The organism is Mesorhizobium sp. M1334 (assembly GCF_040317995.1).
Taxonomy (GTDB): Bacteria; Pseudomonadota; Alphaproteobacteria; order Rhizobiales; family Rhizobiaceae; genus Mesorhizobium.
This window is the reverse complement of record NZ_JAMYLM010000008.1, coordinates 57,672-115,342: the sequence shown is the minus strand read 5'-3', so window position 1 is coordinate 115,342 and position 57,671 is coordinate 57,672. Positions and strand designations below refer to the sequence as shown.

At 62.4% G+C, this 57,671-nt stretch carries 47 protein-coding genes and 1 pseudogene (2 of these 48 cut by a window edge); 17 read left to right on the top strand and 31 right to left on the bottom strand.

Features of this window, described 5'->3' with window-relative positions; genetic code table 11:
* The 5 genes in view from NKH17_RS16760 to NKH17_RS16740 are tightly spaced (at most 52 nt apart) and all read right to left on the bottom strand, a layout consistent with a single transcriptional unit that may run on beyond the window.
* A protein-coding gene (locus NKH17_RS16760; RefSeq protein WP_352897724.1) for an ABC transporter ATP-binding protein crosses the window boundary here: on the bottom strand, positions 1-152 show its 5' portion. 1,333 nt of this gene lie to the left of the window's left edge; 152 of the gene's 1,485 nt are visible here — the first part of the coding sequence; the start codon lies at positions 150-152; its stop codon lies off the left edge, out of view.
* A 52-nt stretch (positions 153-204) separates the two neighbouring features.
* Positions 205-906 (bottom strand): biuret amidohydrolase, encoded by a 702-nt coding sequence (biuH, locus tag NKH17_RS16755; protein WP_352576462.1) that lies wholly within the window; start codon positions 904-906, stop codon positions 205-207.
* Between the two features lie 14 nt (positions 907-920).
* Positions 921-1,847: an ABC transporter permease gene (locus tag NKH17_RS16750; RefSeq protein WP_352897660.1), complete on the bottom strand. Its 927-nt coding sequence runs from the start codon at positions 1,845-1,847 to the stop codon at positions 921-923.
* Positions 1,847-2,971 (bottom strand): ABC transporter permease, encoded by a 1,125-nt coding sequence (locus NKH17_RS16745; protein WP_352897658.1) that lies wholly within the window; start codon positions 2,969-2,971, stop codon positions 1,847-1,849. The genes NKH17_RS16750 and NKH17_RS16745 overlap by 1 nt, the downstream gene beginning before the upstream one ends.
* 20 nt (positions 2,972-2,991) lie before the next feature.
* On the bottom strand, positions 2,992-4,119 hold the full coding sequence (locus NKH17_RS16740; RefSeq protein ID WP_352897656.1) for a BMP family ABC transporter substrate-binding protein: 1,128 nt from the start codon (positions 4,117-4,119) through the stop codon (positions 2,992-2,994).
* Between the two features lie 322 nt (positions 4,120-4,441).
* On the opposite strand from NKH17_RS16740, the gene NKH17_RS16735 reads away from it, so the two are divergent.
* Positions 4,442-5,101: a GntR family transcriptional regulator gene (locus NKH17_RS16735; protein WP_352897722.1), complete on the top strand. Its 660-nt coding sequence runs from the start codon at positions 4,442-4,444 to the stop codon at positions 5,099-5,101.
* A 3-nt stretch (positions 5,102-5,104) separates the two neighbouring features.
* Here the strand turns inward: NKH17_RS16735 and doeB are convergent, their stop codons facing one another.
* The 10 genes from doeB to ehuR form a co-directional block, all read right to left on the bottom strand.
* Entirely contained in the window at positions 5,105-6,106 is a 1,002-nt protein-coding gene (gene doeB, locus NKH17_RS16730; protein ID WP_352897654.1) for a N(2)-acetyl-L-2,4-diaminobutanoate deacetylase DoeB, read from the bottom strand.
* 5 nt (positions 6,107-6,111) lie between these two features.
* The gene (gene doeA / locus NKH17_RS16725) at positions 6,112-7,290 is read right to left on the bottom strand and encodes an ectoine hydrolase DoeA (RefSeq protein WP_352737346.1); all 1,179 of its coding nucleotides are present in this window, start codon (positions 7,288-7,290) and stop codon (positions 6,112-6,114) included.
* A gap of 38 nt (positions 7,291-7,328) precedes the next feature.
* Entirely contained in the window at positions 7,329-8,321 is a 993-nt protein-coding gene (locus NKH17_RS16720; protein ID WP_352822653.1) for a cyclodeaminase, read from the bottom strand.
* Positions 8,318-9,310: a hydroxyectoine utilization dehydratase EutB gene (gene eutB / locus NKH17_RS16715; protein WP_352971451.1), complete on the bottom strand. Its 993-nt coding sequence runs from the start codon at positions 9,308-9,310 to the stop codon at positions 8,318-8,320. The genes NKH17_RS16720 and eutB overlap by 4 nt, the downstream gene beginning before the upstream one ends.
* A 10-nt stretch (positions 9,311-9,320) precedes the next feature.
* Positions 9,321-10,094, bottom strand: a complete 774-nt coding sequence (eutA, locus tag NKH17_RS16710) for an ectoine utilization protein EutA (protein WP_352475673.1) — start codon at positions 10,092-10,094, stop codon at positions 9,321-9,323.
* Entirely contained in the window at positions 10,091-10,750 is a 660-nt protein-coding gene (gene ehuD, locus NKH17_RS16705; RefSeq protein ID WP_254819480.1) for an ectoine/hydroxyectoine ABC transporter permease subunit EhuD, read from the bottom strand. Before ehuD ends, eutA begins: the two co-directional genes overlap by 4 nt.
* 16 nt (positions 10,751-10,766) lie before the next feature.
* A complete protein-coding gene (gene ehuC, locus NKH17_RS16700; protein WP_254819481.1) occupies positions 10,767-11,426 on the bottom strand; it encodes an ectoine/hydroxyectoine ABC transporter permease subunit EhuC in 660 nt (219 codons plus the stop codon).
* A 187-nt stretch (positions 11,427-11,613) separates the two neighbouring features.
* Positions 11,614-12,465 (bottom strand): ectoine/hydroxyectoine ABC transporter substrate-binding protein EhuB, encoded by an 852-nt coding sequence (ehuB, locus tag NKH17_RS16695; RefSeq protein ID WP_254819482.1) that lies wholly within the window; start codon positions 12,463-12,465, stop codon positions 11,614-11,616.
* Positions 12,466-12,530: 65 nt separating this feature from the next.
* Positions 12,531-13,316, bottom strand: a complete 786-nt coding sequence (gene ehuA, locus NKH17_RS16690) for an ectoine/hydroxyectoine ABC transporter ATP-binding protein EhuA (protein ID WP_352475674.1) — start codon at positions 13,314-13,316, stop codon at positions 12,531-12,533.
* Positions 13,317-13,438: 122 nt separating this feature from the next.
* The gene (gene ehuR / locus NKH17_RS16685; protein ID WP_352803102.1) at positions 13,439-14,824 is read right to left on the bottom strand and encodes a MocR-like ectoine utilization transcription factor EhuR; all 1,386 of its coding nucleotides are present in this window, start codon (positions 14,822-14,824) and stop codon (positions 13,439-13,441) included.
* A gap of 82 nt (positions 14,825-14,906) precedes the next feature.
* Between ehuR and NKH17_RS16680 the strand changes: the two genes are divergently transcribed.
* From NKH17_RS16680 to NKH17_RS16665, 4 genes and pseudogenes are all read left to right on the top strand, one after another.
* A complete protein-coding gene (locus NKH17_RS16680; RefSeq protein ID WP_352475676.1) occupies positions 14,907-15,398 on the top strand; it encodes an Lrp/AsnC family transcriptional regulator in 492 nt (163 codons plus the stop codon).
* A gap of 127 nt (positions 15,399-15,525) precedes the next feature.
* Positions 15,526-17,018: pseudogene (locus NKH17_RS16675) on the top strand (NAD-dependent succinate-semialdehyde dehydrogenase).
* Positions 17,019-17,051: 33 nt separating this feature from the next.
* A complete protein-coding gene (locus NKH17_RS16670; protein ID WP_352803586.1) occupies positions 17,052-18,431 on the top strand; it encodes an aspartate aminotransferase family protein in 1,380 nt (459 codons plus the stop codon).
* A 9-nt stretch (positions 18,432-18,440) separates the two neighbouring features.
* Positions 18,441-19,535 carry an alcohol dehydrogenase family protein gene (locus NKH17_RS16665; protein ID WP_352897647.1) on the top strand — a complete coding sequence of 365 codons (1,095 nt, stop codon included), beginning with the start codon at positions 18,441-18,443 and terminating at the stop codon, positions 19,533-19,535.
* A 9-nt stretch (positions 19,536-19,544) separates the two neighbouring features.
* Here the strand turns inward: NKH17_RS16665 and NKH17_RS16660 are convergent, their stop codons facing one another.
* Complete coding sequence (locus NKH17_RS16660) at positions 19,545-20,921, bottom strand: aspartate aminotransferase family protein (RefSeq protein ID WP_352803592.1); 1,377 nt, start codon at positions 20,919-20,921, stop codon at positions 19,545-19,547.
* Between the two features lie 165 nt (positions 20,922-21,086).
* Between NKH17_RS16660 and NKH17_RS16655 the strand changes: the two genes are divergently transcribed.
* Entirely contained in the window at positions 21,087-22,205 is a 1,119-nt protein-coding gene (locus NKH17_RS16655; RefSeq protein WP_352897645.1) for an NAD(P)/FAD-dependent oxidoreductase, read from the top strand.
* A gap of 220 nt (positions 22,206-22,425) precedes the next feature.
* On the top strand, positions 22,426-23,433 hold the full coding sequence (gene ftsZ / locus NKH17_RS16650; RefSeq protein WP_023677189.1) for a cell division protein FtsZ: 1,008 nt from the start codon (positions 22,426-22,428) through the stop codon (positions 23,431-23,433).
* 96 nt (positions 23,434-23,529) lie between these two features.
* On the opposite strand, the gene NKH17_RS16645 is transcribed toward ftsZ, so the two are convergent.
* The 6 genes from NKH17_RS16645 to NKH17_RS16620 all read right to left on the bottom strand — a co-directional run bounded on the left by NKH17_RS16645 (position 23,530) and on the right by NKH17_RS16620 (position 32,521).
* A complete protein-coding gene (locus NKH17_RS16645) occupies positions 23,530-24,900 on the bottom strand; it encodes an alpha-glucosidase/alpha-galactosidase (RefSeq protein ID WP_352803597.1) in 1,371 nt (456 codons plus the stop codon).
* A 21-nt stretch (positions 24,901-24,921) separates the two neighbouring features.
* Positions 24,922-26,589 (bottom strand): ABC transporter ATP-binding protein, encoded by a 1,668-nt coding sequence (locus NKH17_RS16640; RefSeq protein ID WP_352704855.1) that lies wholly within the window; start codon positions 26,587-26,589, stop codon positions 24,922-24,924.
* 10 nt (positions 26,590-26,599) lie between these two features.
* Positions 26,600-27,733: an ABC transporter permease gene (locus tag NKH17_RS16635; protein ID WP_352897643.1), complete on the bottom strand. Its 1,134-nt coding sequence runs from the start codon at positions 27,731-27,733 to the stop codon at positions 26,600-26,602.
* Position 27,734: 1 nt separating this feature from the next.
* Positions 27,735-28,742, bottom strand: coding sequence for an ABC transporter permease (locus NKH17_RS16630; protein WP_352650414.1), 1,008 nt, complete (start codon positions 28,740-28,742; stop codon positions 27,735-27,737).
* A 104-nt stretch (positions 28,743-28,846) separates the two neighbouring features.
* Positions 28,847-30,931 (bottom strand): ABC transporter substrate-binding protein, encoded by a 2,085-nt coding sequence (locus tag NKH17_RS16625; protein ID WP_352803601.1) that lies wholly within the window; start codon positions 30,929-30,931, stop codon positions 28,847-28,849.
* Positions 30,932-31,054: 123 nt separating this feature from the next.
* The gene (locus tag NKH17_RS16620; RefSeq protein WP_352803603.1) at positions 31,055-32,521 is read right to left on the bottom strand and encodes an alpha-glucosidase/alpha-galactosidase; all 1,467 of its coding nucleotides are present in this window, start codon (positions 32,519-32,521) and stop codon (positions 31,055-31,057) included.
* Positions 32,522-32,798: 277 nt separating this feature from the next.
* Between NKH17_RS16620 and NKH17_RS16615 the strand changes: the two genes are divergently transcribed.
* The 5 genes from NKH17_RS16615 to NKH17_RS16595 all read left to right on the top strand — a co-directional run bounded on the left by NKH17_RS16615 (position 32,799) and on the right by NKH17_RS16595 (position 37,929).
* On the top strand, positions 32,799-33,596 hold the full coding sequence (locus NKH17_RS16615) for an AraC family transcriptional regulator (RefSeq protein WP_352897720.1): 798 nt from the start codon (positions 32,799-32,801) through the stop codon (positions 33,594-33,596).
* Between the two features lie 495 nt (positions 33,597-34,091).
* Complete coding sequence (locus NKH17_RS16610) at positions 34,092-34,529, top strand: CBS domain-containing protein (protein ID WP_352472517.1); 438 nt, start codon at positions 34,092-34,094, stop codon at positions 34,527-34,529.
* Between the two features lie 113 nt (positions 34,530-34,642).
* The gene (locus NKH17_RS16605) at positions 34,643-35,569 is read left to right on the top strand and encodes an NADP-dependent oxidoreductase (protein ID WP_352897640.1); all 927 of its coding nucleotides are present in this window, start codon (positions 34,643-34,645) and stop codon (positions 35,567-35,569) included.
* Between the two features lie 360 nt (positions 35,570-35,929).
* On the top strand, positions 35,930-37,621 hold the full coding sequence (locus tag NKH17_RS16600; protein WP_352897638.1) for an FAD-dependent oxidoreductase: 1,692 nt from the start codon (positions 35,930-35,932) through the stop codon (positions 37,619-37,621).
* Positions 37,618-37,929 (top strand): UBP-type zinc finger domain-containing protein, encoded by a 312-nt coding sequence (locus tag NKH17_RS16595; RefSeq protein WP_036238601.1) that lies wholly within the window; start codon positions 37,618-37,620, stop codon positions 37,927-37,929. Before NKH17_RS16600 ends, NKH17_RS16595 begins: the two co-directional genes overlap by 4 nt.
* Positions 37,930-38,040: 111 nt before the next feature.
* Here NKH17_RS16595 and NKH17_RS16590 read toward each other — a convergent pair whose 3' ends face one another.
* From NKH17_RS16590 to NKH17_RS16580, 3 genes are all read right to left on the bottom strand, one after another.
* Positions 38,041-39,021: a GNAT family N-acetyltransferase gene (locus NKH17_RS16590; RefSeq protein WP_352897637.1), complete on the bottom strand. Its 981-nt coding sequence runs from the start codon at positions 39,019-39,021 to the stop codon at positions 38,041-38,043.
* Between the two features lie 185 nt (positions 39,022-39,206).
* Positions 39,207-40,202, bottom strand: coding sequence for a sterol desaturase family protein (locus NKH17_RS16585; RefSeq protein WP_352897635.1), 996 nt, complete (start codon positions 40,200-40,202; stop codon positions 39,207-39,209).
* A 237-nt stretch (positions 40,203-40,439) separates the two neighbouring features.
* Positions 40,440-42,368: a heparinase II/III family protein gene (locus tag NKH17_RS16580; protein WP_352971438.1), complete on the bottom strand. Its 1,929-nt coding sequence runs from the start codon at positions 42,366-42,368 to the stop codon at positions 40,440-40,442.
* A 116-nt stretch (positions 42,369-42,484) separates the two neighbouring features.
* Here NKH17_RS16580 and NKH17_RS16575 point away from each other — a divergent pair, with 116 nt between their 5' ends.
* Together NKH17_RS16575 and asnB are read left to right on the top strand one after the other, a co-directional pair.
* Positions 42,485-43,726 carry a glycoside hydrolase family 5 protein gene (locus NKH17_RS16575; protein ID WP_352897631.1) on the top strand — a complete coding sequence of 414 codons (1,242 nt, stop codon included), beginning with the start codon at positions 42,485-42,487 and terminating at the stop codon, positions 43,724-43,726.
* 166 nt (positions 43,727-43,892) lie between these two features.
* Positions 43,893-45,818: an asparagine synthase (glutamine-hydrolyzing) gene (gene asnB, locus NKH17_RS16570; RefSeq protein ID WP_352897629.1), complete on the top strand. Its 1,926-nt coding sequence runs from the start codon at positions 43,893-43,895 to the stop codon at positions 45,816-45,818.
* On the opposite strand, the gene NKH17_RS16565 is transcribed toward asnB, so the two are convergent.
* Positions 45,792-46,910: a glycosyltransferase family 4 protein gene (locus NKH17_RS16565; protein WP_352897628.1), complete on the bottom strand. Its 1,119-nt coding sequence runs from the start codon at positions 46,908-46,910 to the stop codon at positions 45,792-45,794. The two genes, asnB and NKH17_RS16565, sit on opposite strands and share 27 nt — an antisense overlap.
* A gap of 169 nt (positions 46,911-47,079) precedes the next feature.
* On the opposite strand from NKH17_RS16565, the gene NKH17_RS16560 reads away from it, so the two are divergent.
* Positions 47,080-48,519, top strand: a complete 1,440-nt coding sequence (locus tag NKH17_RS16560) for a lipopolysaccharide biosynthesis protein (protein ID WP_352752845.1) — start codon at positions 47,080-47,082, stop codon at positions 48,517-48,519.
* A gap of 44 nt (positions 48,520-48,563) precedes the next feature.
* Here NKH17_RS16560 and NKH17_RS16555 read toward each other — a convergent pair whose 3' ends face one another.
* The 3 genes from NKH17_RS16555 to wecB are packed head-to-tail and all read right to left on the bottom strand — an operon-like array spanning position 48,564 to position 51,842.
* On the bottom strand, positions 48,564-49,367 hold the full coding sequence (locus tag NKH17_RS16555) for a WecB/TagA/CpsF family glycosyltransferase (RefSeq protein ID WP_352897626.1): 804 nt from the start codon (positions 49,365-49,367) through the stop codon (positions 48,564-48,566).
* A complete protein-coding gene (wecC, locus tag NKH17_RS16550; protein ID WP_352475697.1) occupies positions 49,364-50,695 on the bottom strand; it encodes a UDP-N-acetyl-D-mannosamine dehydrogenase in 1,332 nt (443 codons plus the stop codon). Before wecC ends, NKH17_RS16555 begins: the two co-directional genes overlap by 4 nt.
* Positions 50,688-51,842, bottom strand: a complete 1,155-nt coding sequence (gene wecB / locus NKH17_RS16545) for a non-hydrolyzing UDP-N-acetylglucosamine 2-epimerase (RefSeq protein WP_352475698.1) — start codon at positions 51,840-51,842, stop codon at positions 50,688-50,690. Before wecB ends, wecC begins: the two co-directional genes overlap by 8 nt.
* A gap of 201 nt (positions 51,843-52,043) precedes the next feature.
* Between wecB and NKH17_RS16540 the strand changes: the two genes are divergently transcribed.
* The gene (locus tag NKH17_RS16540; RefSeq protein ID WP_352475699.1) at positions 52,044-53,486 is read left to right on the top strand and encodes a glucosamine inositolphosphorylceramide transferase family protein; all 1,443 of its coding nucleotides are present in this window, start codon (positions 52,044-52,046) and stop codon (positions 53,484-53,486) included.
* Here NKH17_RS16540 and NKH17_RS16535 read toward each other — a convergent pair.
* Together NKH17_RS16535 and NKH17_RS16530 are read right to left on the bottom strand one after the other, a co-directional pair.
* Positions 53,435-54,814: a VpsF family polysaccharide biosynthesis protein gene (locus NKH17_RS16535; protein WP_352475700.1), complete on the bottom strand. Its 1,380-nt coding sequence runs from the start codon at positions 54,812-54,814 to the stop codon at positions 53,435-53,437. The two genes, NKH17_RS16540 and NKH17_RS16535, sit on opposite strands and share 52 nt — an antisense overlap.
* Positions 54,815-54,973: 159 nt before the next feature.
* Positions 54,974-56,041 carry an acyltransferase family protein gene (locus tag NKH17_RS16530; protein WP_352475701.1) on the bottom strand — a complete coding sequence of 356 codons (1,068 nt, stop codon included), beginning with the start codon at positions 56,039-56,041 and terminating at the stop codon, positions 54,974-54,976.
* Between the two features lie 323 nt (positions 56,042-56,364).
* Between NKH17_RS16530 and NKH17_RS16525 the strand changes: the two genes are divergently transcribed.
* Positions 56,365-57,671: the 5' portion of a GumC family protein gene (locus NKH17_RS16525; RefSeq protein ID WP_352897623.1), read on the top strand. It continues 244 nt past the right edge of the window; 1,307 of the gene's 1,551 nt are visible here — the first part of the coding sequence; the start codon lies at positions 56,365-56,367; its stop codon lies beyond the right edge, outside the window.

The window sequence follows — 57,671 nt, the reverse complement described above, 5'->3', positions numbered from 1 at the left end:
TCGCCGGCGGTCGGGTGATAAAAACCCATCATGCATTTGACCAGCGTCGACTTGCCGGCGCCGTTTTCGCCGAGCAGCGCATGGAACGATCCCGCCGGCACCTTTATCGAGACGTCGTCCAGCGCGGTGAAGGCGCCGAAGCGCATGGTCATGCCGATGGTCTCGACGCCGACGGCTTTCTTGGCTCCGCTCAAGATCTTGTCCTCACGGCAGCTGCGCGACGAAGGATGCCGAGTTCGACACCGCGCCGAACACGCCGCCCTGCATCTTGATCATCTTGATCGCGGCGAGATGATTGCCGTAGTCGGTCGCGCCGCAGCAATCCTCCAGCATCACGCATTCGAAGCCGCGATCGTTGGCCTCGCGCATCGTCGTGTGGACGCAGACATCGGTGGTGATGCCGGTCAGCACGATGTTTTCGATGCCGCGCTGGTGCAGGATCAGTTCGAGGTCGGTGGCGCAGAACGAGCCCTTGCCCGGCTTGTCGATGATCGGTTCGCCCGCCGCCGGATAGAGGTCGGGGATGATGTCCCAGCCGGGTTCGCCGCGCACCAGGATGCGCCCGCAAGGTCCGGGGTCGCCGATGCCGGCATTGATGCGGCGCGAGCGCCAGCGCTTGTTGGCCGGCAGGTCGGCGAGATCAGGCCGGTGGCCCTCGCGCGTGTGGATGATGGTGTAACCCTTGGCCCGCATGGCTGCGAGCACCGACTTGATCGGCTCGATCGGCGCCCGCACCAGCGAAAGATCGTAGCCCATATGATCGACATAGCCGCCCGGCCCGCAGAAATCGGTCTGCATATCGATGATGATCAGCGCCGTATTGTCCGGCCGCAGCTCGCCATTATAGGGCCATGGATAGGGATCGGCATCGATGTAGCGCTGGGTGATCTCGGCTCTGGCGTTCATCGGAGAAACTCCAGTCATTTGGTGATCGACAATTCGCCCGGCGCGCCGGCAAGCGAGCGGCTCGGCGACGAGGTGGCGATCATGATGATAAGCGTGAGGATGTAAGGCGCGGCGTAGAAGAGATAGTAGCCCTGCGTCACCCCGACCGATTGCAGTGCCGGGCCCAGCGCGCCCGCACCGCCGAACAATAGTGCCGCGGCAAAGCAGCCGAGCGGATTCCAGCGCGCGAAGATGACCAGCGCCACCGCCATCAGCCCCTGCCCCGACGAGATGCGTTCGGTCCAGCTGCCGGGATAATAGAGCGACAGATAGGCGCCGCCGACGCCGGCGAGCGCACCGCCGACACCTGTCGCAAGCAGGCGCACGGTGTTGGGATTGAGGCCCATGGCGCGCGCCGCATCGGAGCTGTCGCCGACGACGCGCACGATCAGGCCGGCGCGCGTGTTGCGGAAGGCCCACCACAGGAACACGGCAAGTGCCGCACCGATCAGGAACAGGATGTTGACGCTGAGCGCCGCCTGCACCTGCGGGATATCCGACCAGCCACCGAAGGCGATGGCCGGCAGGTCTGGTGCCGAGGGCTGGATGAACGGCTTGCCGAAGAAGAAGGCGAGACCGGAGCCGAACAGCATCAGCGCGATACCGATGGCGATGTCGTTCACCCCGCGGAATTTGCAGATCCAGCCGTGGAACAGCCCGAAGCAAAGACCGGCACCTGCGGCAGCCAGCAGGCCGAGCCATGGCGAGCCGGTCATCACCGCGACGGCGTAGGCAGTCATCGCACCGAAGACCAGCGTGCCTTCGAGGCCGAGATTGATGCGGCCGGAGCGCTCGGTGATGGCTTCGCCGAGCGAGACGAAGATAAAGGGCGTCGAAACGCGGATGGCGCCGCCGAGAATGGCGAGCGGCACGCCCCACAGGCCGATCTCGGTCGCGTCCATCAGGAGCCCCTCTTCCACAGATCGGGATTGAAGACCTTGAAGCGGCCGTAAAAAGTTTCGCTGAACAGGATGACGACGAAGAGCATGCCTTGCAGCACAAGCACGGTGGCGTCGGGGAGGTCCATGCGGCGCTGGATCAGCCCGCCGGAAGCGCCGATGCCGCCGAGCAGGAAAGCGACCGGGATGATGGCGAGCGGATTGTGGCGGGCGAGGAAGGCGACGAGGATGCCGGTATAACCATAGCCGGCGGCGAGCGAGGCGTTGGCGCTGCCTTGCACCGCGCCGACCTCCAGCATGCCGGCTAGCCCGGCAAAGCCGCCGGCGAGCCCGGTGAAGCCGACGATCAGCGGCCCGACGGCAAGCCCCTGCACCTGGGCCGCCCTGACATTGCCGCCGGCAATGCGGGCGGCAAACCCCCAGCGCGTCTTTTCGATCAGCAGCCAGGACAGGACGCAGGCGACGATACCGAGGACAAGGCCCCAGTGCACGTCCATGCCTGGAATGTTGCCGATGCGGTAGGCATCCGCCAGCGGCTCGGTCGAGGGTTTGTTGAGCGAGGCCGGATCGCGCAGCGGCCCTTCGACCAGATGGTTCATCAGCGCGATGGCGATATAGGCCATCAGCAGGCTGGAGATGGTTTCGTTGACGGCGCGGTAGTGGCGGAGTGCGCCGATGGCACCGACCCAGATGCCGCCGGCGACCACGCCCGCCACACCCATCAGCAGGATGACCAGAAAAGCCGGCGCGCCATTCACTGCCACGCCGATGGCGGCGGCGGCAACACCGCCCAGCACGATCGCGCCTTCGCCGCCGATGACGACAAGGCCAAGTCGTGCGGGCAGCGCCACGCAGAGCGCTGCCAATAAAAGCGGTGCTGCCCGCGACAGCGAGTTCTGGATCGAGAACCACGAGCCGAAGCCGCCACGCCACATCGTCTCGTAGAGTTGCACCGGCGATTTGCCGACCAGCGCGATGAACACGCTGAACAGCGCCATGCCGACGATCAGCGCCGCGAGCGGTATGACGAAGGCTTCCGCCCGCCGCGCCGCCCATTCGAGCGCCGCCGGATAATTCCTGGCGCCAAACAGCGCGGGTGCGCCCGCAGTGCTGACCGTGTCTGCCATGGCCCCGTCTCCGATCCGGTTCAGGCGGTCGAACCGACGACGCCCTCGACCAGGTAGTCCATGCTTTCGAGTTCGAGCGCGGTCTCGACGAAGGCTTGGCCCTCCGTCGCGACGACGACGCCCTTGTTGCTCTTCAGCGGACCCTTGATGACGGAAAATCCGCCTTTCATCATTTCGGCTAGCGTGCCGTCGAACTGCTTGCGGGCGGCATCGCCGACGGCGGGGCCGAGCGGGCTCATCTTGACGAAGCCGTCGGCCAGGCCGCCGCGCGTGAAATTGGGCAGCGGCGTGCCGGCCACCAGATCGTCGACGAACATCTTGTAGACCTTGGCCCAGTTCCATTCCGCGCCGGTCAGGTATTTTTCCGGCGCCAGCGGGCTCTGGTTGGCATGATAGCCGCAGACGAAGGCGCCACGCCCGGCCGCCGTCTCGACCACCACCTTGGGGCTGTCGACATGACAGGTGATGACGTCGGCACCCTGGTCGACCAGCGCATTGGCGGCCTCCGCCTCCTTGACCGCCAGCGACCACTCGCCGGTGAAGATCACCTGGCAGGTGATGGTCGGGTCGACCGAGCGCGCGCCGAGCAGGAAGGAATTGATGTTGAGCAGCACCTGCGGGATCGGCTTTGCCGCGACGAAGCCGAGCTTCTTGGTCTTGCTGGTGTGACCGGCGACGACGCCGTTCAGATACTGGCCCATGCCGATATAGCCGAAATAGGAACCAGCATTCATCGGATGCTTGTCCTTGTTCCACATGCCACCGCAATGGCGGAACTGCACGTCGGGGAATTTCGCGCACATGGCCAGCATGTGCGGATCGAAATAGCCGAACGAGGTCGGGAAGATCAGCGACGCACCGTCGAGATTGATCATCGATTCCATCGTCTTCTGGACGTCGACCGTCTCCGGCACGTTCTCCTCTTCGACCACGGAAATGCCTTCAATCCCCTTCAGCGTGGCGGCGCCTTCGGCATGCGCCTGGTTATAGCCGTAATCGTCCTTTGGCCCGACATAGATGAAGCCGACGGTGGCCGTCGCGGCGAAGGCCCTGCTGATCGGAAACGATGCGGACGCAAGGCCGAGCGCCGCTCCGACGGCGGAGGTCTTGAGCAGCTCGCGACGGCTAAGCATGAATCTCTCGGACATTGAATGCTCCCTCTATGGGGCCTTTGGGGCCGGTTAACACCTCAATGAGAGAAGTGTATGCAATCAGCATGCCAGTTTCAGAAATTGGATTTATTCAGCAATATCAATGAGCGTGCCGATGTGGACTGCACAAAGCCGGAGCAATTGCATACACTTTTTGCCTTCAAAATCGCCAATTTGACATGAAGGCTAAAACATAGGCATACAGAGCTGCGGAGGAATCGAAGCCGGTGAGTGGCTTACGGCTCTAGCGAAAAGACTGGACGGAGGAGACGTGTCGGGAAAGCGCAATTTGATCAGGTCGGGCACGACCGTCGATCAGATGGTGAGGGCGATCAGCGACCGGATCGTCACCGGTTTCCTGCGTCCCGGCGAAAAACTCGACGAAGCCTCGCTCGCCGCCCGCTTCGACGTCTCACGCACGCCGATCAGGGAAGCGCTAAGCCGGCTCAGTGCCATGGGACTGGTCGAAAGGCGGCCGAACCGCGGCGCCACGGTCGCCGTGGTGACGCAGGAGCACCTCGCCTCGATGTTCGAGAGCATGGCCGAGCTTGAAGCGATCTGCGCGCGCTTCTCGGCCGAGCGCATGACGTCCGGCGAGCGCCGCACGCTGGAGGCCGAGCACCAGGCCTCGGCGCGCTTGGTGCAGCTCGGAGCCGAAGAAGAGTATGAGCTTTTCAACACCCAATTCCATACCCGGCTCTATCGCGGCGCCCACAGTAAGCACATTTATGAACTGACCGTCATGACCCGCGGCCGGCTGGCACCGTTCCGGCGCGCGCAATTCATGCTGCCCGGGCGGCTGGCCCAGTCCTGGCAGGAGCATGACGCCATCGTCACCGCAATCATGCGCGGCGACGGTGCGGCCGCCGGAACAGCCGCCAAGGACCATGTCTCGATCGTCAGCGAGGCAAGCGCCGTCTTCGCCATCGGCGATCGCCCCAAAGGCAAGGCCGAACCGGTCCCGACATCGGTCTCCTAACCCTCAATCGACCAGCACGGCGACCACGGCAGCGCAGTCGCCGGCCTTGACCAGCCCCGGAAAATGCCGCGCCGCCAACAGACCGGACATTTTGGCCCGGATCTCCTGCGGAGCGCCGCCGGTGCGGCCTATGGAATGGATGCGTGCCAGCACCTGGTTTTCTACCACCGGCTCGCCGAGATCGATCATCGTTTCGATCATCCCGTCGTCCTCGGCGAACGAGAAGCAATCGCCGGACGGCATGTCGAGCCAGCGGGTTGGCTGCATCTCGACCGCGCCGGCGACGATGCCAGCATGGCGCAGCACGTTGAGCACGCCGCGCCGCGCGATCCGCACCGTTTCCGCGCGCGAAGTCCCGCCGCCACCGAGCTCGGTGGTGATGAACAGCTTGCCCATCTCCTCGGCGGCAGTGTCGAACATGCCGACCGCATCGATCTCCAGCATCTTCATCGACCAGGGTGCGGAGAACGCTGCCACGGCAGCGAACCCCTTCGCTTCCAGCACCTTGTCAGGCCGGATGTGGGCAGCGCAGAACGGCACGAAGTCGAGTGTCTTGCCGCCGGAGTGGAAATCGAGCGCGATGTCCGTACGGGGCAGAAGCTCGCGCTGGAAATAATCGGCGATCTTCTCGGTCACCGTGCCGTCGGGCCGGCCGGGAAAGCTGCGGTTGAGATTGCCCTTGTCGATAGGCGAGGTGCGCGTGCCGGCGCGGAACGCCGGATAGTTCATCGCCGGCACGATGATGACCGTGCCGCTGACTTGCTTCGGGTCGAGCGTTCGGGCGAGATCGTAAAGCGCCAGCGGCCCCTCGTACTCGTCGCCATGATTGCCGCCGGTCAGCAACGCGCTCGGCCCGTTGCCGTTGCGGATGACGCAGATCGGGATCATGACCGATCCCCAGGCGGAATCGTCGCGGCTGTAAGGCAGGCGCAGGAAACCGTGCTGAACCCCGTCGCGCTCGAAATCGACGGTCGGCGTGATCGGTGACGGGCGAAGGCTGGACATCGGGCTCAATTCTTCACCACCAGTTTGCGCGGCACATTTGCCAGGCACTCGACGCCCGTCTCGGTGATCAGGATGGATTCGGTGATTTCCAAGCCCATCGTCTCGAGCCACAAGCCGGTCATGAAATGGAAGGTCATACCGGGCTTCAACTCGGTGCGGTCGCCCGGACGCAGGCTCATCGTGCGCTCGCCCCAGTCAGGCGGATAGGAAAGCCCGATCGGGTAGCCGGTGCGGTTGTCCTTGACGATGCCGTATCTCTTCAGCACCGCGAAGAAGGCGTTGGCGATGTCCTCGCATGTGTTGCCGGGCTTGGCGGCGGCAAGTCCCGCCTCCATGCCTTCCAGCGTCGCCTTTTCGGCGTCGAGGAACTCCTGCGTCGGCTTGCCGAGGAAAACGGTGCGCGACAGCGGGCAGTGATAGCGGTTGTAGCAGCCGGCGATCTCGAAGAAGGTACCCTCGCCCGATTTCATCGGCCGGTCGTCCCAGGTCAGGTGCGGCGCCGATGCGTCGGCGCCCGACGGCAGCAGCGGCACGATCGCCGGATAGTCGCCGCCGACGCCGTCGACGCCGCGCGTGCCGGCATCGTAGATCTCGGCGACCAGGTCGCATTTGCGCATGCCGACTTCGATCTTGTCGACGATGCGCTGGTGCATCGCTTCGACGATGCGGGCGGCTTTGCGCATGTAGTCGATTTCGGTCGGGCTCTTCACCGCGCGCTGCCAGTTGACCAGCGCCGTGGCATCGACGAAGCGGGCATTGGGCAAGTGCTTCTGCAGCGATGCGAAGGCAGCGGCGGAGAACCAGTAATTATCCATCTCGACACCGATGCTGAGCTTCCCCCAGCCGCGATCGGAGAGCACACCGGACAGAAAATCCATCGGATGGCGCTCGGTCGACTGCACGTAGTTGTCGGCATAGCCGACGATATTGTCGTGCGCGAGATAGGCGGTGCGCTTGGCGCCGTTGGCGTCCTGGCCGCGCCCGTACCACACCGGCTCGCCCGACGGCGGCACGATGACGGCCTGGTGCACATAGAACGACCAGCCGTCATAGCCGGTCAGCCAGGCCATGTTGGACGGATCGCTGACAATCAGCAGATCGACGCCCTTGGCCTCCATCGCCTTCCGCGTCTTGGCGAGGCGCTCCGCATATTCGCCGCGCGAGAATTTCAAATTCGGCTGCATTGTTCTTGGTCCTCGTTTGTTGGGCCTTACGGCCAGCATCAGCTTTCGAAAATCGTACCGGTCTTGGCCGCACGCGCACGGTCGCGGGCGAGCGTGGCGATTGCCGTGTCCTGCACGCCTGTGCCCGTCAGATCGGCAATGGTGATGTCGCTGTCCGAGCGCCGGCCATGCCTTTCGCCGGCGATGATATGGCCAAGCTCGGTGATCTCGGCATCGGCCGCCATCACGCCCGCCGCGATGGCATGGTGCAGTTCGCCCAGGCGCCGCGTCTGCTTGGCGCTGTCAGCAACGTAGAGATCGGCCATGCGCAGGATCGCCGGCGCGATCTCGTTCTTGTGCTCGGCATCCGAGCCCATCGCAGTGATATGCTGGCCGGCGGAGACGAAGCCGGGCTTGATCAGCGGCTCGGTCGACGGCGTCGTGGTGACGATGATGTCGGCATCGGCTGCAGCCTCTGCCGCGTCGCGCTCGGCGTGAACGGCGATGCCCAGTCTTTCGGACAATGCGTCTGCCGCGGCTTCGGCCTTGGCGGCATCCCTTGCCCAGATGCGGGCTTCCGTGATTGGCCGTACCAGCATCAGCGCCTCGAGCTGCAGTCCGGCCTGAACACCGGCGCCGAAGATCGCGGCGACGGAGGAGTCCGCCCGCGACAGATGTTTGGCGGCGACCGCACCGGCGGCGGCGGTGCGGATGTCGGTGAGATAGCCATTGTCGAGCAGCAGCGCCTCGACCAATCCGGTTTTGGACGACAGCAGCACCATCATGCCGTTGACGCTGGGCAGGCCGAGCTTCGGATTGTCGAAGAAACCTGGGCTGATCTTGATCGCAAAACCGTCGATGCCCGGCACATAGGCGGTCTTGACGTCGACCTCGCCGCGATGCTCTGGAATGTCCAGGCGCAGGATTGGCGGCATCGCCACCGGCAAGGTAGCGAGCGCCCGAAACGCGTTCTCGACGCAGGCGACGGCATCAAGATCCAGCTTCACGATCTTGCGCAATTCGGCTTCGGTGAGGATCGTCATCCGGCTCATGCTGCGCTCTCCGCAATTGCTTCGCCGCAGATGATCTCGCGGTGCAGTGTCATATCGATGTTGCGGCCGGACAGCACGAGCACCGTCGGGCCGCTCGCCCTGACCTTGCCGGCAAGCACGGCTGCGATGCCGACTGCGCCGGCGCCTTCGACGATCTCGCGCTCCTGTTCATAGGCATGGCGGATGCCGGTGGCGATCTCGTCCTCGCTTAGCAGGATCACATCGTCGAGCAGGTCGCGGCACATGGAAAAGGTCAGTCGGTTGTCGAGGCCGATGCCGCCGCCGAGCGAGTCCGCCAGCGTCGGCAGTTCCTCGACCAGCACCGGGTGCCCGGCATCGAGGCTCGCCTTCATCGCCGCACCGCGCGCCATCGAGACGCCGACGACCTTCGTTGCCGGGCTGACGCCCTTAACGGCAGCGGCAACGCCCGCCGCCAGTCCACCGCCGGACAGCGGCACCAGCACCAGGGCGGCATCAGGAACCTGTTCGATAATCTCCAGCCCGAGGGTGCCTTGCCCGGCGACGATGGCAGGATGGTCGAAGGGCGGCAGCATGATCAGCCCGTCTTCCGCGACCAGCCGTTCGACCTCCCGCTGCGCATCGTCCTGGCTGTTGCCGACGATGCGGATCTCGGCGCCGAGCCGGCGGATCTCGTCGAGCTTGTTCTGCGGCACCAGCCGCGACATGCAGATCGTCGCATGGATGCCTTGCAGTTGTGCGGCATAGGCAAGCGCCCGGCCGTGATTGCCGGTCGAGGCGGCGACGACGCCGCGCGCCTTCTCCTCTTCTGTCAGCGAAGCGATAGCGTTCGAGGCACCGCGCAGCTTGAAGGCGCCGGTGGTGTGCCGATGTTCGAGCTTGAGATAAACAGGAGCGTCCAAGTGCTGGGAAAGACTCCGGGAAGGAACGGTCGGCGTACGCTCGATCTTGTCTGCGATGCGCTCGCGCGCGGCGCGGATATCGGGGAGGCTTATCTGGGAAGCGGTCATGGCTCATCAATCAGTTCAGCGGCTGCGTCATCAGACGGCCGAATTCAGGGCACGGCTCGTCGTCGTCGCAAAGGCGCAGGCAATTCCAGGCCGTCGCCTGGTTGCTGGTGACGACGGGGCGGCCGATCGCCTCTTCTATGCCGACAACTGCCGCCGCCGACCGCAGCGCCGTGCAGGACACGAACAGCGCGTCGGCCTGCGGGGCCATCGCATCACGGGCCAGATCGACCAAGGATTTCGGCGCAATCCGCGCCATCTCGCGATCATCCTCGAAGCCGAGGCAAGTGAAGCTGGCGATTTCGAATCCATGCTCGCTGAAATAGGTCGCCATCGGCCGGCTGGTCTCGACCGTGTAAGGGGTGAGGATGCTGACCGTCCTGGCGCCCAGCGCCTTCAGGCCGCGCACGCCGGCCATCGGCGGCGTGACCACCGGCACGCCGGGCTTGGCGGCCTGCACCGCCGCCTCGATTTCGGCATCGCCGATCACGACGGAAGCTGAGGTGCAGGAATAGCAGATCGCGTCGAGCGGCTCGTCAGGCAGGATCAGGGCCGCGGCCGCCGTCAGTGACGGCTGCATCTTGCGCAAATTGTCCGGCGTCGTCGGGTTGGCGTAGGGAATACGCGCGACATAGACGCCGATGCGGTCGCTTGCCACCATGCGGTGAAAATCCGGTTCGCTGGTATGGTCGGTGGCAAGGATGATCAGGCCGACCCGCTTTTCCAGCGGACGTGCTTCGAGCGGCGGACGGATCGAGCGCAGGCGGATATCGGGTGCAGCGTTCATCGTTCGATCCGCCCATAACGGTGTTCCAGCCAGCGCAGCAGCACCACCGAGAACAGGCTGATGGCGAGGAAGAAGGCGCCGACCAAGGTGATCGGTTCGATATACCGATAATAGGTGTTGGCGACGCTCTTGGCCTGGTTCATCAGTTCCAGCACGGTGATCGCCGACAGCAGCGGCGTCTCTTTGAACATGGCGATGAAATAATTGGCAAGCGCCGGGATCATCGGCGGGATCGCCTGCGGAATGATAATGTGCGTCCAGGTCTGTGTGGCATTCAGATTGCAGGCCTTGGCCGCTTCCCATTGGCCGCGCGGCACATTGTCGATGCCGGCGCGGTAGACCTCGGCCGTGTAAGTGCCGTAATGCAGTCCGAGACCGATGACGCCCGCCACCAATGGCGGCAACAGGACGCCGAAATCCGGCAGCACGTAGAAGATGAAATAGAGCTGCACCAACAGCGGCGTGCCACGGATGAACTCGGCAACGAAACCGACGGTGCGCGACAGGGCCCGGTTCGGCGAACGGCGCGCCAACGCAATGCCCAGCCCGACGACGGCCGCCAGCACCGAGCCGAGCAGCGTCGCCAGGATGGTGATCTTCACCCCCTCGATCAGCGTCGGCAGGATCTGCCGGACAAAATCCCAATCCCATTCCATTAGCAGGCCCGATCGATCATACGCGCACCCCGTCGAGGCCACGAGCCATGCGGCGTTCCAGCGACCGCACGCCCCAGGAGATGAGGAGCGCCAGGACGAAATAGATGACGAGGATGGTGCTGAACGGCACCAGTGTATTGCCGGTCTGCGAGCGCACCACCTGCGCCTGGAAGGTCAGGTCTGCAAGCGAGATCAGCGAAACGACGGCTGTGGCCTTGAGCAGCTCGATGGCGTTGTTGCCGAAGGTCGGCAGCATCACCAGAAGCGCTTGCGGCAGGATGATATGGCGCATGGCTTGCCAGCGGCCGAGATTGAGCGCGGTGCAGGCCTCATATTGTTCGCGGCCGATCGACTTGATGGCGCCGCGCACGACTTCCGCCGCATAAGCGCCGACATTGAGGCCCAGCGCCAGCACGCCGGCCTGCAGCGGCGTCAGCGAAATGCCGGCGAAAGGCAGCACGAAATAGGCCCAGAACAGCTGCACGAAGATCGAGGTGCCGCGGAAGAACTCGATATAGGCGGTGGCCAGCGCGCGCAGCACGAAGAACCGCGACAGCCGCCCCAGCCCGGCAAGAAAGGCCATGACCAAGGCCAGCACCGACCCCATCAGCGTCAACTCGATGGTGACGAGTGCTCCTTGCAATATCAGGCCGAAATAGCCGGACCATTGGGTCATTGGGTCGAGAGTTTCCGCGTTGAATGTCCAGCGAGACGTTGGCTTCAGCCTCCTTCTCCCCGTTCACGGGAAAAAAGATGCCGGGCGGCAGATGAGGGGCAGAGCCCGCTTGGCAGAACTTTGTGCTGCCCCTCATCCGGCCCTTCGGGCCTCCTTCTCTCCGTGAACGGGGAGAAGGAGGACCCGCCTATTTCGCCGAGCAGAGCTTGTCGCGGCTCGTCGACATTGCCGCCGCCGCCGAGAAGCCGTAAGGCTCGATGATCTTGGCGAACTCGCCGGACTTCTTCAGTTTCGCCAGCTCGACATCATAGGCGTCGCGCAGCGCTTCGTCGCCCTTCTTGAAGGCCGCGCCGTCGCAATAGACCGGCGCACCGACCACCGGCGCGATAACTTCGAGGTTCGGATCATTGGCTTTCTTGACCAGGTCGTTGATCGACAGCACGGGCAGTGAATAAGCATCGATACGGCCGTCCTGCAGCATCTTCAGGCCGCTCTGGCCGTCCGGCACGACGATGACGCGCTCGCGCGGCACACCTGCCGTGAGCGCCAGCTTTTCCTCGGTGCCGCCACCCGGTGCGCCGATCGTCGCGCTGGTGTCCTTGGCGACGTCCTCGTAGCTCTTGAAGCCCTTCGGGTTGCCCTTCTTCACCAACATCGCCTCGGCGTCGCACAGCACCGGTTCCGAATAGGCGACCGCAGCACAACGTTCCGGCTTCATGAACAGGCCGGCGGTGACGACGTCGAAACGGCCGGCCTGCAAGCCGGGGATCATGGCGCCATACTCCGAGATCGAGGCGACGATATCGTTCACGCCAAGACGTTTGAAGATTTCACGGGCAACGTCAGGCGCCGCACCCGAAACCTTGCCGTCGGCAGCGACCGCCGTATAGGGCGGCTCGTTGGCGATGGCGACGCGGGCAAAGCCTTGCGCCTTGAGCTCTTCGAGCTTGCTGTCATCGGCCGAGCCGGCCGTCGAGGCGGCCAGCACCGCCGCCAGCGCAATACCGGCGACGCCGGCCAAAATGGCAAATTTCTTCATTGTTCCCAACTCCTTGTTTGTCTGTCTTCTTGGCTTGCTTGAGGCGTCGCCGCCTCGCATGGCAGTCAGACCCGATGTCCGGCCGCAATGATCTTCTTCAGGAAACCTTGCGTACGCTCCTGTTTGGGATGGCGGAAAATCTCGTCGGGCTTGCCTTCCTCGACTATTCTGCCGCGATCGAAGAACAGCACCCGGTCGGCGAAGTCATGGGCGAAACCCATCTCGTGCGTGACCAGCAGCATGGTCATGTCGGTCTCGGCAGCGAGCTTGCGCATGACGTTGAGCACCTCGTCGACGAGCTCCGGGTCGAGCGCCGAGGTGACCTCGTCGAACAGCATGATCTTCGGCGACAGCGCCAGCGCGCGCGCAATCGCGACGCGCTGCTTCTGTCCGCCGGAAAGCTGCGCCGGCATCGCTTTGGCCTTGTCGACCATGCCGACCATGTCGAGCAGTTCCATCGCCCGCTTTTCGGCGGCGCCCCGCGGCACGCCTTTGGTCAGCATCGGTGCCAGCGTCACATTGTCGATGACGCATTTGTGCGGAAACAGATTGAACAGTTGGAAGACCATGCCGATCTTCTGGCGCATCTTTGCCAAATGCCGTTCATCGGCCGTTAGCAGCCGGCCGTTACGCTCCATGTGGTACAGCTGTTCGCCGTCGACCTGGATGTGGCCGCTGTCGATGCGCTCAAGCGTCATCAGGATACGCAGGATCGTCGTCTTGCCCGAGCCCGATGGGCCGATCAGCGCCAGCTTCTCGCCCGGCATGACTTGCATCGAGAGGCCGTCCAGCACCTTGAAGGTGCCGAAGCTTTTCGAAATGCCGTCGATCTTGATGATGGGCGCCGACAATGAATTTCCCGTGCTGGAGAAGCTATGCCTTTAACGATGCGGATCGCAGCAAATCATGTCAATCAAGAAAATAATATCATGACAATATTTCGAATTCCGCACAATTCCCCGCCATTTGTTGCCTAGATGGCAAGCAGGAGATGCTCGGGATCGCCGAGCAGAAGCTTTGTGACAACGCCGAGACCGGCACGCAGTTCCCCCTCCGTGGTCGAGCCCAGCGAAATCCGGACGGCTGGATGCCAAGGCATCTGCGAAATGCGAAACGACGTGCCGGGCGCAATCGCCACGCCCTGCAGGCGCGCCTGGGACACAAAGCTTTCCTCGCCGCGATCCTCGGGCAGCCGCAGCCAGACGTGAAGCCCGTCGCGATGAGCGCGATAATCCACTCCGGCAAGCACCTCGGCGGCGATGTCCAGACGCCGCCGCAAAGCCAGGCGCTGCCATCGAACGAGTTCCATCGCGGTGCCGTCGGTCACCCATTTGCTGGCGATCTCGGCCACCATCGGAGTCGCCATCCAGTTCGAGACCAGGTGGCGGTTGGCAACCGCGGCGACATAACGATCGGGTGCTGCGAGATAGCCGATGCGCAGGCCGGGCACCACGATCTTGGTGAAGGAGGTGACATAGAGCGTGCGCTCGGGGGCAAACGCCGCGACCGGCGGCGGCCGGTCCTCGACCAGCGGGCCGAGCACATCGTTCTCGATGATGGCGATGTCGTGCCTGCGCGCCACCGCCGCGATCCGCTCGCGCCGGGCGGCATCCATCAGCGTTGCCGTCGGGTTGATCACCGAGGGCTGCACGAACACGGCGCGGATGTCGGACAGCCGGCAGGCCTCGTCGAGCGCTTCCGGGATCAGCCCATTGCCGTCGATCGGCAGACCCTCGAGATTGAAGCCGAGATAGCGCGCCAGCGGGATCAGCGTGTGATGGCCGATCGCTTCCGTGGCGACGGTCGAACCGGGCGGCGCCACGCTCATCAGCGCTACCGTCATACCGGCGGTGGCGCCGTTGGTCAGGCTGATGTTCTGCGGCGACGCGTCGAGGCCGCAAAGCCGCAGCCACTCGACACCCACCGCGCGGTGGCGCGGGAACACCATGTTCGGCCTGAACGACAGCGCCGAGCTCGACGGCAGGTTTTCGGCGAGCCAGCCCAGTGCCTGCCTCAGCCGCTCCAGATGCATCGGTTCGCAGACCGGCTTCAGGATGGAGAGGTCGATGACCTCGCCCAGCCGCTCCGGCAGATAGGGCGGCTCCGGCTCGCGGCGCTGCGTCTGCACGAAGCTGCCGCGGCCGACCTCGCCGGAAACCAGCCCGCGGCGGATCAATTCCTCGTAGGCGCGGCTGACCGTCTGCACGGAAAGTTTCAGATCGTCGGCCAGTTGCCGGTGCGTCGGTAGGCGCGCGCCAGTGGCCAGACGCCCGTCATGGATGGCCCGCGCGAACTGGTCGGCGAGCGATTGATACGCCGGCCGCCGGATAAGAGCGGGATCTGGTCGCCAAAATGTCATGACTTATTAGAGATCGAAATCAGTGCAATTGACAATCGAAATAATGCGCCGTCATGGTGTCGGGCACTGGAAGTGGGTGATCATGGCTGCAGCGAAACTCGATCCGATCGATCTCAAAATCCTCGACGCCATCCAGCGCGACGGGCGCATCACCAAGCTGGCGCTGGCCGAGAAAGTCGGCCTGTCGCCGACGCCGTGCTGGATGCGGCTGCGCAAGCTGGAAAAGGCCGGCATCGTCTCGGGCTACCATGCCAGGATCGCCATGCGCGCCATCTCGCCGGTCGCTACCGTGCTGATGGAGGTGACGCTGGCAAGCCACCGCCAGGCCGATTTCGACCGTTTCGAGCGCGTCATCCGCGACATCCCCGAGATCGTCGCCTGCTGGTCTGTCGGCGGCGGCGTCGATTACCTGCTGAAGGTGATGGCGCGCGACATCGACGCCTATCAGCGGCTGGTCGACGCCCTGCTCGAACGCGAGATCGGCATCGACCGCTATTTCACCTACATCGTCACCAAGACGGTGAAGGAGGAGAGTGTGCTGCCAGTGGCGGATCTGTTGCCGGCATCTTCCTGATGCCGGAGAGATCGTCTGGCGGGGCAGGGCAATAGAGACAATCTCTCTACGTGCAGGCACGCAAACAGCCTCTCTGTTTGCGCAGCAGAGATAGTCTTGCGGCATTACCCGAACCGGGAGCCCGATGATGTCTGCACATTTTGCCCGCTCGCACCGCAATGAAGCACTCGATCGCCTCGCCGACCGACGGCTGCTGCGCGAACTCGCCTATGTCGCTGGCCACTGGACGGCGAGCGAGACCGCGGAGAGTTTCGAGGTGACCGATCCGGCCACCGGATCGACCGTCGCTTTTGTTGCCGCGCTCGATGCCCGGCAGACGACATTGGCGATCGATGCGGCATCGCGCGCCTTTCCTGCTTGGCGCGCATTGCTGCCGCAGGAAAGGTCGAAAATCTTGCGAAAATGGTTCGATCTGATCGTCGCCGCCAAGAATGACCTGGCTGTGCTGATGACGCTCGAACAAGGCAGCCGCTGAAGGAATCGCTCGGCGAGATCGACTATGCCGCCTCTTTTGTCGAATGGTATGCCGAGGAGGCCAAACGTCTCAACGCCGAAAGCGTCACCAGCCATCTGCCTGATACCGAGATGATGGTGCGGCGCGAGCCACTCGGCGTCGTCGGCGTCGTCACGCCGTGGAATTTTCCAGCGGCCATGCTGACCCGCAAGGCGGCTGCCGCCCTTGCCGCCGGTTGCACCATCGTCGCGCATCCCTCCTCGGAAACGCCGCTGTCGGCACTGGCGCTGGCCGAGCTTGGCGAACGCGCCGGCCTGCCGGCCGGCGTGTTCAACGTCCTCACCGGCAGGGCTTCGACTATCGTTGGACGGATGTGCGAAGACCGGCGCGTTCGCGCCATGAGCTTCACCGGCTCGACCGAGATCGGCAGGCTGATCGCCGCACAGAGTGCGCCGACGATGAAGCGTCTGGTGATGGAACTCGGCGGTCATGCGCCGCTGATCGTCTTCGCCGACGCCGATCTCGACAAGGCTGTCGCCATTGCGGTCGACGCCAAATTCGCGACCTCCGGCCAGGACTGCCTCGCCGCCAACCGCATCTATGTCCAGCGTCCGCTCTACGATCGGTTCTGCGCTGCTTTCGCCAAACGCGTCGAGGCATTGCGGACCGGCAATGGCCTGGCTGACGACACCGAAATCGGACCCTTGATGCACGAACGCGCCGTCAAGAAAGTCGAGGAGCAGGTGGCCGATGCGCTCGCCAAAGGCGCGCGCTGCCTGACCGGCGGCAAGCGCCATTCCGCCGGGCCGCTGTTCTACCAACCGACCCTGCTTGCCGACGTGAGAGACGACGCCCTGATCATGCGCGAGGAAACCTTCGGTCCGGTTGCTGCCGTGTCGCCCTTCGACAGCGAAGAGGAAGTCGTCGCCCGCGCCAATGCCACCGAGTACGGCCTCGTCGCCTATGTCGTCACCGAAAACGGCGGTAGGCAATTGCGCATTGGCCGCGCGCTCGACTATGGCATGGTCGCCATCAACCGCGTCAAGATCACCGGCGCGCCGATCCCTTTCGGCGGCGTCAAGCAGTCCGGCATCGGCCGCGAGGGCTCGCGTCATGGGCTCGAAGCCTTTACCGATCTCAAATATCTCTGCCTCGACGTGGCGTGAGCCGCCCCGACAATTTCCTTCAGGAGTAGAAAAATGCTCGACCGGTCAAACGAACTCGCCGCCTGGGACCGCGATCACTTCTTCCATCCCTCGACCCATATGGGCACCCACGCGCGTGGCGAGAGCCCAACCCGTGTGATCGCCGGCGGCGAAGGCGTCACCATCTGGGACAACAACGGGCGCAAGAGCATCGATGCCTTCGCCGGGCTCTACTGCGTCAATGTCGGTTATGGCCGCCAGAAGATCGCCGACGCCATCGCCGCGCAGGCCAAGAATCTCGCTTATTACCATGCCTATGTCGGGCACGGCACCGAAGCGTCGATCACGCTGTCCAAGATGATCATCGACCGCGCGCCGCAAGGCATGTCGAGGGTCTATTTCGGGCTCTCCGGTTCAGACGCCAATGAAACCAACATCAAGCTGATCTGGTACTACAACAACGTGCTCGGCCGGTCCGAGAAGAAGAAGATCATCTCGCGCTGGCGCGGTTATCACGGCTCCGGCATCATGACCGGATCGCTGACCGGCCTCGACCTGTTCCACAACGCCTTCGACCTGCCGCGTGCGCCGGTCCTGCACACCGAGGCGCCCTACTATTTCCGCCGCGCCGACCGCTCGCTGAGCGAGGAGCAGTTTTCGCAATACTGCGCCGACAAGCTCGAGGAGATGATCCTCGCCGAAGGGCCGGAAACGGTCGCCGCCTTCATCGGCGAGCCGATCCTCGGCACCGGCGGCATCGTGCCGCCGCCAGCCGGCTATTGGGAAAAGATCCAGGCGGTGCTGAAGAAATACGACGTGCTTTTGATCGCCGATGAGGTAGTCACCGGCTTCGGCCGGCTTGGCACCATGTTCGGCTCCGACCATTACGGCATCAAGCCCGACCTGATCACCATCGCCAAGGGCCTGACCTCGGCCTATGCGCCGCTCTCCGGCGTCATCGTCTCCGACAAGGTGTGGCAGGTGCTCGTCCAAGGCTCCGACAAGCTCGGCTCGCTCGGCCATGGCTGGACCTACTCGGCGCATCCGATCTGCGTTGCCGCCGGCGTCGCCAACCTGGAACTGATCGACGAGATGGACCTAGTGCGGAACGCCGGCGAGACCGGCGCCTATTTCCGCGCCGAGCTGACGAAAGCCGTCGGTGGCCACAAAAACGTCGGCGAGGTGCGCGGCGACGGCATGCTGGCGGCAATCGAATTCGTCGCCGACCGGGACGACCGCGTGTTCTTCGACGCCTCGCAAAAGATCGGACCGCAGGTCGCGACCACCCTTGCGGCAAGCGGCGTCATCGGCCGCGCCATGCCGCAGGGCGACATTCTCGGTTTCGCGCCGCCGCTCTGCCTGACACGGCAAGAGGCCGACATCGTCGTCTCCAAGACGGCCGACGCGGTGAAGAGCGTGTTTGCCAGCATCTGAAGAAGCTACATGAATGCCATGACCAAAAACCTCCCCGCCACCATGGCCGCCGTGCAGCTGATCGGGCACGGCGGACCGGAAAAGCTCGTCTACCGCACCGACGTCAAAGTGCCCTTGCCCGCTCCGGGCGAGGTGCTGGTCAAGGTCACCGCTTGCGGCATGAACAACACCGATGTCTGGGTGCGCCAGGGCGCCTATGGCACTGAGGAGGATGCAGCCGCGGTGTCGACCTGGCGTCGGCAGGGCAACACGCTGACCTTCCCACGCATCCAGGGCACCGACACGGTCGGCAACATCGTTGCCGTCGGCGAGGGCGTGTCGCCGGCCCGCATCGGCGAGCGGGTGATGGTCGATTTCTCCATCTACAATCGCGACGACGATTCACTCGCCGACATCGACTATATGGGCCACGGCCGCGACGGCGGCTATGCCGAATACCAGACAGTGCCGGCCGAGAACGCCCATGTCGTCAGCACCGATCTGAGCGATGTCGAACTCGGCACCTTCTGCTGCGCCTATCTCACCGGCGAGCAGATGCTGGAACGCGCCGCATTGAAAGCCGGCGAGCGGGTGCTGGTCACCGGCGCCTCAGGCGGCGTCGGCTCGGGCATCGTGCAGCTGGCGCGGGCGCGCGGCGCCATTCCCTATGCCGTTGCCGGCAAGGGCAAGGAACAGGCCGTGCGTGACATCGGGGCCGAGGCGGTGATCACCCGCGGCGTTGCCGATCTGCCGGCCGCCGTCAACGAGGCGACCGGCGGCCGGCCGATCGACGTGGTGGCCGACCTCGTCGGCGGCGCGATCTTCAACGACCTGCTGCGCATCCTCAGGCCCGAAGGCCGCTACACGACGGCGGGCGCGATTGCCGGCCCGGTCGTGCAGCTCGATCTGCGCACCATGTATCTGAAACAGCTCCAACTGCATGGCTCGAGCCAGGGCACACGGGCGGATTTCCGCCGCATCGTGCGCTACATCGAGGAGAAGAAGATCCGGCCGCTGGTCGGCGGCGTCTACAAGCTCTCCGATTTCCATCGCGCCCAGGCCGATTTCATCGCCAAGGATTTCGTCGGCAAGCTGGTGGTCGTACCGGATGCCATCGGCCGCTGAATAGCCTGATCAGCTTTGTGGTCGCACCTGCTTGGCGGCGGCCTCGAGCGACCGTTCAAACGCGTCGATCACCTGATCGACCTGCGGCTCGGTGATGATCAGCGGCGGGCAGAAAGCCAGCGCATCGCCCATATTGCGCGAGATGACGCCGTTCTGCTGCATGAAGCCGTTGACGAGCCCGCCCAGTTCACCGGTCTTCCCCCACGGCGCCTTGTTCGCCTTGTCGCCGACCAGTTCGACCGCCGCGATCAGGCCGATGCCACGCACCTCGCCGACAAGCGGGTGCGAAGCGAGCGTGCGCAGCCGCTTCTGCATATGCGCGCCGACCGCACGCGCATTGCCGACAAGGTCGCGCTCCTCGATCAGCTTCAGGTTCTCGAGCGCGACCGCTGCCGCAACAGGATGGCCGCCGCCGGTGAAGCCGTGGCCGAAGGTGCCGATACGATTGCTTTCGTCGGCAATCGGCTGGAACACCTTGTCGTTGATCAGCAGGGCTGAGATCGGCAGATAGGACGAAGAGATCTGCTTCGACAGCACCATGATGTCGGGCCTGATGCCGAAGGTCTGCGAGCCGAACATCTCACCTGTTCTGCCGAAGCCGCAGATCACCTCGTCGGCGACCAGCAGGATGTCGTATCTCGACAGCACCGCCTGTATCTTCTCCCAGTAGCCGGAAGGCGGAACGATGACGCCGCCGGCGCCCATGATCGGTTCGCCGAAAAAGGCGGCGATGGTTTCCGGTCCTTCGGCCAGGATCAGCGTTTCCAGCTCGTCGGCAAGCCGCGTCGAAAACAGCTCTTCGCTTTCACCCGGCAGCGCCTCGCGCCAATGGTGCGGCGTCGAGGTGTGCAGCACATTGGCGATCGGCAGATCGAACGAAATGTGGTTGTTGGGCAGTCCGGTCAGGCTTGCCGAGGCGATGGTGACGCCGTGATAGCCCTTCTTGCGGCTGATGATCTTCTTGCGCGCCGGCTGGCCGAGCGCATTCGACCGGTACCAGATCATCTTCATGGCCGTATCGTTGGCCTCGGAACCGGAATTGGTGAAATACGCCTTGCTCATCGGCACCGGCGCCATCTGCACCAGTCTCTCGGCGAGATCGATCAGCGGCGAATGCGATTTGGAGCCGAAATCGTGATAGTAAGGCAGCTTCGACATTTGCCGTACTGCCGCATCGACCAGCCGCTTCTCCGAAAAACCGACCGCGACGCTCCAGAGCCCCGCCATCGCCTCGATATAGCGGTTGCCGGCAAGGTCCTCGACATAGATGCCGTCGCCCTTCTCGATGACGAGCGGCCCTGACTCCTGATGCTTGCGCGCATTCGTATAGCCATGCATGTGAAAGCTTATGTCGCGGGCTTCGGGTGAATTCGGTCGTGCGTCCATGATGGCTCCTGTGCTGCACGCGAAACAGTCCTGCCGCCGGTCCGGCTCAGAAGCTCCCCGTGCGTTATGCCTTTGATGCATCTTTCTCGAACGGTATAGTGTCAAGCGCTTTCGACAGGGCCAGCGGATGGGTGGACGCATGCAGAACTTCGGCTTGACCTAACCGTGGACCATGTCGACTGCATTGTCGCCGGCGCCGGTGTTGTAGGCCTGGCGATCGCGCGAGAGATGGCGCAGCGCGGCATCGATACGCTGGTCCTGGAAGCCGAGAACGCCATCGGCACCGGGACAAGCTCGCGCAATTCCGAGGTCATCCATGCCGGCCTCCACTATCCGGTTGGATCGCTGAAGGCCCGGTTCTGCGTGGCCGGCCGGGAAAGACTCTATCGCTATTGCGAGGAGCGGGCGATCCCGCACGCGCGCTGCGGCAAGCTCATCGTTGCCACAAATGCCGAACAGGAGCCGGTGCTCGCCTCAATCCGGGCCAATGCACGCGCTTGCGGCGCCGGCGACCTGGTGCCGTTGCGCGAAGCCGAGGCGCATGTGCTGGAGCCCAGCCTTAGGTGTACGGCAGCGTTGCTGTCGCCGGCCACCGGGATCATCGACAGCCATGCCCTGATGCTCGCCTTGTTGGCTGATGCCGAAGCGCACGGGGCGGCACTTAGTCTCAACACGCGCATCGCCGCCGGCCGCATCGAAGCGGGCCGCGTCGTGCTCGAGACGGTGGACGCTGCCGGCGGCGGGCGCTTCGAAATCGCCACTCCGCGTTTCGTCAATGCCGCCGGGCTTGGCGCGGCAGCACTTGCAGGTTCGCTAGAAGGGCTCAATCAGCAATTCGTGCCAAAGCTCCATTATGCCAAGGGCAATTATTTTTCGGTGATCGGCCGGGCGCCGTTCTCAAGATTGGTCTATCCGGTACCCGAACCCGGCGGGCTCGGTGTTCATCTGACGCTCGATCTCGACGGCGTCACCCGCTTCGGGCCGGACGTCGAATGGACCGATCAACTCGACTATCGCGTCGACCCAGCTCGTGGCGAGCGCTTCTACAGCGAGATCCGCAAATACTGGCCGGAGCTGGCCGATGACAGCCTGCAGCCCGCTTACAGCGGCATCCGGCCAAAACTGTCCGGTCCCGGTGAGGCCAATGCCGACTTCGTCATTCAGGACGTGGCGGTGCACGGGCTGGATGGCCTGGTCAACCTGTTCGGCATCGAAAGCCCCGGCCTGACCTCCTGCCTGGCGATTGCCGACCATGTCGCGCAGCGCCTCGCGCCGAACTTGTAGCGTGCGGCGCCCGCGCAACGATCTGCACTGTATCAAGGCGCATTGCGTGAACTTTCAGGCGCAAGTCGCCTATGAGGCACATCGCGCACTTGCAGCCCGCTCCGCGCTCTGATTCCCTGCACTCTGGGCTGTCCTGATTCGCACTGCCCGGTTCAAAGTTTTCGCAGTGCGCCCGGGACAAGCTTCCAGCGACCACTCGGCGTATCCAGGGAGAACGGCAATGAACACCGCGACGAGGCCGGTAATCTCGGAGATGAGGCCCAAGATCACCGTCGTCGGGGTCGGCGGCGGCGGCGGCAACGCCGTCAACAACATGATCGCCGAAGGCCTGCAGGGCGCGGAATTCATCGTCGCCAACACCGATGCCCAGGCCCTTGCGATGTCGAAGGCAACGAGGCTGATCCAGTTGGGCGCTCATATCACCGAAGGTCTCGGCGCCGGTTCCCTGCCCGAGGTCGGCCGTGCCGCGGCCGTGGAATCCATCGACGAGATCATGGATCACCTTGCTGGAACGCATATGTGCTTCGTGACCGCCGGCATGGGAGGCGGAACCGGCACCGGTGCCGCGCCTGTCATAGCGCAGGCAGCACGGGCAGCCGGAATACTGACCGTCGCCGTCGTTACCAAGCCATTTGTCTTCGAAGGCAGGCGCCGCATGTACGCTGCCGACGAGGGCATCGAGCGCCTGCGCGAAAGCGCCGATACCGTCATCGTCATCCCCAACCAGAACCTGTTCAGGATCGCCGACGCCAGAACCACGTTCGCCGACGCCTTCGCCATGGCCGACCGGGTTCTTTATGCGGGTGTCGGCTGTATTACCGATCTGATCGTCAAGGAAGGCCTGATCAATCTCGACTTCGCCGATGTAAAGTCGGTGATGCGCGACATGGGCCGCGCCATGATGGGGACCGGCGAGGCCGCCGGAGAAGGCCGCGCCAAGAAGGCGGCGGAAGCGGCAATCGCCAACCCGCTGCTCGACGAAGCTTCGATGATGGGCGCCAAAGGCGTCCTTGTCTCGATATCGGGCGGCATGGACATGACGCTGTTCGAAGTCGACGAGGCCGCAACCCGCATCCGCGAGGAGGTCGACAACGATGCCGACATCATCGTCGGCGCCATCTTCGACAAGGCACTCGCCGGAAAATTTAGGGTGTCGGTCGTGGCGACCGGCTTGCGGCGTGGCCTGGAGATTCCACTGCTTGCCGAACCGGAAGTTCGCATGAACTGAACGCGTATCGCTGACTACTAGCCTCGCGTCACCAGAACCGCGCGCCGTCGATGACTTCCTATCAGCCGACGGTTGCTCGCGAGCTGTATCCGATACTCAGGCCGCCCGAACGCTGCGCGCTCCACGCGCCCAGGCCGGCAGCCAATCGCCATGCGCAACCAGCAAATCATCGACCAGCGACCATATCTGGTCGAGGTCGAGCTCGGCCGCCGTATGCGGGTCCATCATCGCCGCGTGATAGATGTGCTCGCGATTCTCGGTCATCAGCGCCTGGACCGTCAGCTCCTGGACGTTGATATTGGTGCGGATCAGCGCGGTGAGCTGCACCGGCAGGTCACCAATGAACGTGGGTTGAATGCCGGAGGCGTCGACGAGGCATGGCACCTCGGCCGCGCAATTATATGGCAATGACGTGATGCAGCCATTGTTGCGGACGTTGCCGTAGATCACCGACGGCTCGCCGGTCCAGACCGAGTTCATGATCGAGGACGCATATTCCTTCGACTGCTCCACTTCGATCTTGTCAGCCGAGCGATAGGCTTCCGCTTGTCCCTTCCAGCGTTCGATCTGCTCGATGCAGCGCTTCGGGTATTCGTCGAGCGGGATACCGAATTTCTCGATCAGGTCGTCGCGCCCGTCCTTGATGAAATAGGGCGTGTATTCCGCGAAATGTTCGGAGCTCTCGGTGACGAAGTAGCCGAGGCGTTTCAGCATCTCATAGCGCACTCTGTTCGGGCAGCGCGGGTTCCATCCCGGCTTCGGCGCCCGCCCTTCGCTGTAGGCGCGCAGCAGATCCGGATAGAGGTTGCGGTAGGAGCCGTCCGGCTGGCGATGCTCGAATTTCAGGTAGAAGGCCATGTGATTGATGCCGGCCGAGCGGTAGCGAATCTCCTCGTAGGGAATGTCGAGATCGTGCGCCAGTTCCATCGCCGTGCCTTGTACCGAATGGCAGAGGCCGACCTGCTTGATGTCGGGATATTTCTCCGCGATCGCCCAGGTGTTGATCGCCATCGGGTTGACATACTGCAGCATGATCGCCTGCGGGCAGATTGCGAGCATGTCCTCGCAGATCTTCCAGAGATGCGGCACGGTTCTCAAGCCGCGCATGATGCCGCCGACACCGAGCGTATCGGCGATGGTCTGGCGCAGACCGTATTTCTTCGGAACTTCGAAATCGGTAACGGTGCAGGGCTCGTAGCCGCCGATCTGGAAGGCGACGACGACGAAATCGGCGCCCGCCAGCGCCTTGCGCTGGTCCGAATAGGTTTCGGCTTTGGCCCTCACGCCGAGCGTCGAGATCAGCTTGCCGACCACGATTGCGCTTTCCTCGAGCCGTTGCGGATTGATGTCCATCAGTGCGATCGTCGCGCCGGATAGAGCCGGACGCTGCAATATGTCGCCGACGATGTTCCTCATGAACACCGTCGAGCCAGCTCCGATGAAAGCGACCTTGGGATTTCTTGCCACAACAACCTCCGGCATAAGCAATCAGGCTACCTCGAAAGCGGCCTTGACCAGCCGTTCGGTGTAAGCGGTTTTGGGATGGGACAGGACTTCGTCGACCGGCCCCTCTTCGACGATCTTGCCGTGCTGCATGACGATGACGCGGTGGCACAGCGCCCGAACGACCTTGAGGTCGTGCGAGATGAAGATGTAGCTCAGGCCCCGTTCGCGCTGCAGCTTGCGCAGCAATTCGATGATCTGCGCCTGGACGGAGAGATCCAGCGCCGATGTCGGCTCGTCGAGTACGATGAATTCCGGTTCGAGCGCGACGGCACGGGCAATCGCAATACGCTGGCGCTGGCCGCCGGAAAACTCGTGAGGGAAGCGCGACAGGATATCGCCGGGCATGCCGGCGCTGATCAGCGCCTCGCGCACCCGCTCGATCCGATCGTTCCTGGTGGCGCCGATTCGGTTGACGACCAGCCCTTCCTCGATGATCTGGCCGATCGTCATGCGTGGGTTGAGCGACGAGAACGGATCCTGGAAGACGACCTGCATGCGCGACCGCAACGGCCGCATCTGCGAACGTGAACAGCCATGGATCGGCTGGCCATCGAAATAGATCTCGCCGCTGTCCGTGGTGTTGAGCCTGAGCAACGCCTCGCCGAAGGTGGTCTTGCCCGATCCGGATTCGCCCACGAGACCCAGCGTCTCGTGCCGCCGAAGGGTCAGGCTGAGGCTGTCGACGGCGACGAGTTCGCGCAGGTCCGGCCTCATGAACGTGCCATGCCGCAGCATGAACGAGACGCGCACATCCTTGGCTTCAAGAATGACGTCGGCGCCTTCCGGCAACGGATTTGCCTGGCCGCGCGGCTCGGAGGCAAGCAGGTGACAGGTGTAGGGATGCTGCGGATTGGCGAACAGCCTCTCCGTCACATTGTGCTCGCGCATCTCCCCATGCTGCATGACGTAGACATAGTCGGAGAACTGCCGCACCACGGTCAGGTCGTGCGTGATCAGGATCACCGCCATGCGCAGTTTCTTCTGCAGGTTTCGGATGAGATTGAGGATCTGCGCCTGAACCGTGACGTCGAGCGCCGTCGTCGGCTCATCGGCGATCAGCACATCGGGATCGTTGGCCAGCGCCATGGCAATCATCACACGCTGGCGCTGGCCGCCGGAAAGCTGGTGCGGGTATTGTTTCAGCCGCGCCTGGGGCTCAGGAATCTGCACCTGCTGCAGCAGTTCGAGCGCTCTTGCTTCGGCCTGCCTGCGGCTCATCTTGCGATGCACCCGTATCGCCTCGACGATCTGGCTGCCTATCGTGTAGATCGGGTTGAGCGAACTCATCGGCTCCTGAAAGATCATCGAGATGCGGTCACCCCGCAGTTTGCGCCGCGCACGCTCGGAATATTTCAGGATGTTCGCCCCATTGTATTCGACGGTCGATTTGGGCGACACGACCGCGCGTTTCGACAACAGTCCCATGACGGTGCGCGCCGTCACCGACTTGCCCGATCCCGACTCGCCGACAATGGCGATCGTCTCGCCGCGATAGAGCTGGAAGGAGATGTCCTTAACGGCTTCGATCATGCCGTGCTCGACCTTGAAATCGACGGCGATGTTGCGGGCATCGATGACCGGTTTTTCCGAACGGCCGTCATGGTCGAGCCGGACAGGCGGGGCGAAGGATTTGACGAGCGCGTGTTGCATCATGTCACGCTCAATACGGATCGACCGCATCGCGCAATCCATCGCCAAGCGCGTTGAACGCGAAGACGGTGACAAGCACGAAGCCGACCGGCGAGAGGATCCAGGGATAGGTGCCGATGACCGAATAGGTCGCGGTGTCCTGCAGCATCAGGCCCCAGGAGATCAGCGGCGGCTTCACCGCGAAGCCGAGAAAACCGAGGAAGGATTCGAGCAGGACGACGCTGGGGATTGCCAACGTGACCGCAACGATGACGTGGCTCATCACGTTTGGAAAAATGTGCTGCATGATGATGCGGCCGTCGGTGGCGCCGACCGCCATCGCCGCACGGACGTAGTCGATCCGCGCCAGTGCCAGGGTCTTGCCGCGCACCTCGCGCGACATCTGCGCCCAGCCGAGCGCCGACATGACGACGATCACGAAGGCCAGGAAGACATTCGTCGGCGCCGTCACCGGAACAAGCGACGTCAGCGCCAGATAAAGCGGCAATTGCGGAAATGCGAGCACCAGTTCGACGAAGCGCTGGACCCAGACATCGAATGTGCCGCCGAAATAGCCCGACACCATGCCGACCGTCGTGCCGATCACGGTGACGATGAAGACCACGGTCAATGCGATCATCAACGAGATGCGCGAACCATAGATTGCACGAGCCAGCACATCGCGGCCGAATTTGTCGGTGCCAAGGAAATGCACCGGCTGGCCGTCGGTCGAGCCGAAGAAGTGCCGGTTCGCGGGAAGCAGGCCGAGCAGTTTGTACTCCGCGCCCTTGACGAAGAAGCCGAGCAGCCGCGGATGGTCGTAGTCCGGCCCGACGAGGGGTTGGAAGGTAACCGGGTCGAGGTCTTCCGAATCCGCCAGGGCATAGACGCGTGGCTGGAAGACGAAGTTGCCATCCTTGTCATGGAAGCTCATCATCTGCGGCGGGGCAAAGCCGACATCGGTCACCTTGGGATCCATCGGTGCGAAGAAGTCGGCGAACACCGCCAGCAGCACCAGAAACGCGACCAGGATGAGCCCGGCCATGCCGGTCCAGGACCGTTTCAGGCGGCGCCAGACGAGCGCGATGTAGCTCTCATTGCCGCGCGGCTTGATCTTGGCCGATTCCTCGGCAAGCGGCGGCAGCGAGGGCTCGAAGGCAAGCATCTCAGGACCCTGCATATTGGCGCACACGCGGGTCGAGCATAACGAGCAGCATGTCGGCGATGATGTTGCCAACGATCAGCGTCGCCGACAGCACCATCATGAAGGTCGCCGTGACATAGACGTCGCCGACCGCCATCGAGCCGACGATCGCCGGGCCAACGGTCGGCAGGGCAAAGATGATCGCCGTCTCGATCTCGCCGGTCAGCATATAGGGCAGCACCACGCCCTGATACATAACCAGCGGATGCAGCGCATTGGGCACCGCATGGCGCATGACGACCGCACCGCCGCTGAGGCCCTTGGCGCGAGCGGTCTCGACATATTGCGCGTTCAGCGTGTCGAGCAGATTGCCGCGCATCACCCGCATGTTGTAGGCGAGCCCGCCGAAGGTCGCGATGGCGACAACCGGCCAGACATGCCGGACGAGATCGACGAACTTCGCCCAGGACCACGGCGCCCCGCCAAATTGCGGCGAAAAGAAGCTGCCGATCTCGGAGACGTTAAACTGGAAGACCAGCAGATAGACGATGATCAGCGCCATCAGGAAGCGCGGTACCGTCATTCCGAGGAAGGAAATCGCTGACAGCGTACTGTCGATCCAGCTGTACTGCCTAGTCGCCGCCCAGATACCAAAGCCGATGCCCAGCACCGAAGCCAAGAGGTGGCAGACAAGCGCAAGCAGCAGCGTGCGCGGCAGCCGCTCGCCAACCACGTCGGCGACGGGCTTGTTGTAATACAGGCTGTGGCCGAAATCGCCGCGGGTGATGATGCCGCCGATCCAGTTCAGGTATTGGAGCGGAACCGGCTTATCGAGGCCGTGCTCCACGCTGTAAGCCTTCGCCTGAGCATCGGCCTCGGCAAAGGAGGCTCCACCCTGGTTGATGAGCTGCAAGCGGATATAGTCGGCATAGTTACCCGGCGGTGCCTGGATGATCGCGAAGGTAACCACGCTCAAAATGGCGAGAACCGGTATTGCGGATGCTATGCGCATAAGCAGAAATCGCAGCATCGACCGTTTGCTCCTCGCTCAGATTCTCAGTTATCCCTCACCGCTGGCTTTGTCCCGGCCGCGCCAGCAGCGCGGCCGGGAATTTTCAAGTCAGGGGAGGAAACTCAGTTCGTCGGACCCTTGTCCCCGGGCTTTCCGGGAAGCTGTTCGGGAAACAGCTCATATTTCTGCTGCTTGTCGGCGGCCACCCAGACTCGCTCGCGGACGATCGAGTCCTCGGCCCAGTTGAACATGAAGATTGGCGTTCCCTGCGGGATATTGGAGAAACGTTTGTTGATGATCAGCGCGCCGGGATATTCGGTGAGCCCGACGGTATAGACATGTTCCGTCGAGATCTTCTGGAACTGCTTCATCAGGCTGGCGCGCTGGTCATTGTCCTGCGCCGAGACGAACTTGTTGACGATATCGACAAGGTCCTTCTCGAACGGCATCAGATCTACCTGGCCGTTTTCCGGAGCGCGGTGGTTCCAGCTGGTGCGTGGGCCGACCGGCGCCAGTTGCTCGGTGTTCTGCACGACCGAGGTGAGTTCCGTTTCGTTGCGCCTTATCAGCCAGTCGAAGCGACCGGAGTAATTGGCCTGATCGCGCTGGGTACCGTTCAACCCGTTCAGGACAACGCGAATACCTAACTTCTCCATCTGACCGACGACGCCCTCCGCGAGGCTCTTGTCGGTGGTGTAATCGTTGTTGACGAGCATCACGATCTCGACATTCTTGCCGCCGGCGGTGCCGGCAGGAAAATTGACGAAGCCGTCGCCGTCCGTGTCCTTTAGGCCTGCCTTGGCGAGTTCCGCCTTGGCGCCTTCGAGATCGAAGGGGTAGTAGACCGTCGACTTCCGGTCGTAGAAGCTCGTGCCCGAGGAGAAGCCGCCGGGATAGATGGCAGTGAACGGACCCTTGACCAGCGAGTCGCCGAGCGCCTTGCGGTCGAGCGCCATGGTGACGCCCTTGCGGAAATCCTCGTTGCGGTTCAGATCGCGTATCGCCTGTCCGCGCTCGTCGGGGTTGCCCCAGCCATTGGCTGAGAAATTCATGCGCAGATTATAGCCGATCAACCGCGGACCGAAGGCAAGCCGTGCCGGCGCGTCCTTTTGCGCTGCGCGCTTCAGCGAGGCGACGAAGTTCTCCGGCTGCTCCAGATTGGAGAAGTCTCCCGCCCCCGATACCGCCTGAACGTCGCGGTCGGCCCAGGTCGACAATTTGTAGTGCAGTTCATTGAGATACGGCAGCTGGTTGCCCTTCTCGTCGACCTTCCAATAGTACGGATTGCGACGCATGACGATGATGTCGTCGGGGCGGTATGCCACCGGCACCCAGGCACCCATCACCGGCATGTTCATATATTCCGGCGGGAAGGCGTTCTTGAACTGCTCGTAGGTGTTCTTCGAATATTTCGGATGCTGCGGCTTGAGGATATGCGACGGGCCCGGACAGAAGGTGCCGTAAGCCATGGCGTAAAGGTATTGTTTCGGAAAGGCGTCCTTGAAGGTCCACTCGACGGTGTAGTCGTCGATTTTCTTCAACGTCGTGCCGACGCCGAAGGTCTCCTGCGTGGCACCGTTCAGCGGCGACACATTAGGATCGATCACCTCGTCGTCCCAGTAGAACATCACATCGTCGGCGTTGAACGGAACGCCGTCCGACCATTTCGCGCCCTCGACCAGATGCATCGTCAGCGTGTGGCCGTCCTTGGACCAGTCCCAGCTCCTGGCGAGGTTCGGCAGCGGCTCCGTGTCCTTGGCCTCGACCTGGAACAGCGGCGCGGTGCGCGTCAGGCATTCGGAAAGGCCGATGTCGATGCCGCCCCAGCCCTGCGTCTGGCCGGCGCCATAGTTCCAGCCCTCCGGCCGGCCGCCGATGACATGACGCATCGTATCACCGTAGACACCGACGCCGTCCGGCATATTGCCGGTCTTGAAGACCAGCGGCTCCTTCGGTAACCGGTCCTTGACCGGCGGCAGCTTGCCTGCCTTGACGTATTTGTCGGTGACCCAATCGGGTTCGTGGTATTCCGGAAGTGCCTTGAACTCCAGGATGGAGTCGCGCGCGACGTACTTGATCTTTCCCTCGGCCGGAAATTGCGCGGGCACCGGCGGCACGGTCGGCTCGGATGCATACGCGTTCAGCGCCGAGGCCGAGACGCTAAGCGCCAGCCCGGCGAGAATGCCAATGTTTCGGAAATTCCTCATCGTCTCCTCCCTGTTGTTCAGGAGCGCGTTGACGCCGCTCCATTTCTCCTCGAACGAATGTACAGACGGGTGCGGTGCCGAAAATTCCTCCCGAAAGCTCGCCGCGATCCGTCCTGGCGAAATTCAGACGGCCTGCTTGAGAGCCGTTTTTTCCGCACGCAATTCATCGATCGAACGGACGTCGCGCCGTGCCGCCCCGGCCCATTCACGGGTCTTGATCCTGGATTTCGAAAGCCGCTCCTTCGCGGCCGGCACCGCATCGGCATATTGAGGCAGCCAGCGGGCCTGGGCGACGACCATTTCGTCCACCATTTGCCAAACCTCTTCCGGCGTCGAAACCGCGCCGACCAGCGGATCGTGCAGGACGGCGAGCTTCAGCAGGTCGATATCGCCGGAGATCGCCGCATGAACCGACATGCGCTGGACGTTGATCGAGGAAGTGCAAGTGGCGGCGCAGGCTTCCGGCAGCGTGATGCCTGCAGCCATGTTGATGCCGAAGCGATCGACGAAGCCGGGCGACTCGATGATGGCGTCTTGCGGCAGGTTGGTGACGATGCCGTTGTTCTTGACGTTGAAGTGGCCGCGATAAACGCGGTTCGTCTCCAGCGCTTCGAGAATGTGGCTGGCATGCTCGTTGGAGCGCTTGGCGGGGTCTATCGGCCTGGCGGCGGATTCCAGAAATTGCGGGAACTCCGTTTCGAACCAGTTGCGTGTTTCGGTCGAATAACGAAGGTAGCCGCCGGTCTCGCCGTGGATCCAGTCGGACATGTCGATCCAGCGGGTGATTTCGTCCGGCCGCTTACGATACCAGGGCAGGTATTCGGAAAGATGGCCGTTGCTTTCGGTCGAATAGACGCCGAAGCGCTTCAGGACATCGATGCGCAGCTTTTCCTGCTGCGAATAGACCGGATGCGCCTCGAAGGCGGCAACCAGTTCGTCCTTACCGATCTTGCGGCCGTTGAGACGCAGGTCGATGAACCAGGTCTGATGATTGATGCCGGAGCAGATGTAGTCGAGCTCGGTGCGCGACTTGGCGCCGAGCACTTCGGCGATCTGGTCGGCGCCATGCTGGACGCCGTGGCAAAGGCCGACGGTATCGACCTTGCCATATTCGATCGCCGCCCAGGTGTTCATGGCCATCGGATTGGCGTAGTTTAGGAATTTTGCCCCAGGCTCGGCGACTTCGAGGATATCCTTGCAGAAATCGAGGATTACCGGAATGTTGCGCTGGCCATAGAGGATGCCGCCGGCGCAGATCGTGTCGCCGACGCACTGGTCGATGCCATACTTCAAGGGAATGCGGATGTCGTCCGCATAGGCTTCGAGACCGCCGACGCGAACGCAGCTGATAATGTAGCGGGCACCCTCGAGGGCGGCACGGCGGTCGGTCGTTGCCGTAACCTTGGTCGGCAGCCTGTTGAATTCGACGACCCTGTCGAGGATCGACTTGATCATCTGGAGGTTGCGTTCGCTGAGATCGGTCAGTGCGAATTCGACATCCCTGAATTCAGGAACGCACAAAATGTCGGTGAAGAGCTTCTTGGTGAACCCGACGCTTCCCGCACCGATAATAGCGATCTTGAAACTCATCAGCCTCACCTCGACCTGATCGAACGCTAGGGCAAAGGCGGCGAAAAGAGGCCTGGCCCGCCTGCCACATTATGCAGGCTGGAATCCGGCACTTCCTCCCATCCGCTCGTTGACCGCAGTTTCTTTTGCTTTTCTCGAGGGATTATGCGCCTTATTCGGCACGCGACCAGAGAAGGATTATGCTTTTAGGGGTAATTTTGTGCTGCGGAACTTGATCGACATCGGGCCGGCGGGCAGGACGGTATCGCTGCCGCGCGGGCGCCAGCGCCTACACACCATGCCGACAAGCACCGGCTATGAAGTGCGCGAGAACGAGCTCTACGACTGGGATGGGCGCAAGCGCGGCCAGACGCCGTTTACCGTGCTCCAGCATACGATCAGCGGCACTGGCCGATTGCGCTACGAGAACCGGAACTACCGCCTACAAAAAGGCGACACTTTGCTGGTCCTCGTGCCGCACAACCACCGTTACTGGCTGGCCAAGGGCGAACGCTGGGAGTTCTTCTGGATATCGATGAACGGCGAGGAGGCACTGCGCATCCACAAGTCGATCCTTGCCGCCGTCGGTCCGGTGCTGCGGCTGCAGCCCTCGACGATCGATCATCTCGCGGATTGCAGCGTACGCCTGATCACGGGCGCGGTCTCGCCGGGAGCCGCCTCGGCCGTCGCCTATGAAGCCGCTATGGCCCTCTACGACGATGTTTTCGGCTCGCACGCCGTCACCGACGACAAGAGCGCCATGCAGCCGGTCATCGACCACATCAGGGCCAATCTCGACAGGCCGCTCCGCGTTGCCGATCTCGCCGAGATCAGCGGCCTGAGCCGCGCGCATTTCTCGCGCTGCTTCGCCGAGAGCGAGGGACTTCCGCCCGCCGAATTCGTGCTGCAGCAGCGACTGCAGCGCGCGGCGAAGTTGCTGACCAAGGCCGATTTCCTGCCGGTCAAGGAGGTCGCCATCATGTGCGGCTTCGAGGACGCCAATTATTTTTCCAAGGTCTTCCGCCGCCTCTACGGCATCAACCCGACGCAGTTCCGCACCAACGGAATGTATGCCAGCCTGGGAACCGCCCGATAGATTGGCCCCGCTTGGCATCAGGTGAGGGAACGCTTTTGCTTCCCCTCGGTTTAGGACAAGAGAGCCCGCTCGCCGCTGCCGCACTCCGCTCTGGCGGAGATCAGGCCACAGATGTCAGGGGAGTGATCGATGAACAACCCCGATCCGAACAACCCGAATCCACTGCCGGACAATCCCAATCCGGAGCCGGCCCGGCCGCCTGCCCCGCCGGAGACTCCGCCGGGAGAACCTCCAGGCGTACCCCCGCCCTCGCCGGATCCAATTCCGACGCCGGACCAGGAGCCACTTGGAGTTCCTCCTGGCACGCCTTCCGAAATTCCTTCGGAGCCGACCTTTCCCGGGCCGACCGCCTGAAGGCGGTCGGAGTGGAGGATGGCAAGGGTGATTTGGCGGAGCGCTCGAAACGGGTCTTGCCATGGAACGTTTTCCGCTGGCGCTCATTCACCCTTCCATCACGAAATTCGGCGGCGGGCCCTGCAACCAACGGAGGTTAAAATGAAAGTTGGCAACTGCATGACAAAGGACGTCGAGATCGCCAGTCCGCAGCAAACCCTGCGCGATGCGGCAGAAATGATGGGTCGCCTCGACGCCGGCGCGATGCCGGTGGGCGAGAACGATCGACTTGTCGGCATGGTAACCGATCGCGACATCGCAATCCGCGGCGTCGCCCAAGGCAAGACACCTGACGCCAAGGTACGGGAAGTGATGAGTACCGAGGTCAGGTATTGCTTCGAAGACGAAGACGCGGAGGATGTTCTGCGCAACATGGCTGACCTGAAAGTGCGCCGCTTGCCAGTGCTAAACCGTGACAAGCGCCTGGTCGGCATCGTTTCGCTGGGCGACCTCGCCACCAACAGCGAGACCGCGACAGCAGGTGAAGCGCTGAGCGGCATCTCGCAACCCGGCGGCGAGCATTCGCAAACGATACACTGACGGCGCGCCACCGGCCGGCCTTTGCCACGACCGAACCGCCGGCTTGATAGACGCCGGTCTGCCGGCGAAACAGTTCAGAGGCGAATTGGACTCAACCCGACGAGGAGCAAGCCATGATTACTATGAAGGCCGTCCGTATCCACGATTTTGGTGGACCGGAGGTTCTTTCGCTGGACGCGGTTCCGTTGCCTCAGCCCCATGACGACGAGGTCACGCTCAAGGTCTACGCGGCAAGCGTCAATCCCGTCGACTACAAGGTTCGCGAGGGCTCTTCGGGCGCGGATCTGCCCGTCACGCTCGGCCGCGACGTGTCCGGCGTGGTGGAACTGTGCGGCACGCGAGCCCATACGCTGAAGAAGGGCGATCCGCTATATGCCATGCTCGGCAACGACCGCGGCGGCAACGCCGAATATGTCGTCGTCAAGGCAACGGAGGCGGCGGCGAAGCCGCAACGCTTAAGCCACGCCGAAGCCGCCGCGGTGCCACTTGCGGGCCTTACCGCGTGGCAAGGCCTTTTCGATCACGGCGGCCTCAAATCCGGGCAGCGGGTCCTTATCCATGGCGGCGCCGGCGGCGTCGGTCATCTGGCGGTGCAGTTCGCAAAGGCCGCGGGCGCGTTTGTCGCGACGACCGTGTCCGCGCAGGATTTCGATTTCGTTCGCGGGCTTGGCGCCGACCAGGCGGTCGACTACAAGAACCAGCGCTTCGAGGAGGTTGTCGAGGACGTCGACCTCGTCTTCGACCTGGTAGCGGGTGAAACACAGGACCGCTCGTGGGACGTGCTCGAACCCGGGGGGACGCTCGTCTCAACGCTTTCCGAACCGTCGGCGGAGAAGGCCCGCCTGCATCGGGCTCGCGGCGTTTCCTATTTGACCAAGCCTAACGCGGCGCAGCTTGCCGAGATCAGCCGCCTCATCGACGCCGGGAAGGTCAGGCCATTCGTGCAGGCAATCTATCCTCTTGAGGAAGTCGCCAGGGCCGAGGAACAGCTCGAGAAGCAGCACACGCGCGGCAAGATTGTGCTTCAGGTAGCTGCCTGAGCACTCGCCGAACAACAGGCCGCAGGCGAGTTTGCGGAGCGCTCGGACACAGGCCGTTTTCTGCCGTCCAGAAGCCCGGCGGCCGAGAGTTTGACACAGGACGGCCCGCCGGGCCTGGCCGGCTTAGGCAGATGCCGGTTGAAGCAGCATGCGCCGGGTTTGCCGGGATGCGCAAATCAAACAAATCAAGGAGATGCAACGGATTGTGAGGCACGTCACGACGACACCGTCGCACGGCCGCCGTCAGTTAACTGCGAAGCGAAGGGCACAGCGTTTACCGACAGGCGGGCTAGGTTCCTACCGGCCGCAAGCCGCAAAAAACCGCTTCAAACTGTCGGAAACCGGCGATAGGTTCGAACCATGTCTCAACCCGCCAATCCGATCTCCATTGCCCGTCGCGATCAGATGTTTCCAGCGCTGGCTGAGGCGGACCTGGACCGCATCGGCCGTTTCGGCGAAGCCGTGTCCTATGCCGCAGGCGAACAGATCGTTAAAGCCGGCGAGCTGGCGCCCGGTCTGATCGTGGTCCTGTCCGGCAAGGTGGATATCATCCAGGGGGGCAGCTTCGGCCGGCGCGAAACAATCGTCACGCACGGTGCAGGCAATTTCGTCGGCGAGTTGGCGCAGCTTTCAGCCCGGCCCTCACTGGTGGATGTGGAGGCGATCGAGCCGGTCGAGGCGCTCGTCATCCCCTCGCAAAGGCTGAGGGACCTGATGGTGCAGGAAGCAAACCTCGGCGAGCGCATCATGCGGGCGCTGATCCTGCGCCGTGTCGGCCTGCTCGAGAGCGGCACAGCCGGCCCGATCATTGTCGGACCGGTCGACAGCGGCGACGTATTGCGGCTGCAAGGTTTTCTGGCTCGCAGCGGTCAGCCGCATCGCGTTCTCGATTCGGCTGCCGATCCCTGCGCCAGGACCCTGATCGAACGCTTCCATGTCGATGTCCACCATTTGCCGATCGTGCTTTGTCCAAACGGCAAGCTGCTGCTCAACCCCGGAGAGAACGAGCTTGCCCGCTGCATCGGCCTGGTGAGGCCGATCGACGCCGGCAAGCTGTACGACGTGGCCATTGTCGGCGCCGGACCGGCCGGCCTCGCTGCGGCCGTCTACGCGGCTTCCGAAGGGTTGTCGACGATCGTGCTCGATTGCCGTGCCTTCGGCGGACAGGCGGGTGCCTCCTCGCGCATCGAGAACTACCTCGGTTTTCCGACCGGCATTTCGGGAATGGCGCTGATGGCGCGCGCTTACAACCAGGCGCAGAAATTCGGCGTCGAGATGGTGATACCGGACGAGGCGAAGCTGCTGGGCAGCGCAAGCGACAGGTCCGGTGCCCACTACACGCTCGCCGTCGGCGGCGGGGAGACCGTGCGGGCACGGTCGGTGGTGATCGCCAGCGGAGCGCGCTATCGCCGCCTCGACATGGCAAACCTGGCGCAATTCGAGGGAACCTCCGTGCATTACTGGGCTTCGCCGATCGAAGCGCGGCTTTGCGCCGGGCAAGAGGTAGCCCTGGTCGGCGCCGGCAATTCGGCTGGACAGGCTGCTGTCTATTTGGCGGCGCATGTGAAGAAGGTATGGCTGCTGGCGCGCGGCAGCAGCCTGGATGCGAGCATGTCGCGCTATCTGGTGGAGCGCGTCAGCGCACAGCCGAACATCGAAGTGCTGGCTGAGACGCAGATCACGGCGCTGGAAGGCGCCGACGGCACTCTTGGCAAAGTGCGCTGGCGCAACCGCGACACCGAGACAACACGTCCGATCCGCCACCTCTTCCTGTTCATCGGCGCCGATCCGAACACCGACTGGCTGGCGCAATGCGGCGTGGCGTTGGACATGAAGGGCTTCGTTCGCACCGGGCCTGACATTGGCCAGGAACGTGGTGCACTGGAGACGAACCGCGGCGGCGTGTTCGCCATCGGCGACGTGCGCTCCGGCTCGATCAAGCGCGTCGCCGCTGCCGTCGGCGAAGGCGCCCAGGTGGTTGCGGCGCTGCATGCATATCTCGCGCGAAACGGCAGCCTAGCCGTGGCGCCACAATTGGTCAGGAGCGTATGATGGCAGACGAATGCAGGCACGCCGGGGACATTCGCGACGTGACGCCGAGCGCGCTCGGCTGCGAGGAATGCCTGAAGAGCGGTTCGCAGTGGGTGCATCTGCGGCTCTGCCGCACATGCGGTCACGTTGGCTGCTGCGACGACTCGCCCAACCGTCATGCCACCAAGCATTTTCGGGCAACCGGCCATCCTGTCATCGAAGGCTACGATCCGCCGGAAGGCTGGGGATGGTGCTACATCGACGAAATCTTCCTCGACCTCGGCGACCGCACCACGCCGCAAAACGGACCGATACCGCGCTTCATTTGAGCTTTTTTGCCAGCGGGCCGCTCGAGCAATTCCAGAAAAAGTGTGAACGGTTTTTGTCCGCAATTGCGTCAAAAAGGATGGAGCTGTTCGGCGTTTCCGTGAAGAACCGTTCTAGTCCAAGGCTGCTTCGGCTTGAGTGGGGGTATCGCGTCCCTTTGGTAGTGCCGATGAACGCTCGCGCATTTGCCTGACGGTCTGGAGGACACGATCGGCAAGAGATGCAAGCGCACCCTGTGCCGTGCGCGTCCCGATGACGGATTCCAGTGTAACCGCCTGCGTTGAGAATTTGTGTTTGAACGACTCTGCGCCACAGAGGAAATCGACCATGCTCAAGCCGTGATCGATCGACCACTGCACGTAATCCATCAATAGGATCACACCCGGCGACGCCCGGCCGAAATCCGGATCGAATGTCGTCACGAAGGCCATCATCACGTCGTGCTGGACGAAGTTGATCGACACCGCGACCATCACGCCATTGCATTCGAGGACGAAGATATGCAGCACGCCGGCGCGCGCCAACGCATCGACGAGCGCGGCGAGTACCGGCACGCCCTCTTCGAACAGGTCTGACTCACGCATGCGCTCGGTCAGCCATTTCCGCTTCAAGGCCGCGAGGCGCTCCAGTATCGGTTGCAGCGGCTCGTCGGGGGCAAGCAGGCGAAATCTCACCTCTCCGGTTTCTTCCAGCGCTTTGATGCCGCGCCGATAGTTTTGGCGCGTCTTTTTCGACTGGTCCGCGAACCATGCCGCTCCGCTTTCCCATTGTCCGGCAACGCGATAGCTGACTTCCGTTCGGTGAAAGTGACGAAGCCTGATGCCGCCGAAAGCTCCCGGCGTGAAAATTTTGCGGGCCGCCGCATCCGGCGAGAGACGACTGATCAAGGCAAGATCGAAGCCACCTGCATCGCAGAGTTGGGTCCATAGCTCCTGCAGCGCCGACAACGAGCATTCCGGGGCAACGAGAATATCCCCATAGTCGGTATAGCTGCCGGCCGCCCATTCGAGAAACCGCAGCCCCCTGCGCCTGCCGATCGCCAGCGGAACGACAGCAACGAGTTTCTCACCCTTCCAGACCAGGCCGATCCGCAACGCGCGCTGGTCACGGCGTTGTACGGTACTCCACCATGCCGAAATCCAGGCATGGCTTTGAAAGATCAGCCCGTCGGTACGATGCCAAAGGTCCATCCAAGCGGCTTCGACCGCAGCCAGACGATCCGCCGAACGGACGATTTCCAGGCGCTCCGCACCTAGGACGTCGATGGAAACAACAGTGTTCATGAAGGAGAACTGTCCTGTGGCTGCGCGACTACATTGGGCCGCCTGTGAAACAGTCGCATGACATGCCTTCCCATCTTCTTGAGCGGCAGGATGTAGAGCCCAAAGAGCGACTGATAATCGCGCACATCGCGATCGATCAGGCCAAATTTCAGGTCTTCATCCGGTTCCGGGACAAATTGCGTTCCGAACAGACGATCCCAGAACGAAAAAAGCAGGCCGAAATTCTTGTCATAATGACGAGGGTCGATGCTGTGATGCACCTGGTGCCAGTGCGGACACAGGATGATGTTGTTCAACGGGCCGAACGAGATCTTGAGATGCGTATGACGAACAAAGTCCATCATCAGGATGTTACGGATGACGTAGACGTTGATGCCGAAGATAGCGACCTCTACCGGATCGAGTGCGATCAGGCTCCATATACCGAAGCAGATGCCCGGAATGACGCCATCCCACATGCGGTTCATCAGATCGTCCAGCGGATGAACCCGGTCCTTGGTGATCCCCACCATCACTTCGGCCGAATGATGTACCTTGTGCAATTCCCACAGGAACGGGAAACGGTGCTGGGCGACGTGGTAGAGGTAGTATGAGATATCATAGGCGACCAGCATGGTTGCGGTGAAGATGACGATCGTCACTGGTCCCGCCGGGCCGCCGAGAAGCGGCGCGTGGATGTTAAGGAGCCAGCCAATTGCCTCGCGTGTGCCATAGCCCACCGCGACGACGAAGGTGACGCCGGCAGGAATAAGCAGGAAAGGCATCATCGCCCGTTTCGTGATCCAGAACAGGGCGTCGGCTCGCGCCGACGGGTGCAGGATGACTTCCTGGGGGAAGGCGAAGTCGAAAAAATCCCTGAGAGACTTATGTTCGGCATTTCGCCAGTAGGCGACCACCGCGCTGCCCAGTGCGGTGAGGAGAAGCAGGCCGAGCGTGGTCAGATTGACGTTCGAAAGCTTTTCCACAATCGCTCTGGCAAATTCGGAAAACATCGTTGCAGCGGCTCCTGGTCGTAAGAAGGCAGTCTGGGGTCGTACGAAGGCGATCTGGCGAATAGCAAAGCACAAAATTCCCGCCAAACCCGCTACGCCGCCTGCAACCAGTGGCTGTTGCGGACGCAGCGGGCAAAGCAGGCTGGATGGTGCGAGACTAGCAGATCAACGGTAACGAAACCGCTAAATGTCCAAACGTAATTAATGTCGAATACGGCTGGAACTCGCCCGGCAACTCTACGTTGGCGCCGGTTTTTGCCGTTGTGGCGGGTGAATTGGGGCAAGATGGATATGGATTCCGGCTTCGCCCACTTCACCGTGCCAGGCGAGGCGTTCGGCCTGCTGCCTGGTGCCAAAGCGCAGTGAAACCCAACCGCCTTGCCCCGGCATGTCACCGCCAGCGCCGACGTCGAGCGCAGCGTCAGGAAAGCGGATGGCCAACAGCGCCTCGTCGCCGCGCAATACCGTGACCGTATCTTCGTGCCGGTCGGCATGGAGGCCGGCGGCCAGTTGGAAGACGATCTCGGACTGACGCCCGCCGCCGAGCAGTTGGTCGGTGATGAGGATGCCATCGGCCTGGCGCGCCAAAGTGCGCTGATGCACGACGCCGAAGCGGCTTCTGTAGCCATCATGCCGGGCGCTCAGCCTCCAGTGCGGTCCCGGCTCGCTCTCCACCAGCGCTGCGACTGCCTTGTGCGACCAGTTGAAATTTCCAGCGATGGTACTTTGGCTCTTGCCCTCGATGTTCAGCGTGTTGTGCGCTGGTGTGGAGCGGAACCAGTCGCGCCATGCGCCTCCCGAACCGTAGAGCCAGGTGCCTGGATCGACCAGCACCGGCTCACCGTCGATGCACAGGGTGAGCGACAGCGCGTCGGCATGGCCGTGCGCCGCTATCGAGAGATATCCGAGCGGTCCATGGTCGAACGTCACTTCGACATTGCGGCCATTCATTGCTCCGCGCCAGACTGAGAGCCCGCCTTGCGCGAATGTCTGCAAGCCATGCACCGCGGGCGCCGGACCCGACGGCGTACCAAAGAAAAGCGAACGAAAGTCGTCGGGCTCCGGCGCGTTGCCCGGCGTCCCCAGTAAGCGTTGGATGGCGGACGCGACGGATCGGATATAGTTCGGCTCGTCCCCCAGCTTCAGCACGTGGCCCTCATCGTCGTCGCCGAAGCGGGCGGCTTTCTGTGGCAGCCAGCCGACGAAATTGGCGAAGGCGCCCAGACGCGCTTCGACAGCCGAGGGAAACGGCGTTCCCGCCTGGCGTGCCGCGGCGGCGCACAGCAAGATGAGTTCGGCGCTGAAGGCTGCATAGGTCGGTGTTTGCTCGGCACCTGCGCCATCGGCAAGTATCTGCTTGTGCGTCTCATTCAGGAGGGCGCCGCGGGCGATTTCGGATCCGGCCCCGAGCGCCAGGCCGACCAGATATTCGCCGGCCAACTCTGCGACCAGATGGTTGTTGGCGGAGGAATATCGCGACGGAAACCGCGGCAGCCAATAGGCGCTTGCCGCTAGTATCTCACCAGCTTTCCGCAGCGTCGCCGGGTCAAGCTGGTCGCCGACGAGGTCCAGGGTGACGATCAGGCTGATGGCCCGCAGCGCTACTTCGATGCCGGACGCCCAGCCGATGCCTCGGAACGGTGGATTGGCGGAGTGCCAACTACCGATTGCCGCCTCGATGGCACTCCGGGATCGATCGTCCTCGCAGAGGAGCAGGTGTGCAGCCAGTGGCGGCAATTGCTGCAGCCGGTTGATCTCCCAGACATATTTTATATCGCCAAGGTCGCCGCCATGACGAAAATCGATGTCGAAAGTATGAGCCTCGGGGCCAGGCCAAAGCCTGCCGGTCACCGGATCAAGACGCCAAAGCTCGGCAGGAAACAACAGTTCAGGCTCACGCTTTGGCCATGTCCGCCCGAGTGCAGAAAACCGGCCATGAAGCATCTCTTGCGCGGCCGCCGCTATGGCTTGCCGTTGAGCGTCGGTCGCTGCCAGCGCAGCATGGCGAAATCCGGGCAGCACTGGGTGCAACTGCGGCGATGGATAGCGCTCCCACCCATCATCGCGGCGGCGCGACGCGATCCTTCGACGTTGCTCCACCAGCCGGTGCAGCACCTCGGCCGGTTCCATGCTGCGCAATCGGTTGATGTACCAGCCGATTCTCATGCACGCCCCATCAACGTTTCGGTCCTTGTATACCATGCCGTCGAAAAGCTGCGCGCCGACAATCTTCTTTCCCGTTCGTTGCGGTTAATATCTCCGACGACCAAGCGGAGAGAGCGATGCGAAAAGCTGCGGGTGTTGTTGCCTGGGTGCTCGCCTTGCTTGTGGCTGCCGACGCAGCGCCCATCGCTCTCAAGCGCGGCGTTGGCGTGCATCAGTGGCTCAACTGGTCGCCGGTGGAGAAGGACGGAACCTACGTTTGGCCGCCCTATCGCAGCGAAAAGGAGTGGCTTGCGGAAAGCAGGCCGCTCGCCGACTGGCCGCCCGGGGAGGTGTTTGCCCACATCCGATCGATGGGCTTCGACTTCGTCCGGCTGAGCGTCGATCCCGGCCCGCTGCTTGCCAGCGAGGGCGCCAAGCGGCAACAGGCGCTGGACATACTTGCCGCCGCCGTCGAGCGGATCACGTCGACCGGCCTCAAGGTGGTTTTCGACCTGCATGGCGTCACTCAGGTTCCCGACTACAGCATGGAGATGATCTATGGCGGCGCCGACAGCGAGGGCGTTGCCCGCTATCGTCAAGTGGTTGTGGCGGTCGCCGCCATGCTGGTCAAGATAGGCACCGACAAAGTCGCCCTCGAACCTTACAACGAGCCCGCATACTACCCTTGCGATGCGAGCGGCAGCGATGACTGGCAGGGGATCATGGCAGGGACCGTCCACGACATTCGAGCGGTCAGCAGCGAACTTACCATCGTTGCAACCGGCGCCTGCGGCGGCAGCATTGCCGGATTGGTCAACCTCAGCCCCGGCTTTGATGACCCAAACCTCTATTACAGCTTCCATATGTATGAGCCGCACAGCTTCACCCACCAGCGGCCCGATGACACAATCAGCTTTGCTTCGGGACTTCCCTGGCCGGCCGACAGCAGTACACCCGAAGTGGTGACCGAAACCCTTAGAGCGCGGATGGAGGCTGCCGGCTTGAGCAGGGTCGAGCAGGTCATGAACATGGCCACCGCGCGCCAAGCAATCGCGAGGTATTTCGAGCAGAACTGGGGCCAGAGCCAACTGGAGGCGAGCTTTCGCCAGGCTGTCGACTGGGCTGAAGGCCATGGCATCCCCAGTCGGCGGCTCTTCATGGGCGAATTCGGCGCTATCCTCATGTCCGCGGACGGCCGCATGGGCGCCTTTGAGGCCGACCGTTCGCGCTATCTCAAGGCAGTGCGCGGAGAGGCCGAACGCTTTGCGATCCCATGGTCTGTCTGGGAGTTCTCCAATCCCTATGGGATGAGCCTCATCCTGCCCGATGGCCCCCCGGTACCCGACCCGGAGATGCTGCAGGCATTGGGCCTGCCATAGGTGCCGTCACTCGCCCTCACCAGCGAACAACCGGTGGCAACCCCTGACCGCCAGGCTCCATCGAGGATGGCCCGTGGCAGCTTTCTCCCGGTCGGGTTGTGTCGGCACGAAGTGTTTAACACATTTGTTGTACTGAAGTGAGGAATGCGCGCACCTAGGGGGAACAATGTGTGGAATTGCCGGATGGATCGGTCGAAGGGCTAAAAATCCACAAGAGCGGGCCGCCAGAATGTCAAACGCATTGCGGCATCGCGGTCCCGATGCCGAAGGCACCGAGATATTGGACCTGAATACCGGCGAGCAACAATTGGCATTGGTCCATCGCCGCCTGGCGATCATTGACTTGGCGCCCGAGTCGAATCAGCCGATGCAGATTGAGGACGGTCGTCTCAAAATAATTTTCAACGGCGAGATATATAACTATATCGAGCTGCGCCAGGAACTGATCGGCCTTGGCCATCATTTTCGAACGCGCTCCGATACCGAGGTGCTGCTCCGAGCCTACGATCAGTGGCGCTTGTCAATGTTCGATCGGCTGAGCGGCATGTTCGCCTTTGCACTCTGGGATGCTCAGAGGCAGGAATTGATCCTCGCCCGGGATCCCTTCGGGGAAAAGCCGCTTTACCTCATGCAAAGCGAAAAATTGCTGCTGTTTGCCTCGGAGATCAACGCATTGCTGTCATCGCAGCAAGATGCTCAGGAACTCGATCTGGATGCCGTGCACGAGTATCTGAACTGGCGTTATGTGCCGGGACCGCGCACGCTTTTCAAACAGATCCGCAAGCTCAATCCCGGAAGCTATGCTGTCTGGTCGCAAGGGGTAGTCAAGGAAACGCGCTACTATACGCCTCCGGACCAGGCGGCCCTGGCCGAGCGGATCGACGGAAAAACCGCAAAGCGGCGATTTCTGGAACTGCTCGACCATTCCGTCGAGATCAGGATGCGCAGCGATGCACCTTTTGGGGCCTTTCTCTCCGGAGGGCTCGACTCCTCGGCTATCGTCGCGCTGATGGCCAGGCACAGCGCCACGCCCGTTCGCACGTTCTCCGTCGGGTTCGACGACGCAGCCTATAGCGAATTTGCATTCGCCCGGCGCGTTGCCGATCATTTCAAGACCGATCATTGCGAACTTGTCATCCAGCCAGACGATCTGATGGATCATCTGCCGACGATGGTTCGCCAACGCGGGGCACCTGTTTCGCAAAGCAGCGATATTCCAATTTACCTGATGTCGGAGCGAGCCTCGCAAGACGTCAAGATGGTGCTCACCGGCGAAGGAGCCGACGAGATTCTCGGCGGCTATCCCAAGCATCGCGCGGAATCACTGGCCGGGATCTACCAGTCGCTTGTCCCAGCCTCGCTGCACGATAACGTCCTTTCCCCTGTGGTACGCGCGATGCCGGGCGCGTCGGCCAAGGTCGATACGTTTGCCCGCACCGCGGGCGAAAGGGACTTTGCCGCCCGGATGGTCTCCTGGTTTGGAGCCGTTTCCGCGCAGCAGCGCGCGTGCCTGATCGGTGCGTCAGTAAATCGCCGTTATGAGCGCAATGAGTTTCCGTTCTCGTCAAGCGCTGCGGCCTCCCATCTTCGCCGCGTGCTGTTTTTCGATCAGACGTCGTGGCTGCCTGACAATCTCCTGGAACGAGGCGACCACATGATGATGGCCGGTTCAATCGAAGGAAGAATGCCGTTCCTCGATCGCGACCTGGTTTCGTTCGTCAGCAAATTGCCCGATCGCTACAGGCTGGGTTGGTTGCACAGCAAGCAGATCCTGCGCGACAGCATGGCCAATATCCTCCCGGAGGAAATTCTCAGCCGCCGCAAGGTCGGGTTCAAGGTACCGGTCGCCGAATGGTTTCGCGGATCGATGAGGAACTACGTGCATGACCATCTTTGCTCGCCTCACTCCGTCATTCGCAGCTATCTGAGTCCGAAACAGCTTGATCAAATCGTCTCCGAACACACCACGCGTGCCGCTGACCACGAAAAACTGATATGGGCGCTGTTGAATTTGGAGATATTCCACCGCGAATTCAGGCTCGAAGCGCCGCCGCGATCGTCGGCCTCAGCGCTTGACCGGTTGACGGCTTGACGCGGCCGACCGCCAGACATCGCAGATTGCGCCGACAAACGGGGCGAGCTCAAGCCGTTCCCGATGCACGGCCATGGCACCGGCACCAAGCCTTGCCCTCAGTGCCGGGTTCTCCACGAGGCGGCTCAACGCGTCGGTCAACGCTGTAACATCGCCTGGCGGCACCAGCAGCCCGGATTGCCCGTCGGTGATTATGTCTTCGACCGCGCCAACCGGGGTCGCCACCACCGCCAAACCGGCTGCCATGCCTTCGATCACCGACATCGGCAGATTTTCGGCGAAGGAGGGAAGAACCAGAATATCCGCCGAAGAAATCAGCGATGCGACATCGTCCGGTCCCACCCAACCCGGAAAGGCGATCCGGTCTGCAATCCCCAGCGCGGCTGACTTTGTCCGTGCCGCCTCGACTTCACCATCGCCGGCAATCGTGGCGCGCCAATTCTTGACAGGGCTCATGCGGTGCAGTGCCTCCAGCAATTGCGGTACGCCCTTGCGGTCGCCGATGCGGCCCAGGAACAGGATATGCACATGGTCGCCGCCGCCGACATGCGCCAGCGACGGGACTTCGGTCGCATTGGGTACGATCACGATATTGCCGGCTGCGCCCGGCGCCCGGCTGGCGACGAAATCGCGCCAAAGCCGACCCAAAACGATCACCCGATCGGCGTGCTCGAACAGAGCTTTGATACGGCCGCTTATGAAACCGCGGTCGGCTTTCCAGAATGTCTGATACTGCGCCCCGTGCAAATGCAGGACATAGGGTATCGACAGCAGCCGTGCCCAGGCGGCGATCACCATCTTGCGATAGGTGCTGCCGGAAACTGAGATGTTGATGTGAATGACATCGGCACGTCCAGCCACACGCGCTTTAAGCATCCGTAAGCAAAAGCCGAGCATATAGAAGATCGAAAGTCCGACATGCCCCGGGCCACGGCTGGCAAGGAAGCACACATCGATGTCGGCGATTTCCTGCCGTTCGAACTCCTGCTTCAGCGCCCCCATGATGCGGTCGATGCCGCCCTGCCCCGAAACGCCCGACGGCGTCGCGACCAGGACATGTATTTTTCGATCGGATATGAGGCGCTGCAACATGATGGTACCCTAAATAACACAGACCGGGTAACTGCAAAGCAAACGTTCCCGATAAGGTTTACGGCAAATCTTTTAGTTCAAACTGAATCTGTTCACCCTTCGCCGTCATCGCGCTGGATTTTCCGCCAGTCGGCGGCTAGTCGAAGGTGAGTTTTCCAGGGACACGCCCTTGCTGCTCCGTTCCACGCTCATTTATGCTCCGGCGATCCTGCTGACGCGAATTTCGGCGCTGCTCCTGCTGGTCGTCGTGACGCGTTTGATCGACCAGACCGAGTATGGCCTGCTCACCCTGGTGGTGACCGTCGGTGAAATGACCGACATTGCCGTCACCAACTGGCTGCGCATCGCCCTGCTCAGGCTTGGCGGCAAGGGCGAGGTCAGCCGCGGCAGCCTGATGCTGGCGGGGCAGGTGTTGCTTGCGACCACGGCCCTGGCGCTGGTCATATCGATAGGCGCGTCGGCGGTGATCGTGCCTGAACGCTGGGTCGAGTTCGCGATCGCGGTCTGCGGCTATCTGGTCGCCGGATCCATCAGCCGCTTCGCCTTGACGGTGCTGCAGATGCAGCAGCGCCATTCGGTCTATTCAATGCTAGAAGCCCTGCGTGCGTTGCTGCAACTCGCGTTACCGATCGGCGCTATCCTTGTCTTTCAGGACAGCTTTCTGACGGTGTCGCTCGGTTCGAGCCTCGGCGCCTTGATTGCCGGCATCGTGGCGGGGATCATGGCATCCCGACGCGTTGTTACCGGTCCGCCGCGTTTCACCCACAGAGACTTCTTTGCGCTCGGTGTGCCGCTGATCATCATGGCGCTGGTTGGGTTTGGGCTCAACAGCGCGGAGCGTCTGTTCCTCAAGTTCTATTACGATGCCAGCGCCGTGGCGATCTTCGCCGCAGCCTATGCGTTAGCCCGCCAACCGATCGATATGGTCGCCAACGCCATCAACATGGGCGCCTTTCCCGAGGTGGTCAGCCGCTTCGACGAGGACGGGCCCGCGGCATCGGGTCGGTTGCTGTCGCAGTTGATGGCCTTGATGATGCGGCTTTGCCTGCCGATTGCAGCGATGCTGGTCGCGCTCAGCGGCGATATCACCGAGCTCATGCTGCCCTCGCAATATCACGGCCGCTTCGGCCTGCTGTTTCCAATCATTGCCTTCAGCGTGCTGTGCGCCAACCTCACCAGCTTCGTCTATGGCGTCGTGGTGCACGCGCACAAGCGGCCGTGGCTGCTGATCATCGCCAACCTCTTCGGCTCGGTGGCAACAATTGCATTGTCCCTGCTGTTGATCCCCCCGATGGCCGAGATCGGCGCGGCTTTGGCGCTTGCGGGCGGCTCGGTAGTGGGCTCCATAACCTGCATTGTCATCAGCGAGCGGCTCACGCCGGTGCCGGTGCCGTGGCGCGACATCGGTGTTTCGGTAATCATCTCGCTCAGCACGGGGGTGGCCGCCAAGCTTGCCAGCATGGTGGCCGGCGACGTGCCGGCGATCTTCTCGCTTGTCGCCGGCGGCACCGCCGGCGCTGCGGTCTTCTTCGGGCTGACCTCGTTGTTCCATCCTGTAGCAGCGACGCAATTCGTCGCCCAGTTGCGGGAGCGGCTGCGGATCGCGTAAGGCGAAGTCCAGGGCCGACGCCTGTTTTGTGAGGGAACGCGAATCTATAAACCGGCGTTTCGACGCCAGCGACGCTCCCAGAACTCCCGGCAGAGCAGCCCGGCATAGGCAGTGTTGGTATCGTAGTAGCGGCGCCACAAGCGTCGCGGCTCCTGGATGACGCGGAACAGCCACTCCAGGCCGGCCGCTTGTATCAGCCTCGGCGCACGGGCAACCTTGCCGCCATAGACGTCGAAACTGCCGCCCACGCCCATCACGAAGCTTGGGGCGAGTTCATCGCGGTAGCGTTTGAGAAAGCGTTCCTTGCGCGGTGTCGGCATGGCCACCAACAGGCAGTCGGCATCAGAGGCGTTGATCGCCGCGACGATCCCGGCCTCGTCCTCCGGCTTGAAATAGCCGTTGCGCGTCCCCGCTATGCTGAGGCTCGGATGGTCATTGGCAAGTCTCGCTACGACCGCATCGAGAACGTGCTGTTCGGCCCCCAGCAGATACGGCCTGAATCCACGCATCGCGCAGAGGCTCAGCAGATTGATCATGATGTCGACGCCCGCCACGCGCTCGGGCAGCGCGACGCCGCACAAACGCGCACCCCAAAGCACGCCAATGCCATCGACATTGACGACGTCCGCCCCGGCCACGTCGTCGCGCAGTTCGGCATTCTGGCGCATGGTCACCAGCTTGGCGACATTCACGACCACATGGTGCAGCGGCCGCCGCAGGGTCATCGCCTCTTCGGCGATGGCCAGCGTCTCTGCCATGGTCAGCGCATGGATAGGTGCGCCAAGGAACTCCCGGCGCCGTGACGCCAACAGGGAATGCTGCGCCCATGCCGGGGCGTGCGCGTTCATGCGGCCTGCTCCCTTGCAAGCGGCACTTGTGCGATCTCTGGTTTCTTGCCGTCGATGCGGGCGTCCGGCTTGCGCGCCTTGCGCCACGTCCACAGGCCCCTCGTATCGACGAGCTTCTTGTCCTTGAGCGCTTCGGGGTCGACCAGATTGAATTGCCGATGGTCGACCAGGAGGACGACGATATCGGATTTGTCGATGGCCGAAAGTGCATCGGTGAACACGATGCCCCTGCCCTCGAGCTCGTGCGGCAGCGCATTTGTGTTGGGTTCAGCCGCAATGATCTTCACATTGGGGATATCGGACAGAAGCTTCACCACTTCGACGGCCGGGCTCTCGCGCAAATCGTCGATGTTGGCTTTGAAGCTGAGGCCAAGGCAGGCGATCGTCTGCTTGCGGGAGGGATCGAGCAAGGCCTCGATATCCCTGACCACCGACATGGGCCGCTCGGAATTGATCCGGCGTGCCGAAGCCATCAGCCGCGTGCTGTTGGGTGCGGCATCGATGATAAAATATGGATCGACCGCAATGCAGTGACCGCCAACGCCCGGGCTCGGCTGGAGGATGTTCACGCGAGGGTGCCGATTGGCGAGATCGATCACTTCCCATACATTGAGCGACAGATCCTGACACACTGCGGCAAGCTCGTTGGCAAAGGCGATGTTGACGTCGCGGAATGCGTTCTCCGTCAGTTTCACCAGCTCAGCACTTTCGGCCGTTGTCATGAACAGGTCGCCGGTGACGAAGGTCGAATAGAGTGCCGCGGTCCGTTCCGACGATTTGCGGGACAATCCACCGATCGAGCGATCATTGTTGATCAGCTCGGTCAGCACCTTTCCCGGCAGCACGCGCTCGGGCGAATAGGCGACCAGCACATCGGCGTCTTCGCCATGCTGGACAGGAAATTTGAGATCGGGCCGCAATTCGGCAAGCAGCCCGGTCATGATCCGCGTGGTTCCGACCGGCGATGTCGACTCCAATACCACAAGGTCTCCCCGCTTCAGCACTGGGGCGATGCTTCGTGCCGCCGCGAGCACGTAGGTTACGTCCGGCTTATGGTCGTGGGTCATCGGGGTCGGCACGGCGATGATATAGGCGTCCGCCGGCTGCGGCGTGCTGTAGGCCATGAGCTTGCCGTTCGCCACGACCTTCTGGATCAGACCGTCAAGGTCCGGCTCGACGATGTGGATTTCGCCGCGGTTGACCTTCTCGACCACCGCTCCGTTGACATCGACGCCAATGACGTTGAGCCCGCGGCTGGCGAAAATGGCGCAGGTCGGCAGGCCGATATAGCCCATGCCGATTACGGAAACGGTTTTGATTTCAGCCATGATGCAGCAGTTCCTCAACAATCCGGTTACTGGCCCGGCCATCGCCATATGGGTTGTGTCGTTCCGCCATGCCGCGATAGGCAGCCTGATCGTCGAGCAGGCGATTGGCGTTGAACAGGATTTTCTCGACATCGGTGCCGACAAGACGGGCGGTGCCGGCCACGATCCCCTCGGGTCGCTCGGTATTTTCGCGCATTACCAGCACCGGCTTGCCGAGTGAAGGCGCTTCTTCCTGCACGCCACCGCTATCGGTAAGCACCAGATAGCTCTGCTTCTGCAGGTACAGGAACGGCAGATAGTCCTGCGGCTCGACCAGGTGGATGTTCGGCACGCCTTCCAGGTCTGCGTTGACCACTGAGCGCACATTGGGGTTTGGATGGACAGGGTAGACGATCTGCACGTCTCCGCGCGCCGCCAATCCCTTCAACGCCGTACAGATGCGCTGGATGCCGCCGTCGAAATTCTCGCGGCGATGGCCGGTGACGAGGATCATCTTCTTGGAAGGGTCGAGGAAAGGGAAGCGGGCAGCGAGCTTCGCGTTCATCAACCTGTCGGCATCGATCGCGCTTGAAAAATGCAACAGTGTGTCGATCACCGTGTTACCGGTTACGAAGATGGTGCTTTCGGCTTTTCCTTCGGCGATGAGGTTGTCGCGCGCCTGAACGGTCGGCGCAAAATGCCAGGTGGCGATGTCGCCGGCAATCTTGCGGTTCAGTTCTTCAGGAAACGGCGAGTTGATGTTGTGGCTGCGCAATCCTGCTTCGACATGAGCGACCGGGATACGCTTGTAGAAGGCAGCCAGAGCCGCGGCCATCGCCGTGGTGGTGTCGCCCTGCACCATGACGATATCGGGCTTGGCCTTGTCCAGCACCTCGGCCATGCCCAGCAGCACGCGCGAGGTCACGTCGAACAGCGACTGGCCGGGTTGCATGATGTTGAGATCGTGATGCACAGGCAGGCCGGTCAGCTCGACAACCTGGTCGACCATTTCGCGATGCTGGGCGGTTATGCATATTTCGGTGATGAAGCCTGGATGAGCAAGGGCGGCACGCGCCACTGGAAAGCATTTGAGTGCCTCCGGCCTCGTGCCGAACACGATCAGCAGTTTCTGCCTCGATGGCAGTTTTGGACGTGAAAGGACGTTCATCGCTGATCCTGGTCGCCTGCAGCCTTCGGGACATGCCGACTATTGCCCGCACGAGTTATAATAGCGTCGAGAAGCGCCTTCGTGATCTCAATTCTTAATATATGATTAACAACCAAGGCCGCGTTCTCCCGGGTTAACTCTTGTGAAAGGTTGGGCTGACAAGTAGTCTATGGCAGTAGTCTTGAAAAAGAATATATTGGATTGACTAATATTTTAATCATCGGCCACGCCGGCGCATCCCGGCGCTGGGAAAATGAGCTTCTGGCGCGGTTGAGTGCGGCTGGACATGCGGTTTCGAGTAGCCGCGCGCCGACGCCTGAACCCAATGCGCGCTCGATGGATAATGTGCTGGCGCTCGAGGGCCGGCGCTTCGGCCCCTCACTGGCAAGCCGTTCCCGGCCGTTGCCATCCGGCGACACCGGCCCAGTCGATCTTATAGTCGATCTCACCGCTAGCGCCGCACGACGGGGCACGCCTGTCCTGACGCTCGAATTTTGCGGCCACAGCAGCTTTGCCGCGGGTATGACCGAGATGCTGGCGAGCGGGCGGTTGCCCGAACTCACCGCGCGCCTCGACGGCGTTGCCGTCGCCAGGGCACGGCCGATGATCAGCGATCGGCTATGGCTCTCCCGGACCAGCAACGACCTGCTCGCCGGCGCCATCTCCGTGATTGCCCAATGTGTCGCCGGCTTTTCAGCGGGCAAACTTGCGCCGATTATTGAGAGGCCGGCGCCGCCCCTGCAGAAGGGCGGATTTATCAGGCACTATCTGCCCTTTTTCGGCAGGGGAATGGTCGACCGCGCGGTGCAAAAACTGCGACGTGGTCGGCGCCCCTTCTATTGGCAGGTTGCTTACCGGCTGATCGACGGTCCAGGCGTCGCCGAGACCGGACGACTCGACGGTAAGCCGTTCACCGTGCTTGCCGATGACGGGCAGCGCTTCTACGCCGATCCGTTCGTTCTCGAGCGCGACGGCCGCCATTTTCTGTTTGTCGAGGAATTTCCCTATGCCACGGGCCGCGGCGTGATTTCGGTGGCCGAACTCGGCACCGACGGCACTTTCGGCGTGCCGAAGGTGGTGCTGGAGGAAGCGCATCACCTGTCATATCCGCAGGTGTTCGCTCACTCCGGCGAGATTTTCATGATCCCGGAAAGCGCTGCGGCGCGCGAACTGGTGCTCTACCGTGCCGTGCAGTTTCCGGATCGCTGGGTACGCGATACGGTGCTGATGACGAACAGGGATTTCAACGACGCCACGCTGCTCGAATCCGACGGCCGCTTCTGGCTGTTGGGGACAGAGCGGTTCGGTCACGGTAGCGCGTCTGACACGATGGCGGTCTATTCCGCCCCGGCATTGCGTGGGCCGTGGGCTGCGCACGCGCTCAATCCCGTCGCGGTCGACCACTCCGCCACTCGGCCAGGCGGCGCCTTTATCCGCCAGGAGGGCTCGCTGCTGCTGCCGGTGCAAAACGGCTCAAGAGCCTATGGTGGCGGCCTGGGGTTAATGCGACTGGATCGGCTTGATGATTTCGATATCCGTTTCGAACTACCCCGCCCAATCGATCCGGGGCCGGCATGGGCCCGCGCGGGCATTCACACGCTCAACCGCGCCGGCAGTGTTGAGGTCGTGGATAGCGCCGGCTGACCGGATCTGAGGTCGGGCTTAACGAGATCCAGCCGGGTTGGGTGGGACGCAGCGGCCGAAGGAATGCTTTCGATCTGGCCCCGATAGGGCTGCTTTCTGAAGGCAAGCAGCAACACCACCATAATCGCAATCTCCGGCGACTTTGAAGAGAGCGCGTTGTTCGACAGCGCGGCAAGCAAGAAAGTCATGGTGCCTATCCAGGCAGGCAGCGGCGCCCCGCGCAGCAGCCGAAAAATGAACCAGAATATCAACACTGTAAAGAGCACTGCTATGGGCAGGCCGAAGAGCATGATGATGACCACCGGCGCGCTCTCGATGAAGGGGAGATGCAGCTTCTCGTTGACGATCTTCAGGAGTTCGTCGCCGTTCATGCCGAACAGGATGTCTTTCCAGCTGACAAGTCCGAACACCTGGTAGATCGTCACCCGGGCCATAAAGTTTTGGTCGAAGATGGTGTTGCTGAACCGGTTCAGCAGACCGCCCGCAAACAGCATCGCTACGAGCACCGCGCCACCCGTCACGGTGAACATCAGCACGACAAATTTGGCCTGCCGCTCATACTTGAGCGACAGGCCCGGCCAAGGCACGAACAGCAGTAGAATGAGGATTTCTCCGGCAGCGAGCAGCAGTGCGGCGCGAGCGCCCGATGCAGCACAACCGACGACCAATACGAAGATCGCCACCACCCGCACCCATATGCGCCAGCGCGTCAGCGGTACGAATCCGATGACTGTGGCGCAGAGCGCGCCCAGTGACAGCGGGTGGGCTGCCAGGCCGATCGGCCTGAACTGCAGTTCGTTGATACCGTACGGCAGAAATCGATGTTGAGTCACGGCCTCGATCGTGCCGATCACGGCGCTGAGGATAGCCATGCCAAGCACGACGTCGCCCAGCGCCCGCCGCGACTCCGCGTTTAATGCTAGCATCAACAGGCCTGCGGCGCCGGCCACCAGATAGGTATCGATGATGAACCCGGAGGAGCCCGCGCGGCCGGTAGCGAACAGATAAGGCACCAGCGCGAACATCAGCACCGAATAGCGGACCAACGCCTTGAATATTCCAATTTCGTCGCCCTGCAGCAGAAACGGTCGGCTGAAAAGAACGACAGCAAGCAGCAGGAAGATCGCATAGGTGCCGAAATGCAGCTTCTCGTAGAACGAGCCTCCCTGGGCCGTATAGTCGACGACCATGTTCATCACCTGCGGCGACACCGTAAAGCGAAGCAGGAACGCGAACGCCGCGCACAGGAAAAACAGCAGCGACAGCGCGTTCTGACGGCGCGCCTGGGTGGACAACAATCGTTCCGATGCGGCAGCGGGATAGCTCATGGTCCATCCAGGTGAAGATGTTCAAACGGCATTCCGGCCAACGAGATCCATTCAAGGACCGCCGAAGGGAGGCGGCCTGTGTGTGCCGGCGAAATATGCGCCGGGCCATGCGTTTGCCACAACCGTTAAATTCGATGCCCGTACGTTTGCACGGTCTCCTTATTTGTTCCCCGTGACAGCGTAAGGAAGCGATGTGTTTCTGATCGTTCTTCTGCCGTTCAGAGCGAGAAGAATCGGCTTCTCGATCATCTGGTGGATCACCAGACTGGCTATGCAGGCCGTCACGATGCTGACCACGGAGACCAGCAACACCGTCGCCGGATGTTCGTAGCCGATGGTGCGCCTGGCCAAATAGGCCACGGCGCCGATCACGAAGATATGCGACAGGTAAAGCGCGTAGGAGGCGTCGCCGAGCTCTTCGAGCAGGCTCCAGTGCTTCAGTTTCGGTTCCAGTATGAGGCCAAGATGAAGCAGGCTGGCTGCCCACATTACCTGCCCTACGAAGCTGATCTGGCTCATCAGCGGCGTGCCGTCATCGACGAATGCAAGCACCACACCTGCAGCGGCCATGAGGCCGAGTAGCCAGGCATGGCGTGTGCCGGAAACAAGGCCGCCATCCAGATAGCGCCGGCCTATCCACATGCCGATGACGAACGCCACCGGAGAAGCGTTCAGATAGAACTGGATAACAGGGTTGGTGGGAGCCATCAGCAGCCCGGCCAGCCACATCGCAATGAAAAAGACCGTCAGCACAATTACGCGCGCGGTCACTGACAGGAACGCGAGCGCCGCAAATGCGATATAGAAATAGACCTCATAATTGAGCGTCCAGCCGAGTGCCAGAATTGGGCTGACGCCATCTCGTTCGGGCGCTTCGTGGACAACGAAGAAGAGCGACTGGAGATAGTGGGGCCACGTAAAGACAGTCGTCTGGAAGAGACTTGGTGCAAGAGCGGCCAGAAGTGCGGCGACGCTTGTGAAAAGCCAGTAGAGGGGGACAATCCGGATCGCCCGGCGTTTCAGGAAGGTTGGAGCAGAGAAAACACCATTTCCTGTAATATAGACCATTATGAACCCGCTAACGACGAAAAACAGAACAACGCCAAGGCGCCCCGCGGTCACGATAATCGGATTGTCGATGCCGATCTGGTAAGAAAAAGCGTGCGCGAACAGAACCAGCAAGGCAGCGCAGGCGCGAAGATACTGGATCGAATAGAATTTGTTCACGTTCCCCTCCTGCAATTGCAGGCGACTGATGCCATCCTGCAGGTCGCGGTCAGTGCTTCAGTTGTCATCCAAAAGGCGTTGCGATGCTTTCAATACAAGCGCGCCGTTAAGTGCGCGTTACCGATTTCATGAAAATCACGCACCCGGTTCGGGCGCCAATCCGGCGATGGCAAGGATTCGCACCAGATTCTGGGCAACGGATCCGTTCAACGTCCACCGGACGAACGGGTATGAACGGCAAAATGGGCCAACTTGGAAAATAAGATGTTAACGATGTTTCTGTAGAGCAGGCCAAGCGTAATGATTTAACAAGGGTTGTCACCATGTCTGCCGGTTCCGGCACCCCCCCTATCTCCGCAGCGGCTTCCAACAACAGTGCATTCGAGCGTATTGCCAATGCACGGCGCAGGGCATTGCTGCAACAGCATGGCCCAGTCGCGGCGCTAAGCTCCGCACCGGTGACGCCGCAAACTCCGGAGCCTGTCGCCACGGTGACCCTGGACAAGATCGGCGATTTCCTCGAGCTCGATTTTCGACGCCTGTTCGTCTGGCTGCGGGCCGGCCTCGCCCTGGCGCTCATGCTGGCGGTAATCGGCGGCATTGTCGGCGGCGCCTATGCATTGCTGAGCAAGCAGCGTTACACCGTCACGACGGAGGTCCTCATCAACCCTTCCAATTTGCAGGTTGTGGAAAACGACCTCTACTCGCAACCGGGCCAGGTCGATAGCCAGCTGCTCAGCACGCGCAGCAAGCAGCGCATCCTGACCTCGGGCAACGTGCTTTCCCGTGTGGTGGACGAACTGAATCTGACTCACGATCCAGAATTCTTCGATCCGGACCGGAGCACATCCTCGTCTGGCGCTGTGGCGAAGCCCGACCCGAGGCTCATCGCCTTGAAGAATCTGGCGGACCGGGTAGACGCCATCGCGGACCCGACATCGTTCGTCACAACCCTCTCGGTATCTGCGGAAACCACCGCCAAGGCGATCCTGATCTCGCAGGCCCTAGTCAAAAACTTCCAGGAAGAACTGGCCAAGGCCGAAGCTGCCGGCGCCAGCCGTGCCGCGGCAGCCCTTGACAGCCGGCTTGGCCAACTCAAGAGCGACGTGCAGGCTGCCGAAGAGAAGGTCGAGAGCTATAGGCGTAGCCACAATCTGTCCTCCAGCAATGGCCAGCTTGTCAGTTCGCAGACAATGACGCAGCTCAATGGCGAAATCGTCGATGCGCAATCGCGCGTCATCGCCGCGCAGGCAAGCTACGACGCCCTGGTTGCCTCCGGCATCAATGGGGCCAATCCCGACCCCACGGTTTCGGAAGCGCTCGCAGCGCTGCGCGACAGGTCAAACAGCCTGCGGCAGCAGATCGACTCACAGTCGATGACCTTCGGCCCGCGTCACCCGACGATTGTCAGACTCAGGACGGAACTCGAGACCGTCAACTCGCAACTCCGGGCCGAGTTCTCCCGCACCGTCGGGACGGCAAAGGCCAGCCTGGACAAGGCCAGGGCCTCGTTGGCTTCTCTCAACGCCAGGATGAACGATCTGAAGAGCAATGTTTTCACCGACAGCGAGTCCGAAGTCGCCCTGCGTGAACTTGAACGCGATGCCGCCTCGAAGAGAGCCGTCTATGA

Coding starts and splice junctions, on each gene's coding strand:
- biuH (WP_352576462.1), bottom strand. CDS start 906: ATGAACGCCAGAGCCGAGATCACCCAGCGCTACATCGATGCCGATCCC.
- NKH17_RS16750 (WP_352897660.1), bottom strand. CDS start 1,847: ATGGACGCGACCGAGATCGGCCTGTGGGGCGTGCCGCTCGCCATTCTC.
- NKH17_RS16745 (WP_352897658.1), bottom strand. CDS start 2,971: ATGGCAGACACGGTCAGCACTGCGGGCGCACCCGCGCTGTTTGGCGCC.
- NKH17_RS16740 (WP_352897656.1), bottom strand. CDS start 4,119: ATGTCCGAGAGATTCATGCTTAGCCGTCGCGAGCTGCTCAAGACCTCC.
- NKH17_RS16735 (WP_352897722.1), top strand. CDS start 4,442: ATGGTGAGGGCGATCAGCGACCGGATCGTCACCGGTTTCCTGCGTCCC.
- doeB (WP_352897654.1), bottom strand. CDS start 6,106: ATGTCCAGCCTTCGCCCGTCACCGATCACGCCGACCGTCGATTTCGAG.
- doeA (WP_352737346.1), bottom strand. CDS start 7,290: ATGCAGCCGAATTTGAAATTCTCGCGCGGCGAATATGCGGAGCGCCTC.
- NKH17_RS16720 (WP_352822653.1), bottom strand. CDS start 8,321: ATGAGCCGGATGACGATCCTCACCGAAGCCGAATTGCGCAAGATCGTG.
- eutB (WP_352971451.1), bottom strand. CDS start 9,310: ATGACCGCTTCCCAGATAAGCCTCCCCGATATCCGCGCCGCGCGCGAG.
- eutA (WP_352475673.1), bottom strand. CDS start 10,094: ATGAACGCTGCACCCGATATCCGCCTGCGCTCGATCCGTCCGCCGCTC.
- ehuD (WP_254819480.1), bottom strand. CDS start 10,750: ATGGAATGGGATTGGGATTTTGTCCGGCAGATCCTGCCGACGCTGATC.
- ehuC (WP_254819481.1), bottom strand. CDS start 11,426: ATGACCCAATGGTCCGGCTATTTCGGCCTGATATTGCAAGGAGCACTC.
- ehuB (WP_254819482.1), bottom strand. CDS start 12,465: ATGAAGAAATTTGCCATTTTGGCCGGCGTCGCCGGTATTGCGCTGGCG.
- ehuR (WP_352803102.1), bottom strand. CDS start 14,824: ATGACATTTTGGCGACCAGATCCCGCTCTTATCCGGCGGCCGGCGTAT.
- NKH17_RS16680 (WP_352475676.1), top strand. CDS start 14,907: ATGGCTGCAGCGAAACTCGATCCGATCGATCTCAAAATCCTCGACGCC.
- NKH17_RS16670 (WP_352803586.1), top strand. CDS start 17,052: ATGCTCGACCGGTCAAACGAACTCGCCGCCTGGGACCGCGATCACTTC.
- NKH17_RS16665 (WP_352897647.1), top strand. CDS start 18,441: ATGAATGCCATGACCAAAAACCTCCCCGCCACCATGGCCGCCGTGCAG.
- NKH17_RS16660 (WP_352803592.1), bottom strand. CDS start 20,921: ATGGACGCACGACCGAATTCACCCGAAGCCCGCGACATAAGCTTTCAC.
- ftsZ (WP_023677189.1), top strand. CDS start 22,426: ATGAACACCGCGACGAGGCCGGTAATCTCGGAGATGAGGCCCAAGATC.
- NKH17_RS16640 (WP_352704855.1), bottom strand. CDS start 26,589: ATGCAACACGCGCTCGTCAAATCCTTCGCCCCGCCTGTCCGGCTCGAC.
- NKH17_RS16635 (WP_352897643.1), bottom strand. CDS start 27,733: ATGCTTGCCTTCGAGCCCTCGCTGCCGCCGCTTGCCGAGGAATCGGCC.
- NKH17_RS16630 (WP_352650414.1), bottom strand. CDS start 28,742: ATGCTGCGATTTCTGCTTATGCGCATAGCATCCGCAATACCGGTTCTC.
- NKH17_RS16625 (WP_352803601.1), bottom strand. CDS start 30,931: ATGAGGAATTTCCGAAACATTGGCATTCTCGCCGGGCTGGCGCTTAGC.
- NKH17_RS16620 (WP_352803603.1), bottom strand. CDS start 32,521: ATGAGTTTCAAGATCGCTATTATCGGTGCGGGAAGCGTCGGGTTCACC.
- NKH17_RS16615 (WP_352897720.1), top strand. CDS start 32,799: ATGCCGACAAGCACCGGCTATGAAGTGCGCGAGAACGAGCTCTACGAC.
- NKH17_RS16610 (WP_352472517.1), top strand. CDS start 34,092: ATGAAAGTTGGCAACTGCATGACAAAGGACGTCGAGATCGCCAGTCCG.
- NKH17_RS16605 (WP_352897640.1), top strand. CDS start 34,643: ATGATTACTATGAAGGCCGTCCGTATCCACGATTTTGGTGGACCGGAG.
- NKH17_RS16600 (WP_352897638.1), top strand. CDS start 35,930: ATGTCTCAACCCGCCAATCCGATCTCCATTGCCCGTCGCGATCAGATG.
- NKH17_RS16595 (WP_036238601.1), top strand. CDS start 37,618: ATGATGGCAGACGAATGCAGGCACGCCGGGGACATTCGCGACGTGACG.
- NKH17_RS16585 (WP_352897635.1), bottom strand. CDS start 40,202: ATGTTTTCCGAATTTGCCAGAGCGATTGTGGAAAAGCTTTCGAACGTC.
- NKH17_RS16580 (WP_352971438.1), bottom strand. CDS start 42,368: ATGAGAATCGGCTGGTACATCAACCGATTGCGCAGCATGGAACCGGCC.
- NKH17_RS16575 (WP_352897631.1), top strand. CDS start 42,485: ATGCGAAAAGCTGCGGGTGTTGTTGCCTGGGTGCTCGCCTTGCTTGTG.
- asnB (WP_352897629.1), top strand. CDS start 43,893: ATGTGTGGAATTGCCGGATGGATCGGTCGAAGGGCTAAAAATCCACAA.
- NKH17_RS16565 (WP_352897628.1), bottom strand. CDS start 46,910: ATGTTGCAGCGCCTCATATCCGATCGAAAAATACATGTCCTGGTCGCG.
- NKH17_RS16555 (WP_352897626.1), bottom strand. CDS start 49,367: ATGAACGCGCACGCCCCGGCATGGGCGCAGCATTCCCTGTTGGCGTCA.
- wecC (WP_352475697.1), bottom strand. CDS start 50,695: ATGGCTGAAATCAAAACCGTTTCCGTAATCGGCATGGGCTATATCGGC.
- wecB (WP_352475698.1), bottom strand. CDS start 51,842: ATGAACGTCCTTTCACGTCCAAAACTGCCATCGAGGCAGAAACTGCTG.
- NKH17_RS16535 (WP_352475700.1), bottom strand. CDS start 54,814: ATGAGCTATCCCGCTGCCGCATCGGAACGATTGTTGTCCACCCAGGCG.